Below are 57,671 nucleotides of genomic sequence, written 5' to 3' on the forward strand. Positions count from 1 at the left end.
GGACCTGGTCGCCGTCCAGCGCGCCCTGGAGTACTTCACCGCCGACGAGGCGGCCTTCGAGAGCGCACGGCGCCTCGGCGTCGACTCCATGGAGACGATGCGGGACGCGCTGGACGGCGCCGGCGACCGGCCGCCCGGGCAGCGCTCCGCACTGCGCCCGGTCTTCCACGCCGCCGACGTCTGGCGGGCGCACGTGCTGCGGCTGCTCCTCGGACGCACGGTGGACGACCCCCTGCGCCGGCTGCTGTACCTGGACCGGCTGCTGCACGAACTCGCCTACAACACCGACCACGCCCGCCCCTACCACGCCGCGATCGACCTGCGCCACGCCCTCGCGCTCGGCGCCCGCACCCCGGCCCCGACCCTCCCAGCAAGGACGTGAACGTGACCGAGCCCCCGATGCACATCATCGAGACCTACTTCGAATGCTGCGGCTTCGACCACACCTTCCTGCAGGGCGGCACCTCGGTGTACCTGTGGAACCTCTCCCGGGAGTTCGCCGCCCGCGGGCACCGGGTCTCCCTCGTCACCCCCGCACACGGCAGACTCGACGACCTGCGCGGCAGGTACGAGGTGGAGGACCTCGGCTACTCGGACGAGTACGTGCTGCCGCTGGTCCTCGACCCGGAGGTGTGGCACGGCTTCCCCGCCGAGACCGGACTGCCCGTGCGCACCACCGCGCACCGCATCCGCCTCGACGGCGTGGACCTGTACTTCCTGTCCAACGAGCACCTCGACCGGCTCCCGGACACCTTCTACCCGCCGTACTCCGCCAAGGGCCGGGACCTGGTCTTCTTCAAGCCGCTGGTCTTCCAGGTGGACAGCGTGCGCTTCCTGCGTCACTGGTTCGGCGGGGAGCGGGCGATCGTCCACGCCCACGAGCCCTTCTACCACTACCTGCTGCCGGCCGCGCTGCGCGACGACCCGACGAAGCACGTCGTCAGCACGGTGCAGAGCAACATGCCGATCACCAAGAAGGTCTACGCGCCCGAGGTCCGACGCCTGCTCGAGCTCCTGGGCACACCGGACGGCCTGCCGCAGGAGCACCCGCCGGCCGGGCCTGACCTCGAAGCGGTGCGCCAGTACCAGCAACTGACCCATCTGCACTACGAGTACCCGCCGGACCACGTGGCCGTCTACCGGTTGGTCCTGGAGAACGCCGACCTGATCGACTTCCTCTCGCCCGGCCAGCTCGACTTCTACGCCTCCTTCCGGGACACGCCCTTCGAGGCGCTCTTCGCGCACCTGCCCCTGGCGCAGGCCGTGAAGGAGAACGCGCACAAGATGTTCGTCGGGGGCTGCGCCATATCCGACCAGTGGCTCGCCTGGGACCCGGGCGAGGTGGACCGGTCGGCGGTGCTCGAAGGGCTGGGACTGGATCCCGCGCTGCCGACGTTCTTCCACAACGCCCGCTACGCCCTGCACCACAAGGGCCAGCTGGAGCTGATGCGCGCCGTCGACCGGGTGCTGGGCGACGGCCTGGCCGCGAACGTCGTCGTGCGCTGCATCTCCGGCGCCCCGCTCGACGACCCCTACTTCCGCGAGGTCGCCGAGCGGCACCGGGGCCGGCTGCACCTGGAGTCGGAGCGGGTGGACGAGCGGCGGGTGTTCGAGTACGCGTCGGCCGCCGACTTCTGCCTGTTCCCCTCCAAGTTCGAGATGGACACCTTCCTCATCGCCCAGGGGGAGGCGATGGTGTGCGGGGCGGTGCCCATCGCGACGGCGCAGGAGGGCATGGCGCACTTCCGGCACGCCCGGCCCGAGCCGGAGACCACCGGCCTCGCCGTCAACCGCTCCTTCGCCGAGGACGACCCGCTGCTCACCGCCGCGCTCGCCGCGCGCATCCGGGAGGCGGTGGCGCTGTGGTCCGACGACCCGGCCCGCTACCGCGAGCTGTCCCGGCGCGCGGCGGCGGTCGCCCGGCAGTTCACCTGGGAACACTGCGCGGACCTGCATCTCGCCGCGTTCGGCCGCCTGTGGCGGGGCGAGCCGGCCGAGCTGCCCGCCGAACGCGCCCTGCGGCACGGCTGGTTCGACCTGCTGAAGGACGAGGAGATCACCGAGGAGGCGGCCCTCGCCCACGGCGACCCGGCGGCGTACGCGCGCCGCGCCCCCGTCGACGCCCCGGTCGCCCGTCGGTTCTTCCACGCGGCCTGGGAGCGGGCCGACTTCCGTACATGCGAACGGATCGCGGACCGCCACCCGGCCGCGGTGACCGCCGAGGAGGTGCGCGCCCTGCGGGAGCGGTGCTCGGTCGGCGGCGACGGCGGGCTGGTGTACCGGCTGCCGCACGCCGAGCGGGTGGAGCTGGTGATCCCGGCCCCGCGCGGCCCGGCGGTCCGGGCGCTGCCCGGGGTGCGGGAGCTGCGCCGCACCGCGCCCGGCGTGTTCGAGGGACCGCCGCCGCGGCCGGGGGCGCGGCTGCTGCTGACGCTGTCCTCCGGCCGGGTCACCTGGGACGAGGCCCGTCATGGCTGAGCAGGGAGGGGTGCGCGCGGTGCTGCTGGCGGGCGGCGAGGGACGGCGCATGGGGCCGCTGGGCGAGGGGCGCCTGAAGCCGCTCGTCCCGTACGGAGGCGCCTGCCGCCTGATCGACTTCAGTCTCGCCAACGCGCGCGACTCGGGACTGGGGGAAGTACTGCTGCTGTCCCAGTACGAGGAACGCCGGCTGATGGACGACCTGTACCGGGTGTGGAACCGCGACCCGGGCTTCCGAGTGCACTTCGGGCCGTACGACGACGCCTACCGGGCCGCGGGCGCCGGGCTCCCCCGCGAGCTGCCCGCACGTACCTGGCCGGCCGAGCGCGGTACCGCGGACGCCCTGATCCGCAAGGCCGGGCACGTCTTCGGCGGTGACCGCGAGCAGGTCCTGGTGCTGCACGCGGACCACGTCTACCGCTTCGACTACCGGCCGCTGATCGCGGAGCACCGGGCCTCCGGCGCCGCCCTGACCGTCGCCTACCAGCGGATCGAGCGGCGCTGGGTCCACCTGTTCGGGATGGTCCGCTTCGACCGGGCGGGCCGGCTCACCGAGTTCGTGGAGAAGCCGGCCGAACCGACCAGCGACCTGGTGTTCGCCGCGTTCTGCGTCTTCGACGCCGCGGTGCTGCACCGCTACCTGGAGAAGCTGGACGGCACCGACTGGCAGCACGACATCAGCCGGGACGTCATCCCCGCGATGCTCGCGGGCGGCGAGGACATCCGCGGCCACGAGGTAGCCGGCCACTGGGAGGACATCGGCACCGTCGAGCGCTACCACCGGGCGCACCTGATGCTCGCGGCCGGCGGGCCGCGGGCCGGGCTCCCGGTCGAACGGATGCCCAGGACCGTCCGGCCCGGGGTGGACCGGGGCTGGGTGGCCGACTCCCCGGGCGTGGTCGCCTCCTTGGTCCCGGCGGACCTCGTCAACGACGGCCGGGTGGAGCACAGCGTGCTCTTCCCCGGAGTCACCGTCGGGGCGGGCGCCCGGGTCCGGCGCAGCGTACTGCTGCCCGGTGCCACGGTCGGCCCCGGTCAGGACATCGACTCGGCGGTGGTCCTGGAGAACGGACAGGTGCAGCGGGTCGAGGACCCCGCGGCCGTCGCGGAAGGAGCCCGTACATGAACCCGTCCCCTTACGACGTCCTGGTGGTCGGCGGAGCCGGCGTGGACACCGTCGTCCGCGTCGAGAATCTGGAGGTCCCCCCGGGCGACTCGCTGCACGTGCCTCCGGTGTACGACTACGTGGCGCACACCGGCAACGGCGTGGCGCTCGGCTGGCACGCCCTGGGCCTCACCACCAAGTTCATCGACTTCCTCGGCGACGACCCCCAGGGTCACGCGGTGCTCGCCGCGTACGCCGGGCACGGTCTGGACTTCAGCCACGTGGTGTCCCCGCACGGCACCCCGCGCGGCGTCAACCTGGTCGACGCGCAGGGCCGCCGCTTCTCCTTCTACGACTCCCGGCACCCCGCGGACCTGCGGCTGCCGCGCGCCTTCTACCTGCCCCACCTGGAGCGGGCGCGCCACGTCCACCTCTCCATCGTGGGGCACAACCGCGACCTGTACGAGGACGTCCACCGGCTCGGGGTGACCAGCTCCACCGACCTGCACGACTGGGACGGTGTCGACCCCCACCACCGCACCTACGCCCTCGCCTCCGACTACGTCTTCATGAGCGCCGCGGCCGTCCACGACCGGCTTCCGGAGGTCCTGCACGGCATCGTCGACGAGGGCCGGGCCCGCCTCGTCGTGGCCACCGACGGAGCGGACGGCTGCCACGTGCTCGTGCGGGGTGAAGCTGGGGTGCGCCACTTCCCGGCCGTGCGGCCGGAGCGGCCCGTCGTCGATTCCAACGGGGCCGGCGACGCCTTCGTCACCGCGTTCCTCCACGCCCGCTTCGAAGGGCGGCCGGTGGAGGAGTGCGTCCTGGCCGGATCGGTGTCCGGGGCCTTCGCCTGCGGTGCCGCCGGCACCCACACCGAGTTCATCGACCTGCCCGGCCTGCGCGCGGCCTGCGCCCGCGCGCAGGCCGCGGCGGAGTGAAGGAGCCCCGCGCGTGCACATCGTCACCTTCTCCTTCGAGTGCGGCGGCTTCGACAACCGGCTGATGCGCGGCGGGCTGTCCCCGCTCGTGTGGAACCTGTCCCGTGAGTACGCCGCACGCGGCCACCGCGTCTCGCTGGTCACACCCGCGCACGGTCACCTTCAGGCCCTGCGGGAGCGGTTCGACGTCCGGGATCTCGACTACCGCGACGAGCACACGGTGCCGCTGGTGCTCGACCCCAAGGCGTGGCCCGGCCGGCCCGCCGAGACCGGTCTCGCCCTCGACACCCGCGCCCACCTGTTACGCCTGGACGGCGTGGACGTCTATCTGCTGTCCGACGCCTTCCTGGACCTGCTGCCGGACCGGCTCTACCCGCCTCCGGCCCTCGAGGGCCGGGACCTTGCGTACCTCAAGCCGCTGGTCTTCCAGGTCGGCGGCCTGCGCTTCGTCCAGCGCCACCTGGCGGACGGCCCGGCGGTCGTGCACGGCTTCGAGCCCTACTACCACTACCTGCTGCCCGCGGTCCTCGCCGACGACGACCGGTACCGGACGGTGAGCACGGTCGCCGCGAACGCCCCCGTCACGCAGAAGGTGTACCGGCCGCAGGTGGAACGGCTGCTGGAGCTCTTCGGGGTCCGCGGACCGGACCTCGACGCCCTGGACGGGCCACCGCCCGCCGAGGACTCCCCCCTGGCCACCATGGCCCGGGCGCTGGCCGGCACCCGTATGCACGTCGAGTACGGGCCGGACCACGTGGGTGTGTTCCCGCTGATCGCCGACCGCGCGGATCTGATCGACTTCGTGTCCCCCGGTCAGCGCGACCACTACGTCACCTGGCAGGACACGCCGTTCGAAGCCCTGTTCCGGTCGCTGCCCGTGGCGCGGCGGCTGCGGGAACGGCCGGACCGGCTGCTGGCCGGCGGCTGCGGCATCGCGGACAGCTGGCTGGCGCGCGACCCGGAGGCCGTGGACCGGGCCGCGGTGCGCCGGTCGCTCGGTCTGACGGGCACCGGTCCGGTCTTCTACCACGCCGCCCGCTACGCGGTGCACCACAAGGGCCAGCTGGAGCTGATGCGGGCCGTGGAGGAGGTGCTGGCCGGAGATCCGGAGGTGGGTTTCGTGATCCGCTGCTCGACCGGAGGCGGCGGTGACGCGCCGGCGGCGGTCGCGAACGCCGCGTTCCAGCGGCTCGCCGACCGCTTTCCAGGACAACTCCGCCTGGAGTGGCGGCTCGCCGACGAGGACACGTTGTTCGAGCAGGCGGCGAGCGCCGACTTCTGCGTGTATCCGTCCAAGTTCGAACTGGACGGTTTCCTCATCGCCCAGGCCGAGGCGATGGCCTGCGGGGCGGTGCCGATCGCCACCGCCCAGCGGGTGACCTCCCACTTCGGGCACGGGCGGCCCCTCGACGACCCGGAAGCGACGGGCTTCTCCGTGCCCGGTTCCTTCCGCGACGACGACCCGGGGCTGGCCCGGGCCCTCGCCGGGCGAATACGCGAGGCCGTGACGCTCTTCCGCACGGCACCCGGCACCTACGCCCGGCTCTCGGGCAACGCCCGGCGCCTGGGCCGCTCGTTCACCTGGGCCCGCAGCGCGGACCTGCGTCTGGCCGCCTACGCACGTCTGCTGCGCGGCGAGCGCGCGCAGCCGCCGGCCCGCGAACTGGTCGAACGGGGCTGGCTGGAGGCGCTGCCGCCCGCCGCCCACACCGAGCATCGTGAGCTGATCGCGCGGGCGGCGACGGAACGCGGTGACGCCACCGCCCTCGCCCGCGTTCTCGGGTGCGGCGTCGACGAACTCGGAGCGGACGACTGGGAGCGGTTGTTCACCTCGGCCCACCGCCGGGGGGACTTCACCCGCTGTGCCGAACTGGCCCGGCGGGCGGGCCGACCGGACCTGTGGGCCCGGCAGGCGGACCGCTTCCGGCTCACCGCCGCTCCGGACGGCACGTGGCACGTGCGGTACGCGCACGCCGAGGCGGAACGGGTCGAGCTGGTGGTCGAGGCATCCGCGACGACGGGCACGGCCCCCGGCCGGGCCCTGACGGCCGCCACCCCCACCGCACCCGCTGTCCAGGCCCCGAGCACCGCCACCGTGTCCGCGGCACCCGTGGTCACGGCTGTCGCGGACACGACTGCCGCCGGCACGGCCCGCTCGGACGTGGCTGCCCTGGACGCGGACTCCGCGGACGTCCCCTCCACGGACGCAGCCGCCGCGGACACGACTGCCGCGGACGGTGAAGCGCGGGAAGCCGGCGCTCCGCGCCCCCCGCTGGAGTCGGTCACCGAGGTCCTCGCCTCCGACGAGCCGGCTCCCGCCGCCGGCGGTGCCGTGCTGCGGCCGCTCGCCGCCGGCGGCGACGGCGTGTTCACGGGGACACTGGACGGACCGCCCGTCGGAGGTCACGCCGTCGCCCTGGTGACCCTGCGCTCCGGCCGGGTGGTCTGGGACACCGTGCCGACCCGCGCACCCGCGTTCCGGCTGGTGGCGACCGATCTCGACGGTACGCTGCTGCGCAGCGACCTGACCGTGTCGGCGCGCACCCGCCGAGCGCTGGAACGGGTCGCCGCCTCCGGCGCCCACCACCTGGTGGTCACCGGACGCCCCGCGGTGGCCTGCAGGCAGCTCCTGAACGCCCTCGGCTACCGAGGGCTGGCCGTCTGCGGCCAGGGCGCGCAACTGTACGACGCCGGCGCGGACCGCCTGCTGTCCTCGGTGTCCCTGGACCGTGATCTCGCCCGCGGCGTCGTCGCGAAGGTCGAGGCCGAACTGGGCCGGGTCGAGCTCGGCGTCGTCACCTCGCCGCCGGAGAGCCGGTTCAAGGTGACCCCCGGTTTCGGGGAACGGGTCCGCCACGGCTGGGACGTGACCACCGACCCGGGCCGGCTGTGGGCGGCGCCCATCGACAAGCTGATCCTGCACCACCCGCACGTCGACGAGGACCGGCTGGCCGCCGTCGCGCAACGGCTGACGGACGGTGAGGTGACCGTCGTGCACTCGGTCAAGGGCATGGTGGAGGTCCTGCCCGCGGGCACCGACAAGGGCGCCGGTGTGGCCCGGGCCGCCGAACTGCTGGGCTTCACCGGTGCCGACACCGTCGCCTTCGGCGACATGCCCAACGACATCCCGCTGCTGGCCTGGGCCGCTCACGGCGTGGCGGTCGCCAATGCCCACCACGATCTGCGGGCCATGGCCGACGAGGTCGCCCCGGGCAACGACGAGGACGGGGTCGCCGCCGTCCTCGAACGCCTCTTCGCGCCGGAAGGGGGCCGTCCATGACCGGCCCCACCGCACTCGACGCGTCCCTGCGGGGCCTGGCCCGCGCGCACGGCGTGAGCACCGAGTACGCCACCGACCGCGGTGACCGCGTCACCGTCGCCGCGGACACCCTGGTCGCGGTCCTGGCCGCGTGCGGCGTGGACGCGAGCACCCCGGACGCCGCCCGGCGGGCCCTGGCCGCCCGGCGCGCGGCGGACGCGGACAGGCTGCTTCCGCCCTGCGTGGTCGTCCGTGCCGGATCGGCCGCGGGGCTGCGGCTGCCGCCCGGCGCCGAGGCCCGCGTCGCCCTGGAGGACGGTGGCGAGAAAGCTCCCGAGGACCCGCTGCCGCCGGGCGCGCACGTCCTGCACGCCGTGGCGGGCCGGCGGCGGGCGTCCGCTCCGCTGCTGTCGGTGCCCGAGCGCATCCCCGTGCCCGAGCGGCGCGGCTGGGGCTTCCTGGTCCAGCTGTACTCGGTGCTCTCCCGCAGGTCCTGGGGCATGGGCGACCTGGCCGACCTCGCGGAGCTGGCCTCCTGGTCCGGCCGCGCGCTGGGCGCCGGCTTCGTCCAGCTGGGGCCGCTGCACGCGGTGGAGCCGGGCCCGCTGCCCGATCCGTCGCCGTACCGGCCGAGTTCGCGGCGGTTCGCGGACCCGATGCACGTCCGGGTGGAGGAGGTGCCGGAGTACCGGTACCTGGACCGGGAGGCCCGCCGCGCGGTGGACTCCTGCGCCGCCCGGGCGCGGGCCCTCAACGAGCGTGTGCTGAGCGGTGGGACGCTGATCGACCGGGAGGTGGTGCGCGCCCTCAAGTTCGAGGCGCTGCGCCATGTGTACCGGGTGCCGGCCCCGCCCGGCCGCCGTGCGGCTCTGGAGGCGTTCACCGCCCGCGAGGGCGGGGACCTGACGGATTTCGCCACCTGGTCCGCGCTGGCCGAGGTGCACGGCGGCGCCTGGCGGTCCTGGCCCGAGGGGTTGCGCGACCCGCGGTCGCCGCGGGTGGCCGAGGCGCGCGAGGAGCTGGCGGAAGCCGTCGCGTTCCACCGCTGGCTGGCGTGGATCACCGACGAGCAGCTCGCCGCCGCGCAGCGCGTGGCGAAGGACGCGGGCATGGACATCGGCCTGGTGCACGACCTGGCGGTGGGCGTCGCCCCCGAGGGAGCCGACGCCTGGACGCTGCAGCACTGCCTGGCCGGCGGGATGAGCGTCGGGGCCCCACCGGACGACTTCAATCCGCTCGGTCAGGACTGGGGCCAGCCGCCCTGGCGGCCGGACGCGCTGGCCGCCGAGGGGTACCGGCCGCTGGCCGGGCTGCTGCGCGCCGGCATGCGGCACGCGGGGGCCCTGCGGGTCGACCACGTCATGGGGCTGTTCCGGTTGTGGTGGGTGCCCGAGGGCCGGCCCCCGTCCGAGGGGACCTACGTCCGCTACGACGCCGAGGCCATGCTCGGTGTGCTGCTCCTGGAGGCCCACCGGGCCGGGGTGGCGGTGATCGGCGAGGACCTCGGCACGGTGGAGCGCGGTGTCCGCGAGGAGCTGGCCGCGCGCGGCGTGCTCGGCACGTCGGTGCAGCGCTTCGAGTACCTGGGCGGTTCCGAGGGACGGCACGGTCCGCTGCCGCCGCGGCGGTGGCGCAGGAACTGCCTGGCCACGCTGACCACCCACGACCTGCCGACGACCACCGCATGGCTGAGCGGCGAACACGTCGACCTGCGGGCCCGGCTGGGGCTGCTGACCCGCCCGGAACCGGAGGAGAAGGCGCAGGCGGCGGCCGAGCGGGACGGCTGGCTGGCGGAACTGCGCCGGCAGGGCCTGCTGCCCGACGCCGACGGCGAGCTGGTCGCCCTGCACCGTTTCCTGACCCGCACCCCGTCCACCCTGCTCGGGGTCTGGCTGCCGGACGCCACCGGCGACCGCAGGCCCCAGAACCTGCCCGGTACCGCTGACGTGCACCCCAACTGGAGGCTGCCGGTGGCGGACGGGCAGGGCCGGCCGGTGCCCTTGGAGGACCTGCCCGGCCATCCCCGTGTACAGGCCGTCGCCCGCGTGTTCGCCGACGGTGAACCGCATGGAACGAAGACCGAGGAGAGAGATGTCAGGCCAGGCCCTTGACCGGCTCGAGGGGGTCCGCGAGGACTCCGGAGGCTTCGACCTGCTGGCGCCGGACGGCACACGCTACCGTGTGGACGTCACCGACGGGGTGTTCGACCCCCGCAACCCGCTCCTCGCGGGCTATGTGGCGGGACGGCGTGTGGTGGCCTTCGCCGGCCCCACGGTGGACCGTCTCTACGGCGACCGGCTGCGCGCCTACCTCGACGCCCGGCTGGAGCCGGGCAGCTGGAGCGTCCACACCATCGACAGCGGTGAACGGAACAAGACCCTCGCGTCGGTGGAGCGGGTGTGCGCCGTCGCCAAGGCATCCGGCCTGGACCGGCACGGGGTGATGCTCGCCGTGGGCGGCGGGATCGTCGCGGACGTCGTGGGCTTCGCGGCCTCGATGTACGCCCGCGGCATCCGCTACATCAAGGTCAACACCACCCTGGTGGGACAGGTGGACGTGGGCGTCGGGGTGAAGACCGGCGTCAACGCCCTGGACTCCAAGAACATGTTCGGCGCCTACCACCCCGCGCACGCCTCGCTCAACGACCCGGCCCTGCTGGCCACCCTGCCGGCCCGGGAGATCCGCTGCGGCCTCGCGGAGATCGTGAAGATGGCCGTGATCCTCGACTCCGACCTCTTCCGGGCGCTGGAGGAGCACCCGGACGCCTTCCTGCGTTCCTCCGACGGCGCGCTGGAGACATACGTGCTGCGCACCTCGATGCGGCTGATGATGGAGGAGCTCTGCCCCAACCTCCGCGAGCACGACCTCGCCCGGCTCGTCGACTTCGGGCACACCTTCAGCCCGGTGATCGAGACGGCCGGCGGCCACCGCCTGGAACACGGCGAGGCGGTCGCCGTCGACATGGCCCTGTCGGCACATGTGGCCCGGCTGCTGGGGCTCGTCGACGCAGAGAGCTGCGCGCGCGTGGTGACGCTGCTGCGCCGCATCGGCCTCCCCGTGTTCGACCCGGCCACCTGCACGCCGGAGCTGATGACGCGGGCCCTGCACGCCTCCTGGCAGCGACGGGGACGCAAGCTGCACCTCGTCGTGCCGACCGGCATCGGCAAGGCGGACTTCGTGGAGCGGCTGGAGGACCTGCCCGCCGACGTACTGCGGGCCGCCCTGGACGCGCTGGCGCGCGACGGGGGCACGGAGTGACCGCCCGCGACGTGGTGAACCTCGACACGCTCCTGCGCGGCAAGGAGCACGACCACGGCGGGCTGGGCACGATCCTCGCGCACCGCCTGTTCGCCCGCGCCGAAGGCGGCGTGGGCGCGGAGTTCGTCGACATCGCCGTGCTGCCGCCCGGCACGTCCATAGGGCGCCATCGGCACGCCCTGGACCGTGAGACGTACGTCGTGCTCAGCGGCAGCGGGCTGATGTACCGGGACGGAGCCGAGTTCCGCGTCGGCGCCGGGGACGTCGTCGTCAACCGCCCGTACGGCGAGCACGGCCTCGTCAACGACTCGGCCGCCGATCTGTGGCTTCTGGTCTTCGAGGAGGAGCTCCGTGACCATCCCGCGGTCTGACCGTCGCTCCGCCGGTCCGGCGCACCGCGCGGACTCCTGGCGGCCCCACGACGTCTTCACCGTGCTCGACGTCGGAGGCACGACGCTGCGGACCGGGAGCTACGACCCGGTGACGGCTGCCGTCTCCCGCGTGCGCCGGGTGCCGGTCGAGGGCATGGCCCGTCATCCGGAGGACTCGGTGGCCGGTCTGCAGCGCCGCGTCGTGGACCAGATCGTCCACGAGGTCGGCCGGCACACCGCGGGGACGGCGCCGCGCGCCGTCGGCGTGGCCTTCGCCGGGCCGATCTCCGCCGGCGGTCTGGTGCTGGCCGCTCCCACGGTGTGGGGGCGGCGCGGTGACCCGCTGCCGCTGGGGCAGCTCCTGACGGAGCGGACCGGCGTACCGGTCGTGGTGGTCAACGACCTGACCGCCGCCGCCTGGCGCTACGCGGCGACCGAGACCGAGCCGTTCTGTCTGATCACCGTCAGTTCCGGCATCGGCAACAAGGTGTTCCGGGGCGGGGAAGTGCTGCTGGACGCGGACGGGCACGGGGGCGAACTCGGGCACTGGGTGTGCGATCCGTCCCCGGGGGCGCCGCTGTGCGACTGCGGTGCGCGCGGCCATCTCGGTGCCGTCGCCTCCGGGCGGGGGGTCCTCGCCGCGGTCCGCCGTGCGGCGGACGCCGACCCGGCCGGTTTCGCCCGGTCCCGGCTGGCCGCGCGCTGCGGCGGCCGCGTGCCCGGCATCGACAACCCGGCCGTCGCGGCCGCGGTGCGGGAGGGCGACGAGTTCACCACGCAGGTGCTGCGCGGCACCCTCACGCATCTCGCGCAGGCGATCGGGGCCGTCTTCACCTCTGTCGGGGTGTGCCGGTACATCGTGATGGGCGGCTTCGCACTGGCGGTCGGCGAACGCTACCGGGAGCTGCTGGTGGGCGAGTTGGTGAGACTGGGGTGTTTCGGTCTGGACGCGGACGCGGTCGACGCCATGGTGTCGCTCGGCGCACCGGACGACGACCACGGCCTGATCGGTGCCGGCAGACTGCTGGCCGACCGGATGTCCCGGCCGTCCCCGGCGGGTGCCCGGTGAGCGCCGGGGGCACCCTCGTCGTCGGCAGCGGCTTCGTCGGCATGGGCATCGCGCGCCGGCTGGCGGCGGCCGGTGAGCCGGTCACCGTCACCTCGCGTCACCGCCCGGAGCACCTTCCGGACCTCCCGGGGTTCCGGTGGCACGCCCTGGACGCCACCGATTCCGCGGCGTGCGGCCGGCTCGTGGCCCGGCTGGACCCGCGGCGCATCGTCCTCGTGCACGGCCCGTCCGACGTCACGTGGTGCGAGGAGCACCCGGACCTGGCCGTCGCGGCGCACACCGCCGCGGCCGCCCACTTCGCCGCGCTGGCCGGGGACGCGAGGCTGCTGATGATCTCCACCGACAACGTCTTCGACGGATCCCGGCCCGACAACCCCGAGGACGCCCCGGTCTCCCCGGCCAACGCCTACGGCCGCGCGAAACTGCAGGCGGAACGGACCGTGCTCGACGCGGCGGCGGACGCGGTGGTGCTGCGGGTCAGCCTGGTCTACGGGCACGAGCCCGCGGACGCCGGCAAATGGCTCAACTTCTTCGCCGCGTGCGCGCACCGGCTGCGGCACGGCGAGCAGGTCAGGGTGCCGCGGGACCAGTGGACGACCCCGGTGCTGGTGGACGACGTCGCGGAGGTGACGGCGGCTCTGCTGGGCGCCGGCGCGCCCCTGCCGCCGGTCCTCCATCTGGGCGGGCCGGACCGCGTGAGCCGTGCCGTGTGGGCCTCGGTCGTCGCCGAGACGCTGGGGGCGCCCGCGCGCCTGGTCGTGCCGGTGCCGCGGGCGGCCACGCGGTACGCCTCCCGGCCGGAGAACGCGTGCCTGACCGGCTCCCGTCTCACCCGGTTGCCGGCCACCGGGGCGATCACCGTCCGGGGCGTGCGGGAGGGCGCCCGGTACCTGGCCCCGGCGTTCACGACGGCACGCTGAACACCCCGCCCGGCAACGCCGGTGACCGCACGTCCGACAGCGTGCCGGGACACCCGGCCCGCGCGCGGCCCCCGCACACCGTGCGGCCGCGCGCCTCACCCCCCGCCCGGGCGGCGGACCGCCGCCGCCCGGTTCGTACGACCGCCGCCGTCCGGCGGCGAGATGGTGGAGCAGACGTATGTCACGTACAGGATCGGTGAAGAGCTACGACGTCGTCGTACTCGGCGGAGGTGCGGCCGGGTGCGTACTCGCCGCCCGGCTGAGCGAGGATCCGGACCGGTCGGTCTGTCTGGTCGAGGCCGGCCGGGACTACGGGCCGCAGGGCGGCGGATGGCCGCGCACAGTGCTCGACGCGCGGAGTCTGCCGCGCGACCACGTGTGGGAGCGGCGCGCGGCCGCGCACCGCATCCGGGCCCGGATCATCGGCGGCTCCTCGTGCGTCAACGGGTGCTGGAACACCTGGGGCGCCCACGCGGACCACACGGACTGGGAACGGGCGGGGGGCGAGCGGTGGTCGGCACGGGCCATGGAACCCTTCCGCCGGGCCGCGGTGGACCACATGGGGCTGCGGCCGGTTCCGGAGAGCGAGTTCTCCGTCTGGAGCAGCGCAGCACTCGACGCGGCCGGCGAACTCGGCTACCCGCCGGTCGACATGGGCACCTCGGGCGCCCCCGGTTACGGCACTCCGCTCATCAACTCCTTCGACGGTCTGCGCTGGAACGCGGCGTTCGCCTACCTCGACCCGGTGCGGGAGCGCCCGAATCTGACGATCGTCGACGCGGCCCTCGTCGACCGGCTGCACGTCGTGCGCGGCCGGGTGCGGGGCGCCGACATCGTCCGCGGCGGGGAGCGGACCACCCTGGCCGCCGACGACTACATCGTCGCGTGCGGGACGTACGGGTCTCCCGCCGTGCTCCTGCGCAGTGGCCTCGGGCCGGCGGACCACCTGCGGGGACACGGCATCCGGCCCGAGGTCGAGCTGCGCGGCGTCGGAGCCAACCTGTCGGACCAGCCGGGTGTGTTCGTACCGCTGGCACCCACCGAGGCACTCGAGGCCGCGCTGGCCGGCAAGGAGGCGGCGGGCGACCTCTACGTCAGCCGCATGCTGGTCAGGGCCGCCAGCGACCGGTGCCCGCCCGGCTCCTGGGACCTGCACATCCTCCCCGTGGCGGGCCCTCCGCTCTTCGGCAGCCTGCCGCCGGGCCGGTACGAGGCGGGTATCTCCTCCTTCCTCATGAAACCGGCCTCCCGGGGCCGGGTCGCCCTGCGCTCGGCAGACCCCACCGAGGCTCTCGACATCCGACCCGGGTTCTTCTCGGACCCGGAGGGCCACGACCTGGCCGTGGTCCGGTGGGGGCTCGGCCTCGTCGCCGGGATGGCGGCGACGGCCGCGCTCGGGAAGCTGGTCCAGCCGCTCGGCAGCCGCCCCGCCGCTCTCACCGACGAGGAGATCAGGGCCCGCACGGGCACCTACTGGCACCCGGTGGGGACCTGCGCCATGGGGCCCGCGGACGATCCGTACGCCGTGGTCGACGGGACGGGCCGGGTGCACGGGTTGTCCAACCTGCGGGTCGCCGACGCCTCCGTGCTGCCGACGGTGCCGGCGGCCAACACCCAGTTGCCGGTCCTCGCCGTAGCCGAACTCCTGGCGGACGCGATACGGGCCGAGGCGGGCGGGCGCTGAGACGACGCGGCACCACGACGGCAGCGGACGGCACCCGGCCGAGGCGTCCCCGCACCGAGGTGCGCCGGCCGCGCGGATCAGGGCCGCCCGCGACGAACGACAGGCCCACGGGACCGGGGCGTCCCGGCCCGGGCCGACCCCACGAGAGGACGACGGCACATGACGACCCCGCACACGGACGTACGCGATGTCCGGCTGCTGTACGGCTGCATGGGACTGGGAGGGGGCTGGGACCGGCAGCGGTGGACGGCGGCGGATCTCGGCCACGCCGAAGCGGCCGTCGAGGCCGCGCTGGAGGCGGGCATCACGGCGTTCGACCACGCCGACATCTACCGACACGGCAAGTCGGAGGAGGTCTTCGGGGAGATCCTGGCGCGGTCCTCCGGGCTGCGTGAGCGCATCCTCGTGCAGACCAAGTGCGGCATCACCCTGCCGGACGGAGACCGCGTGGGCTCCTACGACCTGAGCGGGCGCACGATCCTCCGGCGAGTCGAGGAGAGTCTCACGCGGCTGCGCACCGACGTCATCGACGTCCTGCTCCTGCACCGGCCCGACCCGCTGGCCCGCCCCGAGCAGATCGCTGAGGCCTTCCGCACCCTGTGCGGGCAGGGGATGGTGCGGCAGTTCGGGGTGTCCAACATGAGCGCCGCGCAAATCGCCTTCCTGCAGAAGCATCTGGATGTGCCGCTGGTGGTCGACCAGTTGGAGATGAGCCTGGCCCGGCGCGCGTGGGTGGAGTCGGGCGTCCTGCTGAACATTCCGGACGGGGCGGCGGGCGGTTTCCCGCACGGGACCGTGGAGCACTGCGTGACCCACGGCATCCAGGTGCAGGCCTGGGGGGCGCTGGCGCGGGGCCGCTTCACGAGCGGGGCGGACTCCCCGGCCGCCCGGCTGGTCGCGGACCTGGCGCTCCGCAAGGGGACGACCCCCGAAACCGTCCTGCTGTGGTGGCTCCAGCGCCATCCGGCCGCTGTCGTCCCGGTCGTGGGCACCACCCGGCCCGGGCGCATTCTGGCCTGCCGTGACGCGGTGCACCGGGCGCCCGACCTGTCCCGTGAGGAGTGGTACGAGCTGTGGGTCGCCGCGCGGGGCGCGCCGCTGCCCTGAGAGACGCCCGCCGGCGGATGGCGGTGAGCGGCCCGGGCGGCGAAAGAGCGCCCGCACTCCTTACGCGCTTGTCATGCGCGAGTAATCTCCGGATGCCTGCAGAATCGATGACGCCGGCGAGGAGACGCTCGTGGAGCGGAGTGAGCTTCACGCGGCGGTCGTGCCGGCCCGAGCAGTGCGGAGCAGCTCGGGTAAGGCGTCCTCCCAGACCTCGCGGATGTAGGGGCTGATCAAGCGCCGCAGCACGGGCCACTGCTCGGTGAGCAGCCGGTGGTGCAGGAGGGCCACCAGGTCCTCGCTCAGTCCTTCGGCGAGGACGGTCCGGTAGAGCGTCATGCGGGACTTCGGACGGTCCAGGCTGTAGCTCGTCCGCCCGGACCAGACGATGTGGAGCGGCAGGTCCACGTCGCCCTCGACGGGGCCGGCCAGCTCCTGCGAGCGCTCGGGCAGTCGGCTGCGACAGCGGTCCCGCAGCACCTCGGCGCGGGGCGCGGTGGTCGTCGTGTCCATGCATCCAGTGTCGCTGCCGGAAGGCGGCGGCATGGCGGATACGGACTCCCCATCATGACGACCACCTGGTCAGCAAGCTGGGACGCTCCCGCGCCCGATGCTGACCGTTTGCTGCCCCGAGCGGGGCCATCAAGCCTCTGACCCGCAAAAAGCCGAGACGCCAGATCTTGGACTTGAAGAGAGTACGCAGCACTTCGGACTCCTGGAAGACGGCTCCCTGCCTGCTTTCTGCAGGTCAAGGGCGTCGTTCACTGAGGTTCTTCAGCGGTGCCGCTCCAGGGTGAGTACGGCTTTGGCAATTGACGTCATGCGGTTCGGGCTGCAGCGGGCGTGACGGAAGATCCTCCAGGACTTGAGGCGGGTAATGTCGCGCTCGACCGAGGCGTGGGTCCGGGCCAACGCCCGGTTCGCGGTCTGCTGGGTGGGGGTGAGGCCGCAGCGCGGTGGCCACCCTGAAAGCTCACTGGGCCGTAGCTCGCGGACCGGTGAGTACTCTCCGTCGTCACCTCCGAGGCTCAGCGAGCGCGAGTTGACCCTCCCCTTACGTCAGGCTTGAGGCTGTATGCCGACGAAAGGGCAGGTGGATGAGCTACTCCGTGGGGCAGGTCTCGGCCTTCGCCGGCGTGACGGTGCGGACACTGCATCACTACGACAAGGCGGGGCTGCTCTCGCCCAGTGACCGCAGCCACGCCGGATACCGGCTCTACAGTGAGGCTGACCTGGTCCGACTCCAGCAGATCCTCTTCTACCGTGAGCTCGGCTTCCCTCTCGACGAGATCGCCGTGATCTTCAAGGATCCGCAGGTGAACCCCTTGGAGCGGCTCCGGGCCCGGCAGCGGCAGCTGAGTGAGGAGATCGCCAGGCTGCAGCGGCTGGCCGAGGTGGCGGAACGGGCGATAGAGGTCCAGAAGACCGGGGTGTCCATGTCCCTGACTCCTCAGGAACGCTTCGAGGTTTTCGGTGAGATCACCTTCGACCTGAGCTATGCCACCGAGGCAGAACTGAAGTGGGCGCACTCGGAGGGACAGCGCGAGGCGATGGCGCGCGCGGCTGCTCACACCAAGGAGGACTGGCGCCAGCTCATGGGCGAGGCCGCCGCCTGGCGCGCGGAGCTGCTCGCGGCCTTCGACGAGGGGGAGCTGAGCAACGGCAAACGGGCTATGGACCTCGCCGAGGAGCACCGCTTGCACATCTCACGATGGTTCACCTCCTGCCCGCCCGACATGCACCGGCGCATCGCGGAGGACTTCGTCGCCGACCCGCGCGCATTCGCTCTGGTCATACCGCCGTCGCAGCAGCGCCCGGGCCTGGCCGCCTATACGTGCAAGGCGGTTCACGCCAACGCGGCCCGCCACGCAGGTGGCCGTACCGATTCCGAGGAGGACCGATGAGGATCCTGATCGCCGCGGCCGGATCGCGCGGCGACGTCGTGCCCTATACGGGTCTGGGCGCCGAACTGTGCCGGGCCGGGTACGACGTTGCCCTCGCCACCACAGACACCTTCGCGCCCCTCGTACGCGACGCAGGGCTGGAATTCCGCAGTCTCCCCGCCGACACACGGGTGCGTGGCGGCGTCACAGGCAAACGCGAACTGATGCGCACCGCTGCCGCGTTCATCACCGAACTGGGTCAGGGCTTCGCCGACGTGATGGACGATGGCACGGACCTGCTCCTGCTGTCGACCACCACGGCTCCGCTCGGCTGGCACCTCACCGAGGCCACGGGCACACCGAGCCTCGGCGTGTACCTCCAACCCACCGCACCGACCGGCGACTTCCCGCCCGTCGTCACAGGCTCCCGCTCACTGGGCCGTCTCGCCAACCGGGCAACCGGACGCTTCGCACTGCGGATGGCCGACCGCGTCTACGAACAGGCAGTCGCAAAGCTGCGCCACCGCCTCCGTCTGCCCCCGGCCTCCCCTTCCGAGATGCGTCGACGACAGGGACAAGCGAATTGGCCCATCTTGCACGGCTTCAGCACGGCCCTGGTGCCCCGTCCCTCCGACTGGCGCTCTGGCCTGGACGTCGTGGGCAACTGGTGGCCCCGTCACGATGCGACCGAACGGCTGCCTACCGACCTGGAGGACTTCCTGCGTGCCGGACCCCGGCCCGTCCTCATCGGCTTCGGGAGCATGGCGTCCGGCGACGGGGAACGGCTGAGCGAGATCGCTGTGCGAGCCCTGCGCCGCGCCGGGCTGCGCGGCATCCTCCAAGCCGGCAGTGCCGGGCTCGCCGCCGACAGGGACGACGTGCTCACCATCGGGGACGTACCGCACGCCCTGCTGTTTCCACGGCTGGCTGCGGTGGTCCACCATGGCGGGGCCGGCACCTCGGCCGCCGCGTTGCGCGCGGGAGTGCCCGCGGTCACCGTACCGGTGACCGCGGACCAGCCGTTCTGGGCGGGGCGACTTGCCGCCATCGGCGCCGCCACCGACCCAATCCCCTTCCGGTCCCTCACCGCCGAACGGCTCGCCGACTCACTTCACCACGTAGTGAAGCAGCAGGCACACAGTCGAGCCGCCGCAAGAGCGGCGCAGCATCTGGTGACCGAGAACGGAGCAGGTCAGGCGCTCAAGGCCATCCAGCAGCTGACCGATGGATGACGCCGATCCGTTCCTTGTCACCGCGCTTCTTCAGTCTGGGCACCCTCGGGTGACGGCTGAGCGCGCGTAACAGGCGAGGCCCCCGGTAGTGGGCGAGGCATTGGCCCAGGACACGGACCGCGAAGTGCGGGGCGACCTGGCGGGACTGATCGAGGACGGCTTGGGCAGCGAACACGCCCGGAAAATCTGGAGGAACCTGTTGGAAACCCTCTTCACCCCGAGGCGAGGCACCATCGTGGGCGACGCCCGCCTCGCAGGGCAGGAAGAAGGACTCAAGGAAGGACGCGTGGCCGGAAAGGCCGAGCAGCTGCTGCGCCTGATGAAGCGCCGCGGCTTCTCGCTGACGGAAGAGACTCGGCGGCGCGTCACCACCTGCACGGACATGCCGCTCCTGGATCTCTGGTTCGACCGCGCCGTCGACGCCACCACCCTCGACGAGGTCTTCGCCACCCCCTCCTCCACGGACCGCGTCCCCGCCCCCGCCCCGCCCAGAGCTCCGGGACATCGGGAACCCTCTGCCGCCCTCCCGCGTTCCTCACACGGCGTCGCGGGGCTCCGGCCTACCGCCCGCCTCCCCCGTCCGTACGCCTACTCACCGTACGGGGCGCGGCACTCGCCCCCCCCGTTATGTTCTTCGCGGTCCTGCAATGGGGCCGCTGGCCTCCAGAACCCCACCGAGCGTGCCGAACTCGTCGTCGCGGAACTCGCCGCCGATGCCGTACTCCACGGCCGCCTGCCCGGCCGCTGCTTCCGGCTCACGCTCGTCCTCGACCCGTCCGCCGACCGCCTCCGCATCGAGGTCGGCGACGCCCGCGGAGACCTCCACCCGCACCCCGCCGCCCCACGGCCACCGCGCCCGATCCCCTCCCCACCGGCGGACGCGGCCCGACCCTCGTCACCGCCCTCGCCGACCCACCGGGACTGCGTCCGCTACCCGCCCAGCGGCAAGACCGTCCGGGCGGACCTCCTCGGCACCACCGTGTGAGCCCGTCGACGGAAGAAGGCCGGCCCGCACCGCACGTTGAGGCCCGCCTGTCCCGTCAGATACGCATCCCCAACTTGAGCGCCGCTTCGCGGGCCTTCTCGTCGGCCATGGCGATGAGATGCTTCCGTCCGCCGTGCGTCTGGAACTCCGACCGCGACTTCTCCAGAAGCGACGCCGCCCGCTCGGTCAGCTTCTGTGCCGCCTTCAGGACCTTGATGCGGTCCTTGGTGTACCGGTTGGACGGCAGGGCATGGACCTCACTGGTGTGCGCGCGGACACGAGCGATCAGGCGGAGCACGGTCTGCCGCTGGGCGTCCAGCTCGGCGGCACGCCGGCTCGCGCGTTCGGTCGACGCCCCTCTGCCCCACCCGGCCGCCTGGCTCCAATTGGAGGTGGGGGCAGGGCGAGCGGACAGACGGGTCGCTGCCTCGTTCAGCGGCGTGATGTGGCCGAGTTCCGCAAGAAAGTACAGCGCGAGCCCTCTCTCGTCGGCGAACTGTCGAGCAGCTGCCGTGTAGCCGCCGGACGCGTAGAACAACAGATGCTGGTGCGCGTCCGCCACCCCCCGCAGTTCTCGGACGGGACCCACGCCGATCGGCTGGCTGTAGTGCTTCACCTGCGCCACGGCGTCCTGGGCGATCACGTCGATACCCCCGTCGGCGCCGGCGCCCGTCACTCGCGCGTCGACGAAGCCGAGACTGCGCATGTGGTCGACGGCGGCGAGCTCGGCCTCCTGCCACGTACGGATGACTCTCGGGTGATAGGACCTCGCGGTGCCGGTGCTTCCCTCCGCTCGCGGTGGTCCTGACGCACGGCCGGCCGCCGTGCGGTGCCCAGCCGACATCCCTGCGGCAGGCGGAATGGTGCCATCGACGGACCGGCCGGCGTCGGCCAAGGTACGCGCGGCAGACGCGGAAAGAGGCTTGAGCTCTATCGCGCCTCCGTGCCCGTCGAGCACGATGGCCTCACCAAGACTCGACCGGCTCCCGCTGGCCAACAGGGGCAGGGGGCGGCGCAGTTCCATGTATTCCGCCCTGAAGGTGCCCCGCCACAGGAGGAGACGCCGAGCTGTGAGTGCGCCCTGGTACCGGAGAGTGGCGAACAGCAGCTCGACCCGTTCACACGGCCCCAGACGCATCAACAACTGCTCAGCCTGCGGTGAGCTGCTCACCCAGCCGCTGCCGCGGACAGCGGCGGAAGTGCGAGGGTCGCTGCGAAGACTTGACACATTCACCTCGTACCGGTGTTCGGAGGCCTACGCCTCGGCGGGCAGCGCGGGGAAGACGACCACCGAGCCGTCCCGGTCACGGGCGATCTCGATCGCCACGTCCGTCGGGCGGCCGTTGAGTGCGACGCCGTCGCCCAGGCGGCGGAGCTGGTAGGCCGCGCGCAGGAGCCGGTCGACCTCACCGGTCGTGAGGAGGGGGCGCTTGCTGTTCGGACGTGCCAGCTCCAGCGTCGACAGGCGCACCAGCACACTGGCGATGCCCGACTCCAGCTCGTCGAGACGCTGCTCGTCGGCCCTGAGGGCGCGGGTGAAGTTCTCGAACAGGTTGTCGGGGTCGCTCTGGGCTCGCTCGACCGCCTGGAGGACGTTGACACGCCGCTTCAACGCCATGGCCAGCTCCGCCAGTTCGACGTGGGTGCGGAACAGGACGCCCTGGTCGTCCACGCCGGGGAACGACTCGGTCAGCGTGCCGATCTCGACGGGCTCGCCGGCGGGCAGCTTGTCGAGCGCGCTCCGCCAACGGGCCAGACGGATGTCGGCCTTGCTCAGTGCCGTGTCAATGGTGTGCACCGCCGAGTCGAGTCCCAGCGAGACACCGAGCTTGCCCTGGTCGAGCAGGATGGCCGTGGCCTTGTCGATGGCGGGACGGCAGCCGTTGAGCGCACTGTGCTCGTCGTCGAGCTTGTCCGCCTGAAGCTGCTCCAGCAGGTCCGTGATGTGGGCGATGGCCTGCTGCCGCTTGCGGTCGGCGTGCGCGCTCACCCCGACGGCCACCGCCATCAGCACGAGCGGAGCGGCCACGGTGAGCACCGTGCCACCCGCGGCCGCGGCGCCGGCGGTCGCACCCGCGCCGCCGACCGTGCCCGCCGCTGCCACTCCGCTGACCGGCACGATGGACGCTTTGGCGGCGATCTGGCCCGTCGTCGTCCGCACGAGGTCGCCGTAGAACTCGCCCGTGGACCCCTTCGGCACCATCCAGCGAACCAGCCCCTGTCCGAACTCGGCGGCGACCTTCGCCGGGACCACCACGCGGCACAGGATCTCGCCGGAGGCCGTCGCCCTGGCGGCCGTGGCGGAAGCCTTCGCCGACTCGGTGATGAGCTGCGACAGGTGCTGCGCCAGGGGGCTGGCGGCATCGAGCGGGATGCCCCGGCTGCGGTCGAGCTTGCCGGGCAACGGATGCGCCTCGAGCGTGGCGATCGGCTGGTCGGCCAACGCGGCCAGTACCCCACGCAGTTCGGTCAGTCGCTCGGCCGTCATCGGCCCGTCCCCGATCACCGCCGGCACCTCGACCTCACGTGTCGCCAGCGTCCAGACCGGAACAGTCGCCTTGCGGTAGTCAATCATCGTCTCCCCTGGATTTCCCGCACCAGCCTACGGCTGACGTCCGACGAGAGCGGTGGACTCTCGTCCTCCCGAATCACCACGCCCGCACGTCACACGCCACGCATCGGGCCCTCCGGGAAACGGGCCCGCCTCCTCGCGGGCCCGCAGCTCCCGTCACGCCGCCACCACGTCTGCACCCACCCGTACACCCCTCCAGTCGACGCGTGACGCACACGGCTTCGCCTCCGCCCTGTCACGGACACCGGTACCACGACCCGCTCACCGCCGGTATCGCCAGAGCTGCCGCAACCGTAGGGCTTCCATGGCCCGATGGGCCTCGAGCTCCGTGTCAGGGACGGGCCCCCGGCCAAGGCCCTGGCGCACCTGGCGGTAGAGCCGGTGTGGGGCCGCGACGGAGCTGTCGACCAGCGTGGTCAGGAGCGGCTCGTCGGCCGGTGTGCCCCGGTCCGCCGCGACGAGCAACGCGACCTGGTCGTCGGGGTGCAGGGGCGGGAGCTGCCCGCCCGCCCGAAGACGGAGATCACCCCAGCTCAGGGGCGGGCCTTCGGCACGGGCCAGCTCTTCGAGGATGCCGCGGACCGTGAGGGCCAGCTTGTCGATCCTCTCGGCCGGCAGGCGGTCGTCCTGCGGTGGCTCTGCGGTGCGGCCCGCCCTCGCCGGCGTGTTCCGGGGGGGCGGCCGCCGCCTGGGCGGAGCGCTCGGCGGACCTCCGTTCCTCCAGTCTGCGCTGCCACCGCTCGACGAGCCTGGTTTCCGCCGCGGGCAGCGGTCGGGCGAGTTGGTCGCGATGTTTCCCGATCTCGTCGAGCAGCCCCAGCAGGTCCTGGGTGGGCCGGTGCCCGTGGGTCCGGTCCATCTCACCGAGCAGGCGTCGGATCTTCCTGAGGTTCGGGTCCTTCTTCTCGACCGGCTTCGGTTCGACGGCCTTGACCGGCTTCGGTTCGACGGCCTTGACCGGCTTCGGTTCGACGCCCTTGACCGGTTTCGGTTCGGAAGAGACGGTCCGGCGCTCCGTCCTGGCCGGGGGGACGGTGATCGGGCGGCCGATCAGGCGGTCGAGGAGGTCCAGGATGGGGTCGCCCTCCCCCAGCCAGACGCGGAGGGCCCGCTTGTGGGAGCTCACTTCCTCGTACCGTCGGAGATACTCCTCTCCCTGTCGAATCGCCTCCAACAGGCGCTGGGCACGCGTCCCCCTCGTCCGGGCTCGCGTCCTCACCGCCTCCTCGAGCTTCGCCCTCATCTCCGCACGTCTCTGACGTCCCTGCCGCAGGGCGTTCTCGGAGGGGTCTTGCTCCCTGGCGGCCGGCTTCTTCTCACCAGAACGCCGGGCAGCCGACACGCGTGCCGGCCGGCTCCCGTACGCCCCGTACGCCCCGTGCGTCTTCTTGGTCTCGGCCACCGCCCACTGCTGCAGAGCGACCTCCGAGGCCGGCTCGGCGGCCCCGAGTCGGCTCAGTACCTGCCCCAGGTACGGAAGGGGCCTGCCCAGGTGGGTGACGATCAGGACGCTCAGCAGCGGACGGTCGGGCACCCGAGGCCTGTCCACCTCGGTCAGCAGTTCCTGGCGCTGCGGGTTCGGCAGGTCGTAGACCCACCTGCCGAGCCGCCCGGCCAGCTCGCTCCACGTGATCGTGGCGCCCTTCGCGGCGACGTCCTCCAGCACTTTTCTGAGCGCGTCGGCCGGCTTCCCCGGGGTGGTCTCCGGCGCCTTGGGACCGCTGGGCGCGGGTTCGGGGAGCGGGGTCCGCTCACACGTGCTGGAGGCACGGGGCGCCGGGACGTGCTTCTCGTCGAGCGCGACGCTGGGGCGCCACAGGCCGGTGCGCTCCGCGTCCAGGCCGTTGAGCTTCACGAGGGCGTCGGCCCGGACCGCCCACGAGGAACTGTGTCCCTCGACGACGTCCGTGACCAGCAGCCGGACCGAGCCCGCGAGGCGGTACACGTACTGGTCCGTGGGATCCGGCACCGTGTCGGGCAGGGACAGGCAGGCCCGGACGATGCGGCTTCCCGCCGGCTTGACGAAGCCGGGGATCAAGCGCCTGCCGGGCACGTCCAACGGCGACGAGGACGAGGCAACTGCTTCCGTGTCCACCGCGAACACGACCTGTCCGCCGGAAAGGGGCACGCTGCCGGGAAACGGCTCGCAGCCGATGCCGTCGTCACGGACCGCTGCCTCGGCGCGCAGTTCCTCGAGTGCGGGCGTGACGAGGCCGCTCTCGGTCATCCGGCAGTGGTCCAGGGGAGCCCAGGGCGTCTTCTTCCCGGCGGTCAGGGTGCCGATGAACACGCGACGGTCGTTGTCCTCGGTCTTGCACCGCACGAGCAGCGCGTACCCCCGACGCGCCACCATGTCGCGTGCGAGCGCGTCGTCCCGGCCGAAGACCCACTCGATGCGGCCTTCCTTCGCGCCCAGGCTGTCCGCTGCTCTGCGCCAGCTCCGGTAGTCCTCCGGGTGGAGTTCGAACCGGAGGTGCGTCTTCGTGCGGTGCAGCCGGAAGTCCACGGCATCACCGTGACAGTGTCCAAGGCTGCGCAGCTCGCCTTGGGCCGCGTGCCCCTGCCCGGCCAGCCAGCGAGTGACATGGGCCTTGATGAACAAGTGGTCGGCGCCGTCCTCGCTGTGGATGGTCCGGTGGCACTCCCCGCGGCCGGGATCGGCTTCGTGGGCGAAGTGGCAGACCCTCGTCACGTACCGCTTCGGGCGCAGCGGTTCTCCACAGCCGCCGAGAAGCGTGCCGCACCAGAAGTCGTCCCTCCCGAACTGACGGATGAACTCGTCCAGGTTGTGCGGCTGTTCGGGGAGGATCACCGGCTGGTCCGAGTCGCGGCCCCCGATGACCGCGGTCTGGATGAGACGGGTGTCGGTCTGCCCCAACTCTGGACCCTCCCATGAACACGTGAGACGACTGCCTCGAGAACAAGGAGATGGAACGAACTCTGGCATGCGCGCATCCGTCGCACCCATGCCCTGAGTGCGGAAGAGCCGGGACGGGACATGAACCGAGGCGCCGGACAGCCGCTCGCCACGCATCGTTTCCCGGACCGAACTCCGGCTGGTCACGCAAGAACCAGCCACCGCACCCAACAGTGCGTTGACATCGCTAACAAGCCTATTTACGGTGACTGTTGCTCCGCAAGGGGCTCAGGGGGGCGGCAGACCGTGCACGTGGACGATACCGTTGGACCCGGCCCGGCCGTCACTGTGGACGGCCTGCTGGATACTGCCGAACACGCCTTTCCGCGCGCCGAGTTCAAACTGGTGCGACCGCTCCCGCACCATGTCCAGCGCACGTTCGGCACTCCTGACACCGAGGCCCGCCTCCACCTGCTCGGACGCATCACCGATCTGCTGCACGCCCTGGACGACCGGGCCGGTCGGGATGTCCTCGCCGCCTGGGAGACGGCCTGGGAAGCCGAGCGTGACGGTCCTGTGGTCGTGCCCCCGGACGCCGGACCGGACGGCCTGATCCCGCTCGGATACGCCGCCCTGCTCCTCACAAGCCATGGCCGTGGCAATGCCCTCCTCGACGCCCACACCTCACGCCACCCCGACCACGCCGCCCCAGGCCTGGCCTGCCGTGCGAGTCCCCGCCGCCGCCCCGGGTCGTCGTCCTGCGGGGCCCCTCGCACCCGGCGCCGGACCGGCGTGCCAACATCGTCTGCATGACCGACAGCTACTCACACGACAGCCATGAAGACGCCGTCCACACGGTGGCCGAACTGCTGGAAGCCGACTTCGGGGACTGGGAGTTGGCCTCAGTGAAGGAATGGGCGGCTGCCCGCCCCGGCTGGGAGTGCGGCGGTGCAGGAGACGGCCGGGTGACGCTCGTCTCGGACCGTGCGGGTATCTCGTTGGTCCTGGATGCGGGCAAGCTCGGCTTCGAGTCCACCCGGTACACCACCGGCCAGGTCCGTCTGCTGACCCACGCGTACCGGTCCCGGCCGGGAGGCGCCGCCTGCGACCGGACAGCCGGGCTGGCTCGTGCCCTCGCCACGGTGGGAAACCCGGTGCGCTACGAGGACTGCGGCGGCGCCCCCGGTCTGCGCTGGCGCGGCGAGCGCCACACCCTGATCTTCCAGAGCAACCGACGTGCCAGCTGGCTGGCCCTGCATCCCGTCCCGCCTCGCCACGCCGACGCCGCGGAGACGGCCGAGTCACTGCACGACACCGGCAAGCCCGGCGAGCGGGCACGGGTGCTGTCCTACGAGCCGGGAGCCACCCTCGCCCGGCGCAGGACCGCCTTCGGCGACCTCTTCGACGCCGTCGTCGGCCGCATCGGCAGCCCCACCCTGTTCGGCGGCTCCGCCGAAGGGCCGAACATCCGCTGGCGCAACGAGCGGCGACTGCTGATCCTCAGCGGCGACCGCCACGGAGCCCTGCTCGAGGTGCACGACACCGGGGAACTGGAGGAAGAGGAACACCGCGACTTCAAGTGGGGCGGGTCGTGGAGTCCCGACGAGCCGTCGGACTTCCGTTCCCTGCCCTACCTGTGGCAGCTCGACCGGGGCGGTTCCGGCTGGGGGCCCGACGTGTACCCCGGCGGCCGGCTGGCCCTGGGTCCGGACCACCTCCAGGACGCTCTCGGGCTGATGCTCCACTCGTTCGTGGAACACCTCCCCGCCCAGGTCGGCGAGAACTGGGCCGGCTTCGTGATCACCCATCGCGGCCGGGACACCGTGCAGGTCGTCTTCGAGCCGGGCAGCGGTCTGCGGCTCTTCCGTTACGACCGTGCCGAGCACGTCTCCGCCGAAAAGACCGCGGCGATGCACGAGATCGGCTGGCAGCAACGCGAACGCTGGCGGTGGGCGGCCGTGTTCCCTCAGGACGGCGAGGACTCCGCGGCACGGGCCGCCCGCCTCATCGTCACCCAACTGCGGTCGGACGGCGTGAACAACCCGGGCGAGGAGTGCGCCCTGCGCGACGTCACGTGCAACGACATGGGCGCCTTCGACCTCTACGGGACGGGCATCGGCCGCTGAAGGCGGCAGGCGCCACTGCCGAGGCCGGGGGGACAGGGCTGGGCGGTCCGAGGTCCCAGGAGGTGATGCCACCATCCTGTCCGGCAGTCGTGCCGCCTGCCAAGGCCGGCATCGGGATGCGCACGTTGACGGAGCTGCCCACGCGCCGGGCTGTGGGACGACCGCCGTCCCGCGCCGTCGGAGCGGTCGCGTCTCCGCCTGTCCCTTGACCTCCTTCTGTCCCCACGCCGGCGGTCCGGATCACCGGGCCGCCTGCCAGGAGTGCCACAGGGACGCGTAGGCACCGTCCGCCGCCAGGAGTTCCTCGTGGCTGCCGAGCTCGACGATCCGGCCGCGGTCCATGACCGCGATGCGGTCGGCGTCCCGCACCGAGTCCAGGCGGTGCACCACGGAGATCACCGTACGGCCCTCGATCAGCGCCGCGAGCGAACGTTCGACCCGGCGTGACGCGGTGGAGTCCAGCAGCGCCGTGGCTTCGTCCAGCACCAGTGCGTGCGGGTCGGACAGCAGCAGCCGGGCCAGTGCCAGTTGCTGGGCCGCCGACGGGGACAGCGGTGCGGCGCCCGGGCCGATCCCGGTGTCGAGGCCGTCGGGGAGGGTGCGGGCCCAGTCCGCCAGCAGAACCGTCTCCAGCGCCTCCCACAGCCGTTCGTCCGACGGCGCCTCCTCGCAGGCCAGTGTGAGGTTGTCCCGTACCGTGCCGGTGAACACGTGCTGCTCCTGGGTCACGAGGACGATCTCGCGCCGCAGTTGGTCCACCGGCAGGGTGCTGATCTCGGCGCCGCCGATGCGCACGCTCCCCCGGGTCGCGTGGTGCACGCCGGCCAGCAGCTTGCCGAGGGTGGACTTGCCCGCGCCGGAGGCACCGACCACGGCCAGGCGCTCACCGAAGGCGATGTCGAGGTCGATGTCCGACAGGACCTCTTGGCCCGGGGCGTAGCCGAAGCCGACGCCCTCCAACCGGATGGCGTGGCCCTCGATGGCCGCGGGTGGCCGCGGCTCCTCGCGCGGCAACCGGTCCGTGCCCAGGATCCTGCGCAGCGCGGCGTTCCCGATCTGCAGTTCGTCGGTCCAGGTGAGCAGGTCGTTCAGGGGCTCGCCGAGCGCCTGGACGTAGAGCACCACGGCGGTGAGTTCGCCCAGTCCCACGGCACCGTCCCGGTAGGCGAGTCCGCCGATCAGCAGGGTCAGCGCCATCGGCACCATGGTGGCGAGGTCCAGGCTGGGGAACCAGATGGTCTGGAGCCAGGTGGTGCGCTGCCGGGTCCGTACCACCTGGTCGACCGCCCGGCCGTGGCGCCGGATCTGGCGGGGCCCGAGCCCGAGGGACTCGACGGTGGCGGCGCCGCGGGCGGTCTCGTGCGTGACGGCCAGGACGTCGGCCTCCTGAGCGAGCAGGCGCTCGTAGGCGCGGGTCGCGCGCGGCCGGTACCACCAGGTCGGCAGGAGGGCGAAGGGCACTCCGGCCAGCAGCGCGAGGGCGAGCAGGGGGGAGGTCAGCAGGATCGCCGCGAAGGTGAACACCAGGGTGACGGCGGCCAGCGCGATGCGCGGGACCGCCTGCCGGATGCTCTCGTTGAGCCGGTCGGCGTCGGTGGTGGCGCGGCTGAGGAGCTCGCCGGTTCCGACGCTCTCCACCTGCGACAGCGGCAGCCCGAGGGCCCTGCGGACGAACGTCTCGCGGGTGCGCGCCAGGACGCGCTCGCCCAGCAACGTGGCCCGGGTGCGGGCGGCGCGGGCGAGCAGCGCTTGGGTGACGAGGACGGCGACGAAGGCCAGGGCGAGCAGGTCGACCCGGCCCGCGGTGGTACCGGCCTTCACGGATTCGACCAGGTGGCCGAGGAGTCGGGGTCCGATCAGGCCCGCCACCAGAGCGGCGGCGAACAGCACGAAGGTGAGGGCCAGCCGGGCGGCCTCGCCGCGCAGGAAGGCGCCGACCCAGGCGCGGACGTCCGCCCGGTCGGCGAGCGGCAGCCGCCCCGGGTGGCCGGGCGCGCCGTCGGGTCGGGGGGCGGTGGGCGGGGCCGGAGCGGCTTCGGCGGTGGGGTGGGCCTGGGCGGGTGTCGCCGTCACGAGGGCACTCCTGTGGAACGGTCGGGGCTGCCGGACACGGGGTCCGGGCCGAGGCGGACCTCTCGGTCGGCGACGCCGCGCCACAGCGGGCTGTCGCTGAACACGACGGTGGTGCGCCCCGCCCTCGCGGCGGCGACCCGTTCGACCACCCGGGCCTCGGTGTGGGCGTCGACCGAGGAGGTGGGATCCTCCAGCACCAGCACGTCGGGAGCCGCGAGCAGGGCCCGCGCGAGGACGAGGCGCTGGCGCTGCCCGCCGGACAGGGCACGGCCGCCCTCGTCGAGAGGGGTGTCCGGACCGGCGGGGAGGGCTTCTACCACGTCGGTGGCATCGGCGGTGAACAGCGCGTGCTCCAGGTCCCGCGGCGAGCGGGCCGATTCCGTGGTCAGCTCGTCCCGTACGGTGCCGCTGAACAGGATGTCGGCGGGTCCCGACCGGAGCACCCGGGAGCGTAGTTCGGCGAGGTCCACCCGGTCGAGCGGGATGCCGCCGAGCAGCACGGCCGGGGCACCGTCACCGGAACCGCCGGGGCGGGTGAGCCGGTCGGCGAGGTCTCCGGTGCGGTCGGCGGGGGCGACGACCACGGTGAGCCGTCCGGCCTCGGCGGTGATGCCGGTGCGGGCGTCCGCCAGCGACAGCGGACCCGGGGGCAGCGGCTCTGGCTGTACGGGCTGGGTGGTCTCGGGGACGAGGCGCAGCAGGGTGCAGACCCGGCCGGCGGCGACCTTGGCCAGGCTGAGCGTCTCTGCGGCCTCGGTCGCGGTGCTCACCGGGAGGGTGAGGAAGGCCGACGCACCGTAGAAGGCGACCAGTTCGCCGACGGTGATGGTGCCCTCCAGGGCGAGGCGGGCGCCGAACCAGACGATGCCGACGGTGACGAGGCCGGGCAGGAAGACCCCGGCCGCCTGGAGCCAGGCCTCCATCCGGCCGGCCGACTCGCCGGCCCGCCGGACCTCCTGACTGGTGCGGCGGAAGCGTTCGGCGAAACCGGCCTCGCCGCCGATGCCGCGCAGGATCCGCAGACCGGCGACGATGTCACCCGCCTGGGAGGTGGCGATGCCCATCTGTTCGCGCTGGGCCTCGTCGCGTTCCTGGAGGGGCCGCAGCAGCGGTCCGATGCCCAGGACGGCGGCCGGGACTCCGATGAGCACGGCCAGTCCGAGCACGGGTGAGGTGACGGTGAGGGCCACGGCCACGAGCACGGCGGCGACCACCGCGCCGATGGTGCGGCCGACCACCTCGAAGGCGTTGCCGATGGTGTCGACGTCCGCGGCGGCCGAGGCAGCCACGTCACCGGAGCGTGCCTTGCCGCGCAGGGTGGCGCCCAGCCGGACCACGTGCCGCATCAGGACGCGGTGGGTGTGCGACAGGGCGTGCGCCTCGGCGCCCACGGCCGCCTGGATCAGACCGGCGCCGGCGAGGGCCTGGACGATGCCGAGGACGAGCGTGAGCAGGGCCCACAGGTAGAGGCCGGCCCGGTCGCCTCCCTGGCCGGCCTCGTCGATGGCCCGTCCGATGACGAGCGGGACCAGGGCCAGGGGGACCATCCAGAGGGTGCCGAGGACGGCGCTGAGGAGCAGCGGCCCGGGCCGGATCCGCGCCAGCCACCACAGGTAGGCCCAAGGGCCCCGCGCGTCCGCCTCGGGCAGGGTGGCGGGGGCCACCGAGGCATCGAAGAGCCGGTTGGTCACAGGTACCGGTCCCGGGTGGCCGCGCGGTCGACCTTGCCGGTGCGGGTGTGCTCCAGTCGGGGGACCGCGACGATCCGGTCGGGGACGATGTGCTCGGGGAGCGTGGCGCGCAGGTGCGCGCGCAGCGCGGCGGGCTCGGCCGCGACGCCGCCGTCCTCTGGCGTGTTGCCGTCGGGCGCGACGACCACGAAGGCGACGAGCGCGGTGTGCTCGCCCTTGGCGTGCGCGGCGGCGGCGACGGCGGTCACACCGGGGAGCCGTCCGATGGCCTCCTCGACGTCCAGCAGGTCCACCCGGTGACCGCGGATCTTGACCTGGTGGTCGCTGCGGCCGTGGAAGACCAGGGCACCGTCGGCGGACTCATGGACGAGGTCGCCGGTGCGGTACCAGCGGGTGGTGCCGCCGCCGAAGTCGGCCTCGACGAAGCGGGCGGCCGTGCGGTCGGGGTCGTCGAGGTAGCCGGTGGCGAGCTGGGGACCGGCCACGAGCAACTCGCCGGGGCCGTCGGGCGCGTCCGGGCGTGGCACCACGGCCTGCCGTACGGATGGCAGCGGGTGACCGATCGGGACCCCCTCGGGGAAGGGGTTCCCGGCCTTCCGGGGTCCGGCACCGGGCCCGGCGAGGACGGCGCTGTGGGTGACGAGGGCGGTCTCGGTGGACCCGTAGGTGTTGAGGAGCCGTACGTGGTCGGCGCCGAGCCGGTGCCAGCGCTCCAGCATGTCGGGGCGGACGGCCTCGCCGCCGATGACGACGGTCTCGACGGTGCCGGGGAGTTTCCGGCCGGTCTCCAGCAGATGGCCGGTGTAGATGTGCCAGTAGTCGACGGGCAGGTTGACCAGGGTGACCTCGTTGTCGGTGAGGACCCGGTCGAGGTCCGCCTCGGCGTCACCGTCCAGCACGACGAGTCCGCCCTCCAGGAGCGGCGGCAGGATCTCCTCCAGGCTGGTGTCGCCGTCGGCCCGGGTGAAGTTGAGGGACACGGTGTCCGGACCGACCTCGTACAGCTCGCGCAGCGGGGACAGGACGGCGTGCAGCGCCCGGTGCGGGACGGCCACGGCCTTGGGAGCGCCGGTCGAACCGGAGGTGAACAGCACGTAGGCGGGGTCGTCGGCGCGGACCGGTCTGCCGTTGCCCGGGACGGGGGCGCGGGGCGGGCCCCAGTGGGGGCGCAGGACGCGGTCGACGGCGGGCAGCCGGTCGGTCTCGGCGGTGGCGACCAGCTCCCGGCAGCCGAGGGCGCGCAGGGCCTCGCCGGTGTGGCCGGCGGGGCCCTCGGGCACCGCCACGTAGCCGCGGCCGGCCGCGAGCGTGCCGAGGATCGCGGCGATGTCCCGGACGCTGTGGTGCAGGGTGACGGCCACGGGCGGATGCGGTCCGGGTGCGCGGGTGGCGACCAGGTCGGCCACCGCCCCTGCCCAGGAGGCCAGTTGGCCGTATCCGACCGTCATTCCGTTGTCGATGACCGCCGGTCGGCCGGGATCGGAGCGGGCGATGGTGAAGAAGCGCTCGAGCACGCTGGGGAGGATCATGGCAGGTCGCCTTCTTCTGTGCGTCCGTGAGGTGTTCGGTCGCCGCGGGTCCCGGCCGTGTCGGGGCCCGCCGTACCGGTTTCCGTCGCGTCGGATCCCGTCGCGTCGAGGAGTGCCGTGAGGGCCGCCCGGTGGCGGGCGGCGAGGTCGCGCACGGTCGCCTCGTCGTGCAGGGCGGTGGAGTACCACCATTCGACGCGCAACACCTCGTCGTCGGTCGTGGCGATCACCTCGATGAGGTGGGGCCGCGTCCAGTGCGGGGCGGTGATGTCGCCGACGGCCTCGGGCGCCACGTCCGGCAGCAGGGTGCGCAGGGGCAGGGCGTCCGCGTCGTCGCCCTCGAAGTCGAACGAGATGTCGCTGGGCGGGGCGGCGCGCAGCGTGGCCGCGATGCGCGGCCGGCCATGGCGGCTGAGCGCACCGAATCCCACTCCCCCGCCGGGCAGGGCCGCGAGGTGCCCGACGGTTCGCGCCAGCCGTTCGGCCGGGGTGCCGGGGGCCAGGTCCAGGCGGACGGGCACGGTGGTGGTGAACCAGCCGGTGGTGCGGGCCAGATGAGTGTCGCCGACGGTCTCCTCGCGCCCGTGCCGCAGGATGTCCACCCGGACTTCCGTCTCGTCGAGCCACCCGGCCAGTACCTCGCCCAGGGCGTGCAGGACCAGGTCGCCGGGGTGGGCGCGGTGGACGCGGGCCGCCGTGTGGAGGCGCGTGGTGAGCTCCGGCGGGAACTCCTCGCGGTAGGTCGCGGCGGTGCGGGCGGTGTTCGCGGCCCGTGGGTCGGCGGCGGCGTGGTCCAGCGGGACGGTCGCGGGGGTACGGACCACCTCCGTCCACCACTCGGCCTCCGCCTCGGCCTCGGGGGTGCGGGCGTGGGCGGCCAGTGCCCGGGCCCACTCGGGGTACGGGGTCGCCTCGGCGCACCAGACGTCGCGGCGCCCGGCTTCGAGCGCCGTGTACAGCTCCTCCAGGTCTTCCAGGAGGACGGACCACGAGACCATGTCGAACGCGATCTGATGCATGACGATCAGCAGTCGCCCCGGGCGGGTCGGGCCCGCGTCGAAGCGGACGAACCGGGCCACGGGTCCCGTCTGCGGATCCAGGGCCCCCTGTTCGACCGTGCAGCGCAGGGTGACCGCGGCCGGCAGTTCGGCGTCGGTGAGCTCGCTGATGTCCACCGTGTCCAGCACCGGGCCGAGGGCCGCGTCGGGCGGGCCGTCGGGGTCGACGGCCACCACCAGTTGCCGGGGCCGCCGGGCCGGTCGGGCCTCGACGGCCAGGCGCAGCGAGGCGTGCCCGGCGACCAGGCGGCGGACGGCCTCGGCGAACAGTTCGCCGTCGAGGTCCGGCCGGGTGGTGAAGAGCATCGCCTGGTTCCAGTGGCCCCGGTCGCCGGTCTGCTCCTCCCAGGAATGTTCCTGCGGAGGGGTGAGCACGACCGGGGCGTGGCCGGCGCCGGGTGGTGCGGCATCGGCGGTACGGCGCCGGACAGCGCGTTCGGCGACCAGCGCGGCCAGCCGGGCCGTGGTCATCTCCGGCACGGTCAGCTCGCGCAGTTGCACCCGGACGCCGAAGGCGGCCTCGACGCGGCGGACGGTGCGGATGAGGTCGAGGGAGTCCACTCCGAGGTCGAGCAGCGGGGCCGACAGGTCGGCGTCCGGCGTCAGCACGGTGTCGGCGAGCCAGGCGTCCAGCCGGGCGCGGATCTCCTCGCCGCCGGGACCGGGCATGTCTGACGGGCCGGACGCCGGGGCGGCGGGGGTGGCGGCGTCCGCGGCGGGGCCGGGGTGCCGGCGGGCCGGGGCCGTCATGAGCGGAGCTCGCGCAGGGCACCGTCGGGGCGGCGGATCAGGAAGGGTCCGAGGGCCAGGGCGTCCATCGGCAGCCGGTGGAAGGTGGCGAGGGCGTCGCGCGGGCTGCAGACGACCGGTTCGTCGCGGCCGTTGAAGGAGGTGTTCAGGACGACCGGGCTGCCGGTGTGCGCGCCGACCGCGCCGATGAGCCGGTGGTAGAGGGGGTCGACGTCGGCGGACACCGTCTGCGGCCGGGTGGTCCGGTCGCTGTGGACCACTGCGGGCATGACGGCGGCGCCGGCCTCGGTGACCGGGGTGGTGACGATCATGTACGGCAGCGGGGTGGTGGTGCCGATCAGGGCTTCGGCCGCCTCTTCCTGCATGCTCGGGGCGAACGGCCGCCACGCCTCGCGGTCCTTGATCCGGACATTGACCCGGTCGCGGGTCCCCTCGGGGGCCGGCACGGCGACCATGCTGCGGTGGCCGAGGGCACGAGGACCGCCCTCGGCCCGGCCCTGGAACCATCCGGCGACTCCGCCGGCGGCCAGGACGTCCGCCGTCGCGGCGGCGATGTCCGCGGGCTCGGTGTAGGCGGTTCCGGAGGCGTCCAGCACAGAGCGGATCTCGTCCGGGCTCCACTGCGGGCCCCAGGCCACCGAGCCGTTCATGGGCCGGATCCGGTCGCCCTCCTGGGCCGCGGCCCAGACCGCCGCGCCGAGTGAGACGCCCTGGTCACCGGCGAGGGGCTGGACGAAGAGGTCCTGCACCTCGGGCATGCGCATGAGCTTGCCGTTGAGGGTGGCGTTGAAGCCGACGCCGCCCGCGATCAGCAGTGTGGTCTCGCCGCTCTCCCGGAGCAGGGTGCGCACGAGGGCCGTGACCGCCCGCTCCAGCGCCGCCTGGGCCGTGGCCGCGATGTCGCGGTACTCGAACGGGTCCCGGTCGGTGACCCGTGTGTAGCGGCTCACGCGGGGGTCGAAGCGGCGGACGGAGCGGTTGGGGGCGTCCGGAAGTGCCTTCTCCAGGTGCTCCAGCCAGTGCCGTACGGTGGCCGTCTCCTCGTCGGTGGTGCCGGTGGAGCGCAGGTCCTGTGGGACGACACCGATGGTGAAGCCGTCGTCCGTGAAGCCGAAGGCGCCGCCGAGGGTGAGGTCCTGCGGAGTGCCGTACGAGGCCAGGCCCATCATCTTGCCGGCCGCGTCGGAACCGAGACCGGTGTACGCGCAGACCGCGGCGTAGAAGTAGCCCAGTGACCAGCCCGGCGGGTAGGTGCGCAGGGTCTTGATCTCGCCGTCGACACCGACGGCGAGCGTGGTGCTCACGTCCTCGCCCTGGCCGTCCAGGACCAGGACGGCGCCGCGGTCCCGCCCGGAGAGGTGGTAGGCGCTGGCGGCGTGGGCGATGTGGTGGTCGACGAACATCAGCCGCGGGTCGCGGGCGCGCGGGAACAGTGCCTTGGGCAGCAGGTGCTCGAGCGCACCGGCGTCGTCGGCGAACCAGTCCAGGCCCCGGTCGCGGAACAGCTTGGGCAGGTCCCACCCGTGGGCGACGACGTCGATGTCGTCCAGGGTGAGGCCGCCCTCCGCGAGACAGTGGGCGGCGGCGTTGAGGGGTGCCTCCCCGTAGGCGTGCTTGTTCCGGGTGAAGCGTTCTTCCTCGGCCAGGGCGATGACTTCGCCGTCCACGACGAGGCAGGCGGCCCCATCGTGACTGGCTCCGGGCCAGCCGTTGACTCCGAGCACACGCATGGTCAGTCCCCAAGGGTCGGTCGGGATCGTCCGGTCGCACCCCGCGCCGCCTGGGCGCGGGGTGCGACCGGTCACGCCGACCGATCTTGTCTACCGGCCGGGTTGTACACGACCTTCGACGTTGTGCGGAGATCCGCGGCGAAGATCGCGGACGCTGCCTTGAGCACCTCGTTGGCGCGCCGCAGCTCCTCCACCTCGCTGCGCAGCCGGCGCAGTTCGGCCCGTTCGTCGCTGGTCAGCTCGTCGCCGCCGCGGCCGTGCGCGGTGGTGGTGGGCGCGTGGCGGCCGGAGTGCCCCCGGCCGTGCTCCGGGTCCCGGCCGGGGACGCGGGTCGCGTTCCGGTCCGGGCCCAGGCCGCGGGTCGCGTTCCGGTCCGGGCCGTGGTCCGTACTCCGGTTCCGGTCCGGGCCGCGGTCGGCTCTCCGGGCGGCGCCCCGCTCCGTGCCTCGCTCCGGAGCACCCCGCGGGGCCGGGCGGCGGTCGGAGCGCGCAGGCTCCCGCTCCGCGCCGTCCGCCCGCCCGTGTCCCGGTGCGGCGCGTGCCTCCAGTTCCTTGCTGACGCTGTGCCAGCGACGTGACCACAGCTCCAGGTCTCCACCACACGCGGCCACATAGGCGAGGGTCACCCTCAGCGAGGGTTTGTGCAGCCCCCGTGCGGCCTCGGAGAGTGTGGCGACGGAGTAGTGCGCCCGTTTCGCCATGGTGCGGTACGAGGGTTTTCCGGCCTCCGTCCGTAAGGTGCGCAAGTCGTGGGCGAATTCCTCCAATGGGCCTGCAGTAGGATCCAATAACCGCTCTGGCCTGGGCACATGTTCCCCCTGGTAGTCGGTTGTGTCGGCGCGACGCGGGTACCGTCGAGCCGTACAACCGTGGTCAGCGGTGTCCGGTGGTCGACGGTGCGATCAGCCGGAGACCGCCGGAGTCCCGGCATGCCGGCCTCCGCGGCTGATCTGCGGCCATTGGTACATGCCACTGACATGCGCATCAACCTCTCGACCGGCAATTCAGGCCAGCCCGGAGCCGATCACTCGGTCCGGGAGTGCTGTCCGTTCCCCTGCGGCACCGGCCGACGGCTTCCGCTTCCCATTCAACAGCCCTCGTTGTACAGGGGCACTTGCCCTGTGCGCCCCGTACAAATCCCTCTCGTGTACAACCCTTCACGCTCTGCAAGATCGGCGGCAGGCGATACGGCCGAAACCGATGGGATGGGGTGCCGGGCCGGTGGACACAGCACGCAGACAGACGGAATCAGCAGCCCTGGAAGGCGTCTACGCATACCGCAGCCGTCCACTCGTGGAGCCGGACTGGCGGCGCCTGCCCGGGTGGCGCGACGTCACCGCGGCCGAGTGGGCGGACCCCCAGTGGCAGCGCGCCCACTGCGTGAAGAACGCGAAGGACCTGCGCGCGGTCATGGGCGACCTGCTGGACGAGCGCTTCTACGCGGACTGGGAGCAGGACCGGCTGCACCGCGCCACCATGTCGGTGCTGCTGCCGCCCCAGATGCTCAACACCATGGCCCCGGAGGCGCCCGGCGCCCGTCCGGGCGAGCTCACCAAGGCGTTCTACGACGACCCGGTACGCCGGTACATGCTGCCGGTCTTCTCCGACCGGCACCCGCAGTGGCCCTCGCACCCGATGGCCGACCGGGACTCCCTGCACGAGCAGGAGATGTGGGTGGTGGAGGGGCTGACCCACCGCTACCCCACCAAGGTGCTGGCCGAGTTGCTGTCGACGTGCCCGCAGTACTGCGGGCACTGCACGCGCATGGACTTGGTGGGCAATTCCACGCCCCAGGTGGCCAAGAGCAGGCTCCAGCTCAAGCCGGCCGACCGGGCCGACCGCATCCTGGAGCACCTGCGCGCCTCGCCCGGCATCCGGGACGTGGTGGTCTCCGGCGGCGACCTGGCCAACATGCCCTGGCCCCGCCTGGAGCGCTTCGTGAACGACCTGCTGGAGATCGAGTCGATCCGGGACATCCGGCTGGCGAGCAAGGGGCTGGTCGGACTGCCCCAGCACTGGCGGTCCGGCCCGGTGCTGGAGGGCGTCGCCCGGATCGCGCGAACGGCCCGGTCCCGCGGAGTGCGCGTCGCACTGCACACCCACGCCAACGCCGCCCAGCAGATCACCCCCGCGGTGGCGGACGCGGCCTGGGCGCTGCTGGGCGCGGGACTGCACGACGTACGCAACCAGGGCGTGCTGATGCGCGGGGTCAACGACAGCGCGCACGACCTGCTCGACCTGTGCTTCGCGCTCATCGACCACGCGGGGATCACGCCGTACTACTTCTACATGTGCGACATGATCCCGAACGCCGAGCACTGGCGGGTGCCGCTGCACCGCGCACAGTTGATGCAGCGGCAGATCATGGGGTATCTCCCCGGTTTCGCCACGCCCCGCCTCGTGTGCGACGTGCCGCTGGCCGGCAAGCGCTGGGTGGAGCAGGTCGACTCCTACGACCGCGAACTCGGTGTGTCGCACTGGAGCAAGAGCTATCTCACCCCGCTGGAAGCGGCGGACCCGGAGGCCCACAGCGGCTCCTACCACTACTACGACCCCATCGACACGCTTCCCCTCGCCGGACAGCGGTGGTGGCGGGACACCCGTCAGAACTCCCCTCAGGGCTCGCGTCAGGGATAGAAGGGACAGGTGCGCAACCATGAGCAGTCTGCGTCCGCCGCGTGAGGACCCCCCGGTGCTGGAGGAGTGGTACCGCCGTCACCTGGGCCCCGGCATCCACGACATCAGCTCCAGCGGCGTCCACCCGTACACCTTCGCCGAGATACGCGAACTGTGCCGCATCCCGGCCGAGGACCTGGACGCCGTCGTCATGGACGACAGCGTTTCCCAGGGAGGCGCCGGCATCCGGCAGGCGATCGCCGACCGGTACGCGGGCGGTGACGCCGACCGGGTGCTGGTCACCCACGGCTCCAGCGAGGCCATCGCCCTCACCCTGGGCACCATGCTGCGGACCGGTGACCGGGTGGTCGTCCAGCAGGGCATCTACCACTCGCTGGGCCACTACCCGCGGGCCGCGGGCTGCGAGCTCGCCGAACTGCCGGCCGCGGCCGTGCACGACGGGGAGATCGACGAGAACGTACTGGAGAACCTGGTCACACCCGGGACCACGGCCGTCGTCGTCAACTTCCCGCACAACCCCTCCGGGGCCACGCTGTCGCCGCAGGGTCTGAAGGCGCTGACCGAACGGACCGCCGCGGTCGGCGCGACCCTGGTGTGGGACGCCGCGACCGCCGAGATCGCGCACCGCTGGGAGGTCCTCCCGGACCCCGCCGCCACCGGCGGCGACACGATCTCCTACGGCACCTTCTCCAAGACCTTCGGTCTGCCGGGGCTGCGGGTCGGCTGGGCCATCGCGCCGCCGGAGCTGATCACCGCGGTCTTCCCGCTGCGCGACCGGACCACGCTCTTCCTGTCCCCGCTGGTCGAACTGATCGCCGAGCGGGCGATGGACCACGCCGACGTGCTGATCGGCACACGGGCGGCCGAGGCGCGGTGCAACCTGGCCCACCTCACCCGGTGGATGGCCGAGCACGAGGACCTGGTGCGCTGGACGCCGCCGGAGGGCGGGGTGTGCGCGCTGCCCGTCTTCCGCGGGCTGGAGCGGGCCGCGGACGGACCGGCGGCAGCCGAACGTTTCTGCTTGGAGCTGCTCTCCCGCCACCGCACGCTCCTCGTGCCGGGTACGGCGTTCGGTGTGCCGCACGGAGCCCGGCTCGGCTTCGGCGGCCCGGAGGAGGACTTCCTGGCCGGGCTCGCCGGGCTGTCGGAGTTCCTGCGCACCCGCGGGACCGCCCGGTGACCGCCGTGGCCGGACCCGACGTGCTGGACCTGTGGGACCTCCGGGTACGTGAACACGCGGACGCGCCCGCGCTGGTGACGCCGCAACGGGTGCTCACGTACCGGTCGGTGGACCGGCTGACCGATTCCTGGGCCGGTTCCCTGGCCGCGCGCGGCGCGGGCCCCGGGCGGCTGGTGGGCCTCGCGTTCCCCGACCCCGGGCGCACGGTGCTGGGCATGGTCGCGGCGCTCAAGGCCGGGGCCGGGTTCACCGTACTGGACGACCGGCTGCCCGCCGCCGCCCGGGACGCGCTGGTGCGCCGTACGCAGGCGGCGGTGTGGCTCGGCGACGGCGCCCACGCACCCGCGACGGCGTACGTGCCGGCCGGGCCCGGCGACACCGGTGGCGGGACGACGGACGCGGACGGCTCCGCCCGCCCGCAGCCGCTGCGGGCGGCGACCGGCGGTGACGTCGCGTACGTACTGTTCACCTCCGGGTCCACCGGGCAGCCCAAGGGCACGGTCGTCGAGCGCGACGCGCTCGGCCGGTTCGCGGCCGCGGTCACCGAGCGGCTGGAGCTGGCCCCCGGGGACCGCTGGCTCCAGGTCTGCTCGCTGGGATTCGACGTGCTGATCGAGGAGGTCTTCCCGGCGCTCGTCTCCGGCGCGGCCGTGGTGTGCCGGGCCGGCACCCGGGCCCTGGACGCGGAGGAACTGCACACGACGATGGCCCGCACCGGGACCACCGTGGTGGAACTGTCCACGCAGTACTGGCTGGAGTACACCCGCTGGCTCGACGCGCGCGGCCTGACCACCCCGGCCGAACTGCGCCTGGTGGTGGTCGGCGGCGAACGGATGGACCCGCGGCCCTACCGGGACTGGCAGGCCCGCCAACCGGCCCGGCTGGCCCACGTGTACGGGCTGACCGAGTGCACCGTCACCTCCACCTTCTACACCGGGCGGCTCCCGGCCGACGCCGAGGAGGTTCCGCTCGGCACGCCGCTGCGGGACGTGGAGATCAGTGTCCGGCGCGACGGGCGGCCGGTGCCGCGGGGCGAGACGGGCGAGATCCACATCGGCGGACCGCTGCTGGCCCGCGGCTTCCTCGGCGACGAGGCCGCCACGGCCCGCCGGTTCGTCCCCGATCCGCTGTCCGCCGTCCCTGGGGCGCGCGTGTACACGACGGGCGACCTGGGCCGGATCGACGCCGACGGGAACCTGGTCTTCCTCGGGCGGCTCGACGACCAGGTGAAGATCCGCGGCCATCGGCTGCAGCCGGCCCGGGTGGAGCGCGCCCTGTGCGAGAACCCGGCCGTGGGCCAGGCCGTGGTGTTCCCCGACCCGCGGACCGGAACCGTGCTGTGGGCCTTCACCGTCCCGGCCGACCCGAGGCTCGCCCCGCGGCCCGGCGAGGCGGTCCGCGTGACCGGGGCGGAGCGGGACACCTTCGTGGCGCCGTTGGCGGCGCACCTGCCCGACTGGGCCGTGCCCAGGGTGCTGTTCCGGGTGTCCGTCCTGCCGAAGAACCCGCACGGCAAGATCGACAAGCGGCGGCTGGGCGACTGGGTCGCGGCGTCGGGGACGGTGACCGCCGCTCCGGGGCAGCGCCCGGACTCGGCCGACGCCCCGGCTGCGGTGGCGGGCGTCGGCGCCGGGCCGGAGTCCTCCGGCGAACCGCTGTCCACCGTCGTGGACCTCTTCCGCGACGTCCTGGGCGCTCCGGCGCTCGGCCCCGACGACGACTTCTTCGAGCACGGCGGGCAGTCCCTGCTCGCCATGCGCCTGCTCGCGCGGATGCGCGAGGCGTTCCCCGCGGCGGCCGGACTGCGGGCGAGCGCCCTGTTCCGTTGCCCTACCCCCCGGCTGCTGGCCGGGGCACTCCCTGCCACCGGGACCGCCCGTCCCTGACCGACCGCGGCGCGCGGGCCGCTGTCGCGCACCTGACGGGTCATCGCACCACCCGGCACCACCCGAGGGCCCGCGGGCCGGCCTCCGGCCGCCCGTGGGCAGTAACCGTCCCGACACTCGACGAGAGTTGGCCATGTCGAACCTCACCGACCAGTCCACGCACAGCTACACCCTCACTCCTGACGAGGCCGCCGCGACCGCGGAGCTCACCCTCGAACTGGCCGCCACCCACCCCTCTTTCGACGACGCCGGCCTGCTGCGGGACCTGCCGCGGCTCGCGTCCCGGCTGCCGCTGGGCGTGCAGCGCTTCCTGCGCGACTTCAAGCTGGGCGACCGCCACGGCCACGTACTCGTCCACGGGCACGCGTTCGACCAGCAGCGCATCGGGCCCACCCCGGACCACTGGCGCGGCCGTCGGCGGCCCGGCCCGGAGTACCCCGAGGAGCTGCTGCTGATGCTGTACTCGGCGCTGCTGGGCGAGCCCTTCGGCTGGGCCACGCAGCAGGACGGCCACCTCGTGCACGACATCTTCCCGATCCGCCGGCACGAGAACGACCAGCTCGGCATGGGCAGCAAGGAGCTGCTGACCTGGCACACCGAGGACGCCTTCCACCCCTACCGGAGCGACTACCTGATCCTGGGCGCGCTGCGCAACCCCGACCATGTGCCCACCACGGTCGGTGAGCTGGACCTGTCCTCGCTGTCCGCCGACGACATCGACGTCCTCTTCGAGCCGCGCTTCCACATCGCGCCGGACGAGTCGCACCTGCCGAAGAACAACACCATCACCTCCGAGGAGGAGGCCGCCCGGTTCGCCACGATCCAGAAGATGCTCGACGAGCGGCCGCTCGGCCCGCTGCTGTACGGCTCGCGGCAGGACCCGTACATGCGTCTGGACCCGTACTTCACCTCCGTGCCGGAGGACGACGCCGACGCCCGTCGCGCCTACGACGCGCTGTTCAAGGTGGTGGACGCCGGGATGCGGGAAGTGGTCGCGGACCAGGGCGACGTGCTCGTCATCGACAACCACCGGGCCGTGCACGGCCGCCTGCCGTTCCAGGCCCGCTACGACGGCACCGACCGCTGGCTCAAACGCGTGTGCGTCACCGCCGACCTGCGGCGGTCCCGCCCGATGCGGGCCACGGCCGAGACCCGGCTGCTGGGCTGAGCGCACCCGGTGGCACTCACCCTCACCGACCTGTCCCGCGATCCGTGGCTGCTGCCCGAGGTGGACGCCCTGACCGGCGCCAACATGCCCGCGTTCATGAGCTGGGAGTCCCCCGGCAACTGGCGCTGGCACGGGATGTACGAGCGCTTCCCCGCCCATCAGCTCTGCCTGCTGGACGACGCCGGGACGCTGCTGGCGGCGGCCAACGGACTGCCGGTGCGCTGGGACGGCACCGCCGCGTCACTGCCCTCCGGCAGTGACGAGGTCCTGGTGGAGACCGTCGACCACGGCCCACCGGACCACCCGGACGCCGTCTGCATGCTGTCCGTGTCCGTCGATCCCGCGCACCGGGCGGCCGGTCACGCCGAGCGGCTGCTGACCGAGGTCCGCACCAGGTCCGCCGGGTGGTGCCCGCGCGGGCTGATCATCCCGGTCCGGCCCACCCGCAAGCCGCTCTACCCGCTGATCCCGATCGAGGAGTACGCCGCCTGGCGCCACCCCGACGGCCGCTGCTTCGACCCGTGGCTGCGTACGCACCTGGAGCTCGGCGCCCGGCGGCTGGGAATCGCTCACCGGTCGCTGGTGATCCGTCAGCCGGTGTCCCGTTGGGAGGAGTTCCTGGGTCATGCGCTGCCGGGCCCGGGCGACTACCCGTTGCCCGGCGGCTTGGTGCCGCTGCGGGTCACCGACGACGGTCACGGGACGTACGCCGAGCCCAACGTCTGGGTGCATCACCCGGCCGTCGTGCCGTGACCGGCGCCGCGCGCCCCCGCGCCGCGGCGTACCCCCCTGCCGAGCCATCCCCTTTCCGACCCCCTGGAGAACCCATGCCTCCCGTACGCCTCGCCCTCGTCGGGTGCGGTGCCGCCGCCCGCGGCTGCCACGTGCCCGCGCTGCCGCCCCTGAAGGGCGACGTGCAACTGACCGCACTCATCGACCGGGATCCGCGCCAGGCGCGGGCCGCGCTCGAGCTCTACCGCGAACTCGGCGGCACCGGCGCCGACGCGGTGGTCGTCGCCACCGACCCGGCCGAGGCCGCGGACGTCTTCGACGCGGCGGTGGTCGCCGTCCCGCACACCGTGCACGCCCGCACCGTGGAGTCACTGCTCGCCGCCGGCAAGCACGTGCTGCTGGAGAAGCCGATGACCACCTCGGTCGAGGACGCCCGGCACCTGGTCACCCTGGCCGCCGACGCCTCCGCGCCGCTGCTCGCGATGGCCCATCCACGGCGGCTCTTCCCCGCGTACGCCTGGGTCAAGCGGCTCGTCGAGAGCGGCGAGCTGGGTGACGTGGTGCGCGTCGACTGGGCGGAGGGCCACCCGTACGCCTGGGAGCCGGTCTCCTGGTCGATGTTCGACCGGCGGCTCGCGGGCGGCGGGGTGCTCACCGACACCGCCTCGCACGTCTTCGACACGCTGCTGTGGTGGCTCGGCCCCGACGTGGAGGTCGTCCGCTACGAGGACGACTCCCTCGGCGGCGTGGAGGCCGACGCACGCGCCCACCTGCGGTTCGGCCAGGTCGACGTGCACTGCGAGTTCAGCCGGCTGCGCGACCTCGGCATCTCCTGCACGGTGACGGGCACCAGGGCGACCGTGACCATCGGCACGGACTTCCCGGCCGGTGAGTGCACCCTGGTCGCCTCGGACGGCGTGGAGTTGCACCGGGGCGACGTCGCGGCGGTGGCTCCCGCCCAGGACGAGTGGGAGCTGCTGTTCACCGAGCAGCTGGCCAACTTCGCCGCGGCCGTGCGCGGCACCGCCGCCGTGCACTCCGGCCCCGAGGACGGCCTGCGCGTCGTCGAGCTGATCCAGGCGTGCTACGGCGGCGCCCACAAGGAGGCCGCCAGGCCGTGGACCGTCCGCGGCACCGCCCCCGACAGCACAGTGCTCGACGGCCGCACGGTGGCGGTCACCGGCGCGAGCGGCTTCATCGGCGGCCGCGTCGTCGAGCGGCTGGCCCTGGGCACGCGGGCCCGCGTCCAGCCGGTGGTGCGCGGCTTCGGCCGGGCCGCGCGACTGTCCGTCCTGCCGCAGGACCGGCTGGAGTTCCGCCGGGCCGACCTGCTGGACACCGACGGGCTGCGAGCCGCCTTCCACGGGTGCGACACCGTCGTGCACTGCGCCTTCGGCAGTTCTGGTGGCGAGACGGACCGCTGGGCGGCCTCCGTGGAGGGCACCGCCAACGTCCTGGCCGCCGCCCGCGCCGCCGGGGTCCGGCGGGTGGTGCACCTGAGCACCATCGACGTCTACGACCCCACCGCCGCCGGCGAGCTGACCGAGGAGTCACCGGGCCGCCCGGCCGACCCGGCCGACCGCGAGTACGAGCAGCAGAAGCTGGCCGCGGAGCAACTGGTCCTCGACGCTCACGGGCCCGGCCTGGAGACCGTCGTGCTCCAGCCGGGCGTGGTCTACGGACCGTGGGGCGGCCAGTGGACCACCGCCCAGCTCCAGCGGGCGGAGGGCGACTTCGCCATGCTGCCGACGGGTGAGGAGGGCGGCGTGTGCAACGCCGTGTACGTCGACGACCTGGTGGACGCGGCGCTCCTGGCCGCAGACCGGGACTCGGCCGCCGGGCAGCGCTTCCTCGTCGGCAACGGCGAACCGCTCGGCTGGGGGCGGTTCTTCGACGCGTTCCGTGCCCTGCGCGGCTTGGACGGGCCGTCCGGGCCGGGCACCGGCGACCCGGTGCCCGACTGGGAGCTGGAGCTGTACCGCTCGACCGCGCGGGCCCGGTACGACAAGGCCGAGCGCCTCCTCGGCTTCACCGCGCGCACACCCTTCGCCGAGGGCGTCGAGCTGACCGGGCAGTGGGCGGCCTGGGCCCGGCAGGTGCCGGGGGCGCGGTCGTGACCGGGGTCACCGACGTGCTGGTGGTCGCGCCGCACCCGGACGACGACGTCATCGGCTGCGGCGGTTCCATCGCCAAACACGTTCGCAACGGCGCCCGGGTGACGGTCGTCGTCGTCATCGCGCGCGAGCGCAGCGCCCTGGACGACGCGGTCACCGACGCGGAGTTCGCCGCCGAGACGGAGACGGCCGCGAAGACGCTGGGCGTGCACCGCTGCGTCCGCTTCGCCGAGCCGTCACGGGACTTCACGCTCTCCCGCCGCGTGCACCTGGCCCTGGTGCGGGTCATGCGGGAGGTGCGGCCGCAGGTGGTCTACCTGCCCCACGACCACGACGACGACGTCGAGCACCGCATGGTGCACCAGCTGACCACCGAGGCTCTGTGGATGGCGCAGTCGGAGTTCTTCCAGGAGTCGGGTGAACGGCCGATGCCGGCGCCGCACCTGGTGCTCGGGTACGAGGTGTGGGCGCCGATGGCCCGGTTCCAGTACGCGGAGGACATCGACGGACAGATCGAGACCAAGGTCGAGGCGATGCGTGCGTACGTGTCGCAGTTGCGCCACGCCGCCTGGGACGAGGGCATCCGGGGGCTGGCCCGCTACCGGGGCACCGTCTCCGCGGGCTCGGGCCACGCGGAGGTGTTCCAGGTACTGGGCCTGCGCACTCCGACCCCGGGCGGCGGACCGTCCACCGGTCGGGCAGCCACGGCCGGGCGGGGCGAGGGGACGGGAGGCGGCCGTGACTGAGCGGCTCCTGGCGTGCGGTCTCGGCTCGGGGATGGACCGCTCGCTGGCTGAACTGCGGTCTCCGCGGCGGGAGTTGCTGGTGGTCACCGATGCGCCCACCGACCGGGCCCGGGCGGCGGCGGACCTGCTCCTGGTCTGCGACCCGACCGACAGCACGGCGGTCCTCGCGGAGCTGTCGGCGGCCGGCGTGTCCCACCTGGACGGCGTGTTCTCGCTCGGCGCCGACAACCCGCCGGTGATCAGCGTGCTGGCCCACCGGTTCGGCTGTCCCGGCCTGCCCGTGGAGACGGCGCTCGACTGCACGCTCAAGGACCGGCGGCTGGCGATCCTGCGCGAGGCGGGCCTCGACCTCCCCCGGTTCGCGACCGCCGAGAGTGTGGCGGAGGCGCTGCGGGCGGTCGCCGAGGTCGGCCTGCCGGCCGTGATCAAGCCCAGCGACCAGACCGGTTCGCTGGGCGTGATGAAGGTGGAGTCGGCCGAGGCGGTACGGCAGACGGCGGCCGAGGCGCTGCGTCTGAGCCCCGTCGGCCGGATCGTCGTCGAGGAGTTCCTGGAGGGGACCGAGCACACGCTGGCCGCCTTCATGGTCGACGGCGAGCTCCACCGGTTCGGTTTCGCCGACCGGGAGTACGGGCGCAAGGAGGAGTTCGCCCCGTACTTCTTCGAGGGCGGCGACACACTCCCCAGCCGGCTCGCCCCCGAGCAGATCGAGGAGGTCACCGACACCGTGCGGCGCGGGGCGCGGGCCCTGCGCCTGGACCCGGCGGTGATCAACACCGACATCCTGCGCACCCGTGACGGCCGGGTGGTGCTGCTGGAGATCACCTGCCGGCTCACCGGTGCGCGCATCGCCACCGAGGTGATGCGGCTGGCCACCGGCGTGGATCCGCTGCCCAACCTGGTGCGGCTGGCGCTGGGCCGCCCACTGGAGCTGTCCGAGCTGCGTCCGACGCGCAACGGGGCGGCGGTCCAGCGGTTCCTCCCGGCGGACGGCGGGGTGGTGGAGTGGGTCGGCGACCCGCGCGACGTCACCCGCCGGGCGGGGGTGCACGACGTGTTCTGGGGCATCGAGTTGGCGCCCGGCATGGTGGTGCCGCCCTACCGCGGCGGGGCCGACGTCCTGGCGGGGGTGATCGCGTACGCCGACGATCCGGCCGAGGCGGAGGCGATCGCCGGTCGCACACTGCGCGCGCTGCCCCTGCGGTTCAAGGCCCCGGCGGAATGACCACGACACCGGCGACGACCGCGCGCGGACCGCTGGGTGCGCGCCGCGGCGCGGACACCCGCGTGCACACGGGTACGCACACCGACGAGACGAGGGAGAACGGGATGGCCACTGATCCGGTGGACGAGGCCGCGGTCGAGAAGGGGATCGCCCGCACCGCCGTGGTCGTCGCCCTGCGCGACGACCTGCGGATCGCCGACTGCATCGCGTCGATCGACGAGGACGTGGAGATCGTCCTGGCGCTCAACGGCCCCAGCGACGCGGTGCTGAAGCTGATCGCCGAGCACCCTCGGCCGCTGACGGTCACCGAGATCGACGACGTCGGCAACCTGGGCGCTGCCTACAACGCGGGCGCCGCCGCCACCGACCGGCAGTACCTGCTGCTCATGGACTCCGACTGCACCTTCGCCCCGGGTGTGGTGCGGGCCATGGTCCGCGCGGTGCTGACCGCTCCGGTGGTCAAGGGTCAGGTGGTGTACGGGGAGTCGGACGGGCTGCTCAGCAAGCTGACCGCCCGGGTGCGGGAGTTCGACGAAGGCGACTACGTCAGTGCCCTGTCCCCGCCGCTCGTCTACAACCGGGCGATCGTCGACCACATCGGCGGCTACCACTTCGACGGGCTCATCCATTGGTGCGAGGACCGGGAGTTCGACTTCCGGCTCCAGATGGCCGGCATCCCGGTGGTGTACCTGCCCGAGGCCCGGATCTTCCACGACGCCCAGCACGGCTTCGCGAACATGCGCAGCTACTTCCGCTACGGCGTCGGGGAGGGCATCGCCCAGGAGACGGGCGTGTTCACCACGCCTGCCGTGCCGGTGCTGTGGCGGCTGTACGAGGCGACCAGGACCCTGCTGCACTGCGCCCGCGACAAGGGCGCGGGCGCCGCGGCGTACTACGCCCTGCTGAAGGTCGCCTTCCACGTGGGCACGGCGCACCATCTGCTCAACGACCCCCACCGGGTCCGGGACCGCTACCCGGCCTCGGCCAAGCGGGCCCGCATGGTTCGATCGATCCCGCAGCACAGCACCCGCCTGTCCGGGGCCCAGCTGCGGCGGCTGCGCCGGGCGCACTGGGAGGCGGGCCGGCGGATCGAGAAGGTGACGGACCTGTCGGTCTTCCACCAGGACGCCGCCGGCCCGGCCGCCGCGTCAGCCGCCGGCGAGGCGCGGGAGCAGCAGGCGTGAGGGGTGGTCACCGCCGTGGTGGACGGTGTGGTGCGCGACCACCCGGGGATGGACGTCGAAGCGGGGCGCGTTGCTGGCCGCGATGTCCAGACGTACACGGTGTCCGGTGCGGAACACGTGGCCGATCGCGCCGAGGCCGACGGTGACCTCGACCGGCCGGCCGGGGGCGGGCGGGGTGCCCGCCCCCGGCGCCGTCGCGGGCTCCAGCCGGAGGATGCCGTCGCACAGCAGCTCCGCACGCCCGTCGGGCCAGACGTCGACCAGCTTCCCGGTCACGTCGGCGCCCGCCGCGTCCGCGGTGACGTACACCGTCAGGACGGTGTCGCCGACCACGGTCAGCGGGGCGGTGAGCGGGGCACCGGTGAAGCACAGGACGTCGCCGCGCCGCTCGACCTCACGCTGGTCGAGCGGACCGCAGTCACCGCCGGTGAACTGGCCGGGCAGGGCGGTGGCACCACCGGTGGTGGGCACCGGGTCGGCCGGGTCGTGGCGGATCGCGTCGCGGCCGGCGGCTCGCGGTGCGCCTCCGGGCGTGAGCCGCCGGCCGTCCAGGTGGAGCACGTACTCCTCGGTACCGGGGACCGGCCAGTCGGGGAAGGCGCGCCACTCGTCGGCGCCGGTGAGGAAGAGCGTGACCGGCTCGGGGGCCACCGCACCGGTCCGCCGCCGGCGCAGGTGACGGTCGAAGTGGTCCAGGTGCAGGCCGGTGACGTCGAGCTCCCGCTCGTCGGCGGCGAGCCCGTAGCGGCGCTGCGGGAAAATGCCTCCGGTGACGCAGTGGGACCAGGGGCCGACCACCAGACGCGTCTCCACGCCCTGTTCCCGAATTCCCCGGTAATTCTCCAGGGCACCGGTGAGAAATATGTCGTACCAGCCCGTCAGATTCAGCACCGGAACATTTATGGACGGATACGCCTCGCGCGGTGCGCTGCGTTTCCAGTACGGGTGCCCGGAAGGGTGCTCGAGCCATTGACGGTAATAGGGGGCGAGCCGGTCCAAGAGGTCCGCGGCGGCGTCGGGATCCTCGTACAGCGCGTCGATCCGGTCGACCGCGCCGGCCACCTCGGCCAGCTCCGGCTCCGCCAGCCCGGCCCCGCTGAGCAGCAGGTCGTACAGCACCCAGTAGAGGAGGAAGCCCAGCTGGAAGGCGCCGCCCTGGCGGGTCCAGCCCTCGTCGAACCCGGAACCGGCCACGTGAGGGGCGATGGCGGCCAGTCCGGACGGCCGCTCGCCCGCCGCGAGCAACGCCGACATTCCCTCGTACGAGCGGCCGAACAGGCCCGCGGACCCGTCGCACCACGGCTGCCCGACGGCCCAGGCGACGGTGTCCGCGCCGTCCGCGGCCTCGTTCCAGTACGGCTCGAAGGTGCCGCCGGACGCGAACCGGCCGCGGACGTCCTGCACCAGCAGGGCGTATCCGGAGCGGACCAGTCGCAGGCCGTCGACGGAGGCACCGCCGGGGTTTCCGGCCTTCCCGTAGGGCGTTCGCCGGATGAGCACCGGCACCGCCCCGGACGTCTCCGGGCGATAGAGGTCAGCACTCAATAACACGCCGTCCCGCATGGGTACTTTCACATCGTATTCCACAACAGTACGCACCGGCCCATATTCCAACACATCATAGGAATTCACAATGGAGTCCTCCGCAGCTTCTTTGCTTAAACCGTTTTTCGACACGGCGCGCGACGATCCGGACCGTCCGGCCGTCATCGACAACGGTCTCGTTCTCACCTACGGCCGCTTCGCCGCCCTGGTGCTGACGGTGGCCGCCGCCGTGGAGCCGCGCACGGCCGGGCCCCAGCCGCCCGTGGGCGTCGTCGTGCACCACTCGGCCCGTGACGTGGCGGCGATCCTCGGCGTGCTGGCGGCGGGACGCGCGTACGTGCCGCTGGAGGTCCACCACCCCGAGGCCAGGCTGGAGGACGTCCTTCGGCGGGTGGGCTGCCGGGAGGCGGTGGTGACCGCGGAGACCGGCTGGCAGCCCGCCGTCGAGAAGGCGATCCGGCCCCGCTGGACGCTCTTCCCCACGGCGCCCCCCGCCCGGCCGCGGCCGGGCCCGCGGCCGGAGGACCCGGCGTACGTGCTGTTCACCTCGGGGTCCACCGGCGAGCCGAAGGGCGTGGTGGTCCCCCACCGGGCGCCCGCGGCCGTGGTGCCGTCGCTGCGCGGCCTGTACGGCGTCGGCGAGGGCGAGTTCGTGCTGCACTTCCACGGCGCGGGCGGCGACACGAGCCTGGAGGAGATCCTCCCTGCCCTGACGGGGGGCGCCACCCTGGTCATCGACGACGGGGCGCGGGAGGGCTTCGCGCGAGTGGCGGAGGAGCAGCAGCTCTCGGTCGCGGTGCTGCCCACCGGGTTCTGGGACAGCCTGACGGCCGATCTGCTGCACCAGGGCGCCCGGCTGCCCGCGTCCCTGCGCACCGTGGTGATCGGCGGCGAGGCGGTGCGCGCCGACATGCTGGAGCGCTGGCTCCGGCTCGGCGGCACCGAGCACGTCCGACTGCTCAACACCTACGGCTCCACGGAGACCGCGCTGGTCACGCACGCGGTGCAGCTCGCCGGGCCGGGTGCCCCCGCGCTGCCGGAGTCCGGCGGGGACCTGCCCATCGGGCTCCCCTTGCCGCACGTGGGCCAGCGGATCGACGAGACGGGCGAGTTGTACGTCTCCGGACCCGGCCTGGCACTCGGCTACCACGACAACCCGCAGGCGACGGCCGACCGGTTCACCGAACGCGGCGGCGTCCGCTGGTACCGCACGGGCGACCTGGTCGGCGAGGCGGCCGGCGGTGTCCTGGTGTTCCGGGGGCGCTCCGACCACCAGGTCAAGATCCGCGGTTTCCGGGTGGATCTGCTCGACGTCGAAGCGCTGGTCGGACGGTGCGAGGGAGTGTCGTCGGTCGCGGCCGCCAGGGTGGACCGGGCCGGGCACTCCTCGCTGGCCGCGTTCTTCGTACCGCTGCCGGACGTCGAGCCGGACGCGGTCGCCGCGGGCATCCGCGACCGGCTGACCCGGACGGCGCCGCCGCACCTGGTGCCGAGCCTGATCGTGCCGGTGGACGCGCTGGAGCAGACCCATACCGGCAAGGTGGACCGGAACGCGACCCGCGACCGCCACCTGGGCACCGTCGGGGCCGCCCGATGAGCGCCGCCGCCATGAGCCCGGGCGCGGACGCCCGGGCACTGGCCGCGTACGCCTCGGACAGGCTCGGGGTGGCGCTGGTACCGGAGTCCGCGCACGGCGACGACAGCGGCTGGGACTTCCGCGTCACCCACATCCGCGCCGCGGACGGCACGCCCTGGATCCTGCGGCAGCCGCGGCGGCCCGAGGTCTCCGGCCGGCTGGCCGTCGAGGGCGCCGTGCTCGGCGCCGTGCGCGACCGGGTCCCGGTGCCGGTGCCCGACTGGCGGCTGCACACACCGGACCTGGTCGCCTACCCGCGCCTGTCCGGCGTGGCTGCGGGAAGCGAGGACCCTGCCACCCTCGTCTACGGCTGGTCGATGGACCCGCTGGCCCGCCCGGACCGCTACCTGGAGCCGCTGGCCCGCTGCCTGGTCGCCGTGCATTCCACGCCCTTGGACGGCACCTGGAAGCTGCCGGGACGGCACCCGTACGGCCCCGAGGCCATCCGCTCGGAGGTCGCGGACAAACTGGCGCGCGCACGGGCCGAACTGGAGCTGCCCGCCGCCGGGGTGCGGCGCTGGCAGGAGTGGCTGGACGACGACCGTCTGTGGCCCGACCGCCTGGTGCTCGTCCACGGGGACGTGCACCCGGGCCACACCCTGGTGGAGCGCCGCCCGTCCGGCCCTCCGATGCTCTCGGCCCTGCTGGACTGGGCGAACGCGGGCATCGGTGATCCTGCGGTGGACTTCGTCGACATGCTCTACGCCGGTGGCACGGTCCTCCTGGACCGGCTCCTGGACGCCTACCGGGCGGCGGGCGGCGATGTACCCGCCGGCCTGCGGTCGCACATCCTGATCCGGGCGTCCTTCCTCTGGGTCCACGTGGCGCTGCGCGGCCTGGACACCGGCCGCCCGGCGTGGACGGAGACCGCGCTGCGGAGGATGGCCCGGTGAGCGGCGCGACGGCGTACACGGTCCACGGCTCCGGGCGGCCGGTGGTACTGGTCGCCGGTGCGGGAGGCGCGGGCCGGATCTGGGAGCACCACCAGGTGCCCGCGCTCACCGCGGCGGGCCACCAGGTGATCACCTTCGACCACGGCACCACCGGCTCCTGCGCCGATGAAGTGGCCGCCGAGGTACGGCGGCTCCTCACCGCCCTGGGGCTGCCGCCCTGCCCGCTGGTCGGACACTCCCTGGGGGCCCTGGCGGTACAGGAACTGCTCCTCACCGATCCGCACCTGGCGAGCGGCGCGGTGCTGGCCGCCACGCGGGGGCGGCCCGATCCGGTCGGCGACGCGCTGGCCCGCGCCGAGGCCGCGCGCGCCGAGACGGGCGGCCGGCTGCCGCCGGAGTACGAGGCGTTCGTACGGATGGTGCAGAACCTCTCCCCCAGGACGCTGGCGGACGAGGACGCGGTCGCACCATGGCTGGACCTGTTCGAGATCGCCGTGCTCACCGGTGCCTCCGCCGCCGCGCACCGCCCGCGCCCGCCCGTCCCCGACCGGCTGGCCGCGTACACGCGGATCACCACGCCCCTGCTGGTGGTGGGCTTCGCCGACGACGTGCTGAATCCCGCCCACCTGAGCCGTGAGGTGGCCGCGGTGATCCCCGGCGCCCGCTACACGGAGCTGGCGGACACCGGCCACCTCGGTTTCCTGGAACGGCCCGACGCCTTCAACACCGTCCTGCTGGACTTCCTCGCCGCCCTCCCCACGACCGACCCCGGAGCGTCCCGTGTCCACTGAGTTCCCCGCTGAAGCCCCCGCCCCGGTCGAGGTGGTGCACGTCGGCCACGAGCAGCCCGAGTCCTGGAACGCGGCCGTGTACCTGTGCGGGCCCACGCCCACCGACCCCGGGGAGCCTTCCTGGCGCCCCTCCGCGGTCGCCGCCCTGCGTGCCGCCTGGGGCGGCCCGGGGCGGCTGGTGGTCTTCCTGCCGGAACCCGCCGCGGGCGGGTCCTACCCGCCGTACGCGGACCAAGTCGCCTGGGAGGAGGAGGCGATGCGCCGCTCGGACGTCGTCCTGTTCTGGATCCCCCGGGTGATGAACCGGCTCCCCGGTCTGGTCTCCAACATCAAGTGGGGGGTGTGGTACGACTCCGGCCGGGCGGTGCTCGGCGCGCCGCCGGAGGCCGAGCGCATGGCGTACCTCCTGCACTTCGCCGAGACGTTCGGGGTGCCGGTGGAGCGCACCCTTCCGGGGGCCGCGGCAGCGGCCGTGCGCGCGGTGGGCCGCGGCTCGCGCCGCACCGGCGGCGAGCGGGCCGTCCCGCTCGTGGTGTGGCGGTCCGAGAGCTTCCGGAGGTGGTACGCCACCCGCCGGGCGGCGGGCTGTCGGCTGCTCGACGCACGCGTGGAGTGGTACGAGCGGGCCGCGGCCCCGGACGGAGGCCCGGCCTGGCTGCTGACCGTCACGGTCGCGCCGGGCGACGGGGGCACTCCGTCCGTGTGCCGCCTGCTGTCCGCTCAGGGGCAGGGCATGCTCATGTAGAGCGCCTGCTCGCCCTCGGAGGGGGTACCGGCGTAGAGGGCGGTGTCCAGCCCGCAGAAGGTGAAGCCCATCCGCCGGTACGCGTGGATCGCGGGCGCGTTGATGTTGGTGACCTCCAGCCAGAGGTGCCCCGCACCCCGCTCACGGGCGAACTCCACCGCGAGCCCCATCAGTGCCCGCCCGACCCCCCGCCCCCGGTGCTCCGGAGCGATCTCGATGTCCTCGACGGTCAGCCGGCGGTTCCACTCGGAGTACGAGACGGCGACGAACCCGGCCAGGTCACCGGCGGCCCCGTGGGCGACGAAGGTACGGGAGTCGCCGTCGTCGCCGTCGTCGCCGTCGTCGCCGTCGTCGTCGTCGGACTCGTCCTCGGGGAACACCTTGGTCAGGGGCGGGTCCACCGCGATCTCCCGCAGGGCGAACCCGTCGTCGGCGACGGTCACCTGGAAGACCGTGCCGGTGGTGAAGGAGCCGTCCAGGGCCTCGATGGCCTCGGCGTCCCCGGGGACGGCGGTGCGGTACTGGTAGGCGGTGTTGTCAACAGTGGTCACGGTACGACGCTAGGGCCCCCGGACCACGACGGGACGGCTTTCGGCCGACCACGCCGGCGCACCCTCGGACCCGGCCCTCGCTCGCAGGGGTATGCCGGGTCGTCGGCGGTGCCGTGCGGGGACGCCGTACGCGTTCCGCCCCGCCACGACCGCGGCGGCGGTCACCGGGCCAGCAAGCCGGACCGCTCCCGCGCCCGATGCCGGCCACTTGCCGACCTGAGCGGCCCGGTGACGTCCCTGGCCTGCGGTGCGCCAGGTGGTCGAGCGTGCCTTCGCCTCGCTTCACGCCCCCGGTCAGCCGCCACCGGGGCGGACCGGAAGCAGGCCGGAACTGATCGACCGCCGCCGCCAAGTGGCCGCGGAGTTCCGGACGTCGGACCTCCCGCCCGCGAAGGCGGCGTGCGTCACCCGACGGCCTGGCGGACGTCGGCCCGCCGCCTTCGGCGCACGGCAGGGCGGCGAGTTCGAGGGGCGCGGAACGTGCCGCCGGGGTCGTCCACGCCGGGGAACGGCCCGGTCAGCGTGCCCATCAGTCCCTGCCGATGACGACCACTTCGTCCTCGGCCGTCCAGCGGCGCCGCTCGTCCTTGGGCGGATTGACCCGCATGCCGTAGCCGGGGCTCGTCGACGCATCGGCGTGGCTCCGGTATCCGATGGCGCATTCGCCACGGCGACGTGCCGCGGCCACGACCGTGGCGAAGGACGTCTCGCTCCCCGGCAGCACGTAGTCAGTGGCCGGCCGCAGGCGAACCCCGGCGCCGTCGGCGGAGAACAGCTCCTCGAACACCGCCGCCAGGTGCCGGTTCTGGGAGATCTGTGCCAGGAGCAGGCCGATGAGCTTGCCGCTGATGATCACGTCGGCTCCGGGGCTGATGGGGGCCAGCGCCCGGTTCCGGTCGTCGACGAGTTCGGTGACGACCGGCAGTTCGCGCCCGGTGGCTTCCTCCAGTTGGCGCAGGAGCAGGAGGGTGACGAGCGTGCGGTTGTCGGGGTCGTCCGACGGCTGTCCGGGAACGGGGTCCCGGCCGAGCACGATCACGCTGTCGTAGGAGTACACGTCCAGGCGCCGCAGGGTCTCGGGCCGGGTGACGTCCCCGTGGTGCAGTGTCAGGCTCAGGTCGGTACCGCTGTCCGCGTCGGCCTCGTTCACCTGCCGGAGTGTCGCTTCGCCCTGGTCCGCCACCACGTCGATGACCGACCCGGGCCGGGCTCGGCGGCGCAGCTGGTCGACTATGAGCGGCGCTCGGCGGTTCCAGCCCAGCAGGAGGACCCGCTCCGCTCGCGCGGGCGTCGAAGGACCGGATGCCATCGCCGGTTCCTCGGCCAGCTCCGCGCAGTCGTCCAGCCACGTCGTGTCGTCGTCGCGGGAGATGACGACGAGCAGGTCGCCCGGGGTGATGGGCGTGTCCGGCGGTGGGTTGAGCAGCGGGGCGTCTCCTCGCACGATCCCGACCACGCTCGACGTCCGGTAGGACAGCAGCGCCTCGCCGAACGGGCGGCCGGTCAGCGCGGGTTCGGTGACCAGGTAGAACTCGTCGCCGGCGAAGTCGAGGAGTTCCTGGTGGACGAGGGAGAGCCCGGGGCGGCGGGCGGCCTGGACGATCAGCCGGGCGGTGATGGTGTCGCTCTCCAGGACGACGCCGCCCGGTCCGGCGGCGAGACAGGCGGCCAGGCGGTACCGGTCGTCCCGGACGGCGGCGACGACGGGCGGACGGTTCTTCTCCCCGGCCAGAGCCGCCCTGAGCGCCAGCAGTGTCTTGACCACCTCGGCGTCGGCGTCGGGCTCGTCGTGGGGCAGGACCAGCACGACACCGGCCGTGGCGGGGCTGGTCAGCGGGAGCACGGCCGGGTCGGTGACGGGGCCGCTGCGGCAGATCAGCCGCGTACGGCCGACGGGGCCCACCTTGGTGCCCAGGGCCTCCTCCATGAGGGTCTTGTCCCGGTCGGCCAGCACCGCCACCGC

The 57,671-nt window shown here is 73.4% G+C and carries 42 protein-coding genes and 2 pseudogenes (2 of these 44 running past the window's edge); 28 read left to right on the forward strand and 16 right to left on the reverse strand.

All coding sequences use genetic code 11. The annotated features are described in order from the left end of the window. From ACP4IX_RS17205 to ACP4IX_RS17260, 12 genes are all read left to right on the forward strand, one after another. Nucleotides 1–382, forward strand: partial view of a phosphotransferase gene (locus tag ACP4IX_RS17205; RefSeq protein ID WP_426556007.1) — the 3' portion only. It extends 1,088 nt beyond the left edge of the window; the window shows 382 of its 1,470 coding nt (coding positions 1,089–1,470); its start codon lies off the left edge, out of view; it ends in the stop codon at nt 380–382. 2 nt (nt 383–384) lie between these two features. Next, a complete protein-coding gene (locus ACP4IX_RS17210) occupies nt 385–2,478 on the forward strand; it encodes a glycosyltransferase (protein ID WP_426556008.1) in 2,094 nt (697 codons plus the stop codon). Then, nucleotides 2,471–3,604: a sugar phosphate nucleotidyltransferase gene (locus tag ACP4IX_RS17215; RefSeq protein ID WP_426556009.1), complete on the forward strand. Its 1,134-nt coding sequence runs from the start codon at nt 2,471–2,473 to the stop codon at nt 3,602–3,604. The genes ACP4IX_RS17210 and ACP4IX_RS17215 overlap by 8 nt, the downstream gene beginning before the upstream one ends. Further along, a complete protein-coding gene (locus ACP4IX_RS17220) occupies nt 3,601–4,524 on the forward strand; it encodes a carbohydrate kinase family protein (RefSeq protein ID WP_426556010.1) in 924 nt (307 codons plus the stop codon). The genes ACP4IX_RS17215 and ACP4IX_RS17220 overlap by 4 nt, the downstream gene beginning before the upstream one ends. A 13-nt stretch (nt 4,525–4,537) precedes the next feature. Continuing rightward, the gene (locus ACP4IX_RS17225) at nt 4,538–7,804 is read left to right on the forward strand and encodes an HAD-IIB family hydrolase (RefSeq protein ID WP_426522714.1); all 3,267 of its coding nucleotides are present in this window, start codon (nt 4,538–4,540) and stop codon (nt 7,802–7,804) included. Continuing rightward, entirely contained in the window at nt 7,801–9,894 is a 2,094-nt protein-coding gene (gene malQ, locus ACP4IX_RS17230) for a 4-alpha-glucanotransferase (RefSeq protein ID WP_426522715.1), read from the forward strand. The genes ACP4IX_RS17225 and malQ overlap by 4 nt, the downstream gene beginning before the upstream one ends. After that, nucleotides 9,875–11,041 carry a sedoheptulose 7-phosphate cyclase gene (locus ACP4IX_RS17235; RefSeq protein WP_426522716.1) on the forward strand — a complete coding sequence of 389 codons (1,167 nt, stop codon included), beginning with the start codon at nt 9,875–9,877 and terminating at the stop codon, nt 11,039–11,041. The genes malQ and ACP4IX_RS17235 overlap by 20 nt, the downstream gene beginning before the upstream one ends. Next, entirely contained in the window at nt 11,038–11,412 is a 375-nt protein-coding gene (locus ACP4IX_RS17240) for a cupin domain-containing protein (protein WP_077796411.1), read from the forward strand. Before ACP4IX_RS17235 ends, ACP4IX_RS17240 begins: the two co-directional genes overlap by 4 nt. Next, complete coding sequence (locus tag ACP4IX_RS17245; protein ID WP_426522717.1) at nt 11,393–12,481, forward strand: ROK family protein; 1,089 nt, start codon at nt 11,393–11,395, stop codon at nt 12,479–12,481. Before ACP4IX_RS17240 ends, ACP4IX_RS17245 begins: the two co-directional genes overlap by 20 nt. Next, complete coding sequence (locus ACP4IX_RS17250; protein ID WP_426556011.1) at nt 12,478–13,401, forward strand: SDR family oxidoreductase; 924 nt, start codon at nt 12,478–12,480, stop codon at nt 13,399–13,401. The genes ACP4IX_RS17245 and ACP4IX_RS17250 overlap by 4 nt, the downstream gene beginning before the upstream one ends. Nucleotides 13,402–13,579: 178 nt before the next feature. Further along, nucleotides 13,580–15,085 (forward strand): GMC family oxidoreductase, encoded by a 1,506-nt coding sequence (locus ACP4IX_RS17255; protein ID WP_426556012.1) that lies wholly within the window; start codon nt 13,580–13,582, stop codon nt 15,083–15,085. Nucleotides 15,086–15,244: 159 nt separating this feature from the next. Next, a complete protein-coding gene (locus ACP4IX_RS17260) occupies nt 15,245–16,192 on the forward strand; it encodes an aldo/keto reductase (protein WP_426522720.1) in 948 nt (315 codons plus the stop codon). 147 nt (nt 16,193–16,339) lie between these two features. Here the strand turns inward: ACP4IX_RS17260 and ACP4IX_RS17265 are convergent, their stop codons facing one another. Further along, nucleotides 16,340–16,702: a hypothetical protein gene (locus ACP4IX_RS17265; protein ID WP_426556013.1), complete on the reverse strand. Its 363-nt coding sequence runs from the start codon at nt 16,700–16,702 to the stop codon at nt 16,340–16,342. Between the two features lie 261 nt (nt 16,703–16,963). After that, nucleotides 16,964–17,146, reverse strand: a pseudogene (locus tag ACP4IX_RS17270) (transposase family protein); the annotation flags it as partial. A gap of 140 nt (nt 17,147–17,286) precedes the next feature. On the opposite strand from ACP4IX_RS17270, the gene ACP4IX_RS17275 reads away from it, so the two are divergent. Together ACP4IX_RS17275 and ACP4IX_RS17280 are read left to right on the forward strand one after the other, a co-directional pair. Beyond that, complete coding sequence (locus ACP4IX_RS17275; protein WP_426556014.1) at nt 17,287–18,093, forward strand: MerR family transcriptional regulator; 807 nt, start codon at nt 17,287–17,289, stop codon at nt 18,091–18,093. Continuing rightward, complete coding sequence (locus ACP4IX_RS17280) at nt 18,090–19,304, forward strand: glycosyltransferase (protein ID WP_426556015.1); 1,215 nt, start codon at nt 18,090–18,092, stop codon at nt 19,302–19,304. Before ACP4IX_RS17275 ends, ACP4IX_RS17280 begins: the two co-directional genes overlap by 4 nt. A 625-nt stretch (nt 19,305–19,929) precedes the next feature. On the opposite strand, the gene ACP4IX_RS17285 is transcribed toward ACP4IX_RS17280, so the two are convergent. From ACP4IX_RS17285 to ACP4IX_RS17305, 5 genes are all read right to left on the reverse strand, one after another. Next, nucleotides 19,930–20,130 (reverse strand): hypothetical protein, encoded by a 201-nt coding sequence (locus tag ACP4IX_RS17285; RefSeq protein ID WP_426522724.1) that lies wholly within the window; start codon nt 20,128–20,130, stop codon nt 19,930–19,932. 214 nt (nt 20,131–20,344) lie between these two features. Next, the gene (locus ACP4IX_RS17290; protein ID WP_426556044.1) at nt 20,345–21,427 is read right to left on the reverse strand and encodes a restriction endonuclease; all 1,083 of its coding nucleotides are present in this window, start codon (nt 21,425–21,427) and stop codon (nt 20,345–20,347) included. 117 nt (nt 21,428–21,544) lie between these two features. Then, nucleotides 21,545–22,864, reverse strand: coding sequence for a hypothetical protein (locus ACP4IX_RS17295; RefSeq protein WP_426556016.1), 1,320 nt, complete (start codon nt 22,862–22,864; stop codon nt 21,545–21,547). 520 nt (nt 22,865–23,384) lie between these two features. Next, nucleotides 23,385–25,739, reverse strand: coding sequence for a hypothetical protein (locus tag ACP4IX_RS17300; RefSeq protein ID WP_426556017.1), 2,355 nt, complete (start codon nt 25,737–25,739; stop codon nt 23,385–23,387). A gap of 267 nt (nt 25,740–26,006) precedes the next feature. Beyond that, nucleotides 26,007–26,399 carry a hypothetical protein gene (locus tag ACP4IX_RS17305; protein WP_426556018.1) on the reverse strand — a complete coding sequence of 131 codons (393 nt, stop codon included), beginning with the start codon at nt 26,397–26,399 and terminating at the stop codon, nt 26,007–26,009. A gap of 128 nt (nt 26,400–26,527) precedes the next feature. Here ACP4IX_RS17305 and ACP4IX_RS17310 point away from each other — a divergent pair, with 128 nt between their 5' ends. Then, entirely contained in the window at nt 26,528–27,844 is a 1,317-nt protein-coding gene (locus tag ACP4IX_RS17310; protein WP_426522727.1) for a hypothetical protein, read from the forward strand. A gap of 240 nt (nt 27,845–28,084) precedes the next feature. Here the strand turns inward: ACP4IX_RS17310 and ACP4IX_RS17315 are convergent, their stop codons facing one another. The 6 genes and pseudogenes from ACP4IX_RS17315 to ACP4IX_RS17340 all read right to left on the reverse strand — a co-directional run. Continuing rightward, complete coding sequence (locus ACP4IX_RS17315) at nt 28,085–29,917, reverse strand: ABC transporter ATP-binding protein (protein WP_426556019.1); 1,833 nt, start codon at nt 29,915–29,917, stop codon at nt 28,085–28,087. Beyond that, nucleotides 29,914–31,608: an ABC transporter transmembrane domain-containing protein gene (locus ACP4IX_RS17320; protein ID WP_426556020.1), complete on the reverse strand. Its 1,695-nt coding sequence runs from the start codon at nt 31,606–31,608 to the stop codon at nt 29,914–29,916. Before ACP4IX_RS17320 ends, ACP4IX_RS17315 begins: the two co-directional genes overlap by 4 nt. Beyond that, on the reverse strand, nt 31,605–33,137 hold the full coding sequence (locus ACP4IX_RS17325) for an AMP-binding protein (RefSeq protein WP_426556021.1): 1,533 nt from the start codon (nt 33,135–33,137) through the stop codon (nt 31,605–31,607). Before ACP4IX_RS17325 ends, ACP4IX_RS17320 begins: the two co-directional genes overlap by 4 nt. Next, on the reverse strand, nt 33,134–34,945 hold the full coding sequence (locus ACP4IX_RS17330; protein WP_426556022.1) for a condensation domain-containing protein: 1,812 nt from the start codon (nt 34,943–34,945) through the stop codon (nt 33,134–33,136). Before ACP4IX_RS17330 ends, ACP4IX_RS17325 begins: the two co-directional genes overlap by 4 nt. Beyond that, nucleotides 34,942–36,675 carry a carbamoyltransferase family protein gene (locus ACP4IX_RS17335; RefSeq protein WP_426522732.1) on the reverse strand — a complete coding sequence of 578 codons (1,734 nt, stop codon included), beginning with the start codon at nt 36,673–36,675 and terminating at the stop codon, nt 34,942–34,944. The genes ACP4IX_RS17330 and ACP4IX_RS17335 overlap by 4 nt, the downstream gene beginning before the upstream one ends. Before the next feature lie 140 nt (nt 36,676–36,815). Continuing rightward, nucleotides 36,816–36,914: pseudogene (locus tag ACP4IX_RS17340) on the reverse strand (XRE family transcriptional regulator); the annotation flags it as partial. A 982-nt stretch (nt 36,915–37,896) separates the two neighbouring features. Between ACP4IX_RS17340 and ACP4IX_RS17345 the strand changes: the two are divergent. The 9 genes from ACP4IX_RS17345 to ACP4IX_RS17385 all read left to right on the forward strand — a co-directional run bounded on the left by ACP4IX_RS17345 (nt 37,897) and on the right by ACP4IX_RS17385 (nt 49,547). After that, on the forward strand, nt 37,897–39,312 hold the full coding sequence (locus tag ACP4IX_RS17345) for a KamA family radical SAM protein (protein WP_426522733.1): 1,416 nt from the start codon (nt 37,897–37,899) through the stop codon (nt 39,310–39,312). Between the two features lie 19 nt (nt 39,313–39,331). Next, nucleotides 39,332–40,492, forward strand: a complete 1,161-nt coding sequence (gene vioD, locus ACP4IX_RS17350) for a capreomycidine synthase (RefSeq protein ID WP_426522734.1) — start codon at nt 39,332–39,334, stop codon at nt 40,490–40,492. Beyond that, nucleotides 40,489–42,378 carry a non-ribosomal peptide synthetase gene (locus ACP4IX_RS17355; protein WP_426556023.1) on the forward strand — a complete coding sequence of 630 codons (1,890 nt, stop codon included), beginning with the start codon at nt 40,489–40,491 and terminating at the stop codon, nt 42,376–42,378. The genes vioD and ACP4IX_RS17355 overlap by 4 nt, the downstream gene beginning before the upstream one ends. Nucleotides 42,379–42,511: 133 nt before the next feature. Then, nucleotides 42,512–43,546 carry an arginine beta-hydroxylase, Fe(II)/alpha-ketoglutarate-dependent gene (gene vioC / locus ACP4IX_RS17360; protein WP_426522736.1) on the forward strand — a complete coding sequence of 345 codons (1,035 nt, stop codon included), beginning with the start codon at nt 42,512–42,514 and terminating at the stop codon, nt 43,544–43,546. Between the two features lie 9 nt (nt 43,547–43,555). Next, nucleotides 43,556–44,299, forward strand: coding sequence for a hypothetical protein (locus ACP4IX_RS17365; protein WP_426556024.1), 744 nt, complete (start codon nt 43,556–43,558; stop codon nt 44,297–44,299). Between the two features lie 74 nt (nt 44,300–44,373). Further along, nucleotides 44,374–46,395, forward strand: a complete 2,022-nt coding sequence (locus ACP4IX_RS17370; RefSeq protein WP_426556025.1) for an NAD-dependent epimerase/dehydratase family protein — start codon at nt 44,374–44,376, stop codon at nt 46,393–46,395. Next, nucleotides 46,392–47,138 carry a PIG-L deacetylase family protein gene (locus ACP4IX_RS17375; RefSeq protein ID WP_426556026.1) on the forward strand — a complete coding sequence of 249 codons (747 nt, stop codon included), beginning with the start codon at nt 46,392–46,394 and terminating at the stop codon, nt 47,136–47,138. Before ACP4IX_RS17370 ends, ACP4IX_RS17375 begins: the two co-directional genes overlap by 4 nt. After that, nucleotides 47,131–48,363 (forward strand): ATP-grasp domain-containing protein, encoded by a 1,233-nt coding sequence (locus tag ACP4IX_RS17380; protein WP_426556027.1) that lies wholly within the window; start codon nt 47,131–47,133, stop codon nt 48,361–48,363. Before ACP4IX_RS17375 ends, ACP4IX_RS17380 begins: the two co-directional genes overlap by 8 nt. Next, entirely contained in the window at nt 48,360–49,547 is a 1,188-nt protein-coding gene (locus tag ACP4IX_RS17385) for a glycosyltransferase (protein ID WP_426522741.1), read from the forward strand. The genes ACP4IX_RS17380 and ACP4IX_RS17385 overlap by 4 nt, the downstream gene beginning before the upstream one ends. On the opposite strand, the gene ACP4IX_RS17390 is transcribed toward ACP4IX_RS17385, so the two are convergent. After that, complete coding sequence (locus ACP4IX_RS17390) at nt 49,512–51,179, reverse strand: CocE/NonD family hydrolase (RefSeq protein WP_426556045.1); 1,668 nt, start codon at nt 51,177–51,179, stop codon at nt 49,512–49,514. The two genes, ACP4IX_RS17385 and ACP4IX_RS17390, sit on opposite strands and share 36 nt — an antisense overlap. Before the next feature lie 22 nt (nt 51,180–51,201). Between ACP4IX_RS17390 and ACP4IX_RS17395 the strand changes: the two genes are divergently transcribed. From ACP4IX_RS17395 to ACP4IX_RS17410, 4 genes are read left to right on the forward strand one after another with little or no spacing between them, the layout of a single operon-like run. Beyond that, nucleotides 51,202–52,689, forward strand: coding sequence for an AMP-binding protein (locus ACP4IX_RS17395; protein WP_426556028.1), 1,488 nt, complete (start codon nt 51,202–51,204; stop codon nt 52,687–52,689). Then, nucleotides 52,686–53,621, forward strand: coding sequence for a macrolide 2'-phosphotransferase (locus tag ACP4IX_RS17400; RefSeq protein ID WP_426556029.1), 936 nt, complete (start codon nt 52,686–52,688; stop codon nt 53,619–53,621). Before ACP4IX_RS17395 ends, ACP4IX_RS17400 begins: the two co-directional genes overlap by 4 nt. Then, a complete protein-coding gene (locus ACP4IX_RS17405; RefSeq protein WP_426522744.1) occupies nt 53,618–54,412 on the forward strand; it encodes an alpha/beta fold hydrolase in 795 nt (264 codons plus the stop codon). The genes ACP4IX_RS17400 and ACP4IX_RS17405 overlap by 4 nt, the downstream gene beginning before the upstream one ends. Further along, complete coding sequence (locus ACP4IX_RS17410) at nt 54,402–55,157, forward strand: nucleoside 2-deoxyribosyltransferase domain-containing protein (RefSeq protein ID WP_426556030.1); 756 nt, start codon at nt 54,402–54,404, stop codon at nt 55,155–55,157. Before ACP4IX_RS17405 ends, ACP4IX_RS17410 begins: the two co-directional genes overlap by 11 nt. Here ACP4IX_RS17410 and ACP4IX_RS17415 read toward each other — a convergent pair. Then, nucleotides 55,133–55,708, reverse strand: a complete 576-nt coding sequence (locus tag ACP4IX_RS17415; protein ID WP_426556031.1) for a GNAT family N-acetyltransferase — start codon at nt 55,706–55,708, stop codon at nt 55,133–55,135. The genes ACP4IX_RS17410 and ACP4IX_RS17415 overlap by 25 nt on opposite strands. 529 nt (nt 55,709–56,237) lie before the next feature. Then, on the reverse strand, nt 56,238–57,671 hold the 3' portion of the coding sequence (locus tag ACP4IX_RS17420; RefSeq protein WP_426556032.1) for a CASTOR/POLLUX-related putative ion channel. 465 nt of this gene lie beyond the right edge of the window; the window shows 1,434 of its 1,899 coding nt (coding positions 466–1,899); its start codon lies off the right edge, out of view — the gene reads right to left on this strand; it ends in the stop codon at nt 56,238–56,240.

This window comes from Streptomyces sp. WG5, assembly GCF_049974565.1.
Lineage (GTDB): Bacteria > Actinomycetota > Actinomycetes > Streptomycetales > Streptomycetaceae > Streptomyces.

Excerpts from the sequence above, each read along its gene's own strand:
- ACP4IX_RS17215 (WP_426556009.1), top strand. The coding sequence starts at position 2,471 with ATGGCTGAGCAGGGAGGGGTGCGCGCGGTGCTGCTGGCGGGCGGCGAG.
- ACP4IX_RS17220 (WP_426556010.1), top strand. The coding sequence starts at position 3,601 with ATGAACCCGTCCCCTTACGACGTCCTGGTGGTCGGCGGAGCCGGCGTG.
- malQ (WP_426522715.1), top strand. The coding sequence starts at position 7,801 with ATGACCGGCCCCACCGCACTCGACGCGTCCCTGCGGGGCCTGGCCCGC.
- ACP4IX_RS17235 (WP_426522716.1), top strand. The coding sequence starts at position 9,875 with ATGTCAGGCCAGGCCCTTGACCGGCTCGAGGGGGTCCGCGAGGACTCC.
- ACP4IX_RS17255 (WP_426556012.1), top strand. The coding sequence starts at position 13,580 with ATGTCACGTACAGGATCGGTGAAGAGCTACGACGTCGTCGTACTCGGC.
- ACP4IX_RS17260 (WP_426522720.1), top strand. The coding sequence starts at position 15,245 with ATGACGACCCCGCACACGGACGTACGCGATGTCCGGCTGCTGTACGGC.
- ACP4IX_RS17265 (WP_426556013.1), bottom strand. The coding sequence starts at position 16,702 with ATGGACACGACGACCACCGCGCCCCGCGCCGAGGTGCTGCGGGACCGC.
- ACP4IX_RS17275 (WP_426556014.1), top strand. The coding sequence starts at position 17,287 with ATGAGCTACTCCGTGGGGCAGGTCTCGGCCTTCGCCGGCGTGACGGTG.
- ACP4IX_RS17280 (WP_426556015.1), top strand. The coding sequence starts at position 18,090 with ATGAGGATCCTGATCGCCGCGGCCGGATCGCGCGGCGACGTCGTGCCC.
- ACP4IX_RS17290 (WP_426556044.1), bottom strand. The coding sequence starts at position 21,427 with ATGCGTCTGGGGCCGTGTGAACGGGTCGAGCTGCTGTTCGCCACTCTC.
- ACP4IX_RS17295 (WP_426556016.1), bottom strand. The coding sequence starts at position 22,864 with ATGATTGACTACCGCAAGGCGACTGTTCCGGTCTGGACGCTGGCGACA.
- ACP4IX_RS17310 (WP_426522727.1), top strand. The coding sequence starts at position 26,528 with ATGACCGACAGCTACTCACACGACAGCCATGAAGACGCCGTCCACACG.
- ACP4IX_RS17325 (WP_426556021.1), bottom strand. The coding sequence starts at position 33,137 with ATGATCCTCCCCAGCGTGCTCGAGCGCTTCTTCACCATCGCCCGCTCC.
- ACP4IX_RS17330 (WP_426556022.1), bottom strand. The coding sequence starts at position 34,945 with ATGACGGCCCCGGCCCGCCGGCACCCCGGCCCCGCCGCGGACGCCGCC.
- ACP4IX_RS17335 (WP_426522732.1), bottom strand. The coding sequence starts at position 36,675 with ATGCGTGTGCTCGGAGTCAACGGCTGGCCCGGAGCCAGTCACGATGGG.
- vioD (WP_426522734.1), top strand. The coding sequence starts at position 39,332 with ATGAGCAGTCTGCGTCCGCCGCGTGAGGACCCCCCGGTGCTGGAGGAG.
- vioC (WP_426522736.1), top strand. The coding sequence starts at position 42,512 with ATGTCGAACCTCACCGACCAGTCCACGCACAGCTACACCCTCACTCCT.
- ACP4IX_RS17370 (WP_426556025.1), top strand. The coding sequence starts at position 44,374 with ATGCCTCCCGTACGCCTCGCCCTCGTCGGGTGCGGTGCCGCCGCCCGC.
- ACP4IX_RS17385 (WP_426522741.1), top strand. The coding sequence starts at position 48,360 with ATGACCACGACACCGGCGACGACCGCGCGCGGACCGCTGGGTGCGCGC.
- ACP4IX_RS17400 (WP_426556029.1), top strand. The coding sequence starts at position 52,686 with ATGAGCGCCGCCGCCATGAGCCCGGGCGCGGACGCCCGGGCACTGGCC.